This window comes from Actinacidiphila guanduensis, from assembly GCF_900103985.1.
Taxonomy (GTDB): Bacteria; Actinomycetota; Actinomycetes; order Streptomycetales; family Streptomycetaceae; genus Actinacidiphila; species Actinacidiphila guanduensis.
In genome coordinates this window covers 225,933-282,699 of record NZ_FNIE01000004.1, presented here as the reverse complement: position 1 = coordinate 282,699, position 56,767 = coordinate 225,933, and the positions used below count along the sequence as shown (strand labels likewise).

Here is a 56,767-nt window from a genome sequence, read left to right as displayed (position 1 = left end):
CCGGACCTGGGCCGCGACGAACCGCTGGAGTGAACCCGGCGGCTGCTGCCGTGAGCACGGCCATGACCACCCGCCAAGAGCCCCTGCCGTGAGCACCCGGCGGCCGCACCCGACCCCGCACCCACCTGGCACTGCCCGCCATTCCACGAGGAGCAACGAGACGATGACCGGCACCGACGGCGCCACCACCGGCGCGCTCCAGGACGCGCTCGCGGAGGTCCTCAACAAGGACCTGCCCGACCTCACGCCCACCACCCGCCTCTTCGGCGACCTCGGGCTGGACTCCACCAGTGTCATCGAGCTGCTGATGGCGCTGGAGGACCGACTCGGGCTCGTGATCGACCCCGACGAGCTGACCCCGGAGGCGTTCGAGACGGTGGGCGCCCTCACCGGCTACCTCGACGCCTGCCGGCCCGGCCACGAGCCGGCGCGCTGACCGATGGCCCCCGCCACCCCCTTGGGCTCCGGGGCCGCCACCGCGGCGGCCCCGGCCCGCTCCCGCCCCGGCCCGCTGCGGCTCGGCCGCCCGGTCGCCCTCGTGCCGGCCCGCCGCGAGCCCGCCCCGCTCGACGGCACCGAACTGCGCTTTTTCACCGACTTCCTGGCCGCCTTCGGCGAACGCCCCGACCACGACCGGTACGCCCGCGGCGGCGGGCCCGGCTTCATCGACCTGGCCGGCGCCCTCCTGGACGGCCTGCCCCACCCGCCGCCCCCGCTCGACACCGTCGTGCTCGCCTACCACCTGCCGGACCGCGACGTCGTGGAGGTCGCCGGCTGCTACCTCGCCGACCGCCTGCCCGGCACCCCCGAGGTGCTCTCGCTGGCCGGCCAGGGCGTCGGCGCCCCCTTCACCGCGCTGCGCCTGCTGGACCGCATGCGCGCGGCCGGCCACTCCGCCGCCGGCGCCGTCCTCGTTCTCGACCAGACCACCGTCCCCTACGCCGACCCCGACGTGCGCACCGGCCCCGGCAGCGACGCCGCCGTACTGCTCCACGACGACGGCGGGCCCGCCATGGAACTCCTCGCCGTGGACGAGCAGCAGGCCGACCCGCGGGCCGCGCTGCGCTCCCTGACCCGCAGGTATCCGGACACCCGGATCGTCGCCGGCCGTATGCTCGCCGAACGCCTCGACCCGCGGGAGAGCGCCGAGGTGGTGCGGGGGCCGGCCAACGCCCTGTGCACCAGCGCCTGGTCGCCGCTCGCCGACGCCTGGGACGCCGAACGCCCGACGCTCGTCGCCGACTTCGACCCCCACGCGGGCCGCCTCTTCACCGCGCTGCTCGCTCCGGCGGCCGCGCGATGACCGCCCTGGAGCGCTACCGGGACCTCGGCCGCGAGCAGGGCCTCGCAGCCGGGCTCACCGCCGTGCTGGAGGGCATCGACCCGGCGGACACCGCGCCGGGAAGCGCCGCCGTCCTGCCCGCCCGCCTGGTGCGCCCCTCCCACCGGGTGGTGCCGCACCCCTTCGCCGCGCTGGAGAGCCTGGCCGTGGTCCGCTTCCCGCGCCCCGGCAGCCATCCGTCCCCGGGCGTCGGGGCGTCGGCCGCCACCCGGGCCGGCGGCGGCCTGCCGGGGCCGTACGCGGCACGCCTGGCCGCCGTGCGGATCGGTGTCCTCGCCCGGCTGCTGGACGCGGCCGTCGAACGGCTGGCGCAGCGCCGGTTCGGCGGTGTCCCGCTGCTCGACCAGCAGCTCGTGCGGGCCGCGCTCGCCGACGTCACCGCCGAGATCGAGACCGCCACCGCCGCCGCCCGCTGGGCCCACACCACCCCCGAGGCCGCCTGGGCGTGGCACGAGCGGCTCACCGAGGCCGGCTGGAAGACCGCCCGGCTCTTCGGCGCCGAGGGCTACCTCACCGACCACCCGGCCCGCGGCCTCCACCTGTCCGCCCTCACCGCCGACCTCTGGCTCGCCCGGCCGCCGGCCCGGGAAGGAGCCCGCACACCGTGACCGACACCCTGACCGACGCCCTGCCGGAGCTGGACGGGCGCCTCGCCGCCCTGCGCGGCGCCGCCGCCGAGACCGCACCCGAACTGCGCGCCCACGCCCTCGCGTTGGACGCCGACCCCCACGACATGGCGCCCCACCTCGGCGTCGAGGGCTTCGACCTGGTCCGCCGCCTCACCGTCCCCGAGCGCTACGGCGGCCGGCCGCTGCGGATCGGCCCCTTCACCTACACCGCGGGCTCCAGCCTGCAGACGCTGGTGTGGATGACCGAACTCGCCCGCGGCGACGCCGGGATGGTGATGGCCGCGCCCGGCCCGAGCCTGGCCGGCATCCTGCTGGACCACCTCGGCGACGAGGAGCAACGCGCCCACTTCCACCGCCGCCAGGCAGACGGCGCCGCCTGGGCGTTCTTCGCCGTCACCGAGCCCGGCCGCGGCAGCGACGCGGCCGCCATGCAGACCGCGCTGGGGCCGGGGCCCGGCGGGCAGCGGCTGCTGACGGGCACCAAGAAGTACATCGGCAACGGGGCCCGCGGCGGCATCGGCGTCGTCTTCGCCCGCACCGGACCCGGGCCGCTCGGCATCCGCGCCGCCCTCGTCGAGGCGAGCGCGCCCGGCTTCTCCACCACCGCGCTGGACACCGCGGGGCTGCGCGGCGCCGCGCTCGGCGAGATCCGCCTCGCCGGCGTGCCCGTCCCCGAGGAGCACCTGCTCGCCCGCCACCTGCCCGCCACCCGGCGCGGACTGTGGGGCGCGGTACGGGTGTTCACCACCGTCCGCCCCCAGGTCGCCGCGCTCGCCGCCGGCACCGGCCTGGCCTGCCTGGACCTGGTGCGCGCCGAGCGCCCCGGCGCCCCCGGCCTCGCCGCGCTGGACAGCCGCCTGGCCGGCTGCCTGCGGCTCGTCCACGAGGCGGGCGCCGCCCTGGACGCGGGGCGTGACGCCTCGCTGCTGTCGAGCGCGGCGAAGCTGTCCGCCGTGGCCGCCGCCCGCGAGGCGTCCCGCTTCGCCGTGCGCGCGCTGGGCCCGGCCGCCCTCGTGGACCACCCGCTGCTGGAGAAGTGGTGCCGGGACGTGGCCGCCTTCGAGTTCATGGAGGGCACCAGCGACATCCAGCGGCTGCACGTGGCACGCGAGCGGGTGCGGGCGGGCGGCCGGGGGTGAGAGTCGGTGTGGACCTGATGGAGATCGCCCGTGTCGCGCGCATCGCCGCCCACCCGGCCGGGCGACGGATCGTGTTCTGCGCGGCCGAACTCGCCCGCGCCGAAGGGCTCGGCCCGCAGCGGCGCCAGGAGTACCTGGCCGGGCGGTTCTGCGCGAAGGAGGCCGTGGCCAAGGCGCTCGGCAGCGGCCTCGGCCAGGGCCTGGTGTGGCGGGACATCGAGGTGCTGGCCGACGAGCGGGGCGCCCCCCGGGTCCGCCTGAGCGGCGGCGCGCGGGCCGTCGCCGAGCGGGCCGGGGTCGCCCGGTTTGACCTGTCGTTGAGCCACCAGGCCGGTCTGGTGGTCTGCGTGGCCGTGGCAACGTGAGACTTTCCCAGGGGGATGGACGATGGACCTGAGCTTGTTCTTCTTCGCCGACAGCTCGCAGGGCGCGGGCGCGGGCGGGGGCGCCGAGGGTGCCGTGGCCGCCGGTGCCGCCGTGGACGCGGGAGGCTCCGGCGCTTCGGGCTCCGCCCCTGCCGCCCCCGCCGTCGTTCCGCAGGAGGAGCCCGCGGGCCGGGACCGCTACCGGCTGCTGCTGGACAGCGCCCGCTTCGCCGACGCCCACGGCTTCACCGCCGTGTGGACGCCCGAGCGGCACTTCCACCGCTTCGGCGGGCAGTACCCCAACCCCGCGCTCACCGGAGCCGCCCTGGCCGCCGTCACCGAGCGGATCGGCATCCGGGCGGGCAGTGTCGTCGCGCCCCTGCACCACCCGATCCGCATCGCGGAGGAGTGGGCGGTCGTGGACAACCTCTCGGGGGGCCGCGCCGGCATCTCCGTCGCCTCCGGCTGGCACGCCCGCGACTTCGTGCTGCGCCCGGAGAACTTCAAGGACCGCAGGGACATCATGGTGGAGACCGCGACCGCCGTGCAGCGGCTGTGGCGCGGCGAGGAGGTCGAGTTCGAGGGCGCCGAGGGGGAGCGGCGCGGGGTGCGGCTGTATCCGCGGCCGGTGCAGCGGGAGTTGCCGCTGTGGATCACCGCGGCCGGCTCCCCGCAGAGCTTCCGCGTCGCGGGCCGGCTCGGCGCGGGCGTCCTCACCCACCGACTCGGCCAGGCCGACGACGCGTTGGAGCGCAACATCGCCGGCTACCGCGAGGCGCTGGCCGCCGAGCACGGCCCGCGGGCCCGCGGCCATGTCGTCGTCATGCTGCACACCCTGCTCGGCGCCGACCGGGCCCGCGTCCGCGCCCTGGCCGAGGGCCCCCTCACCGGATACCTGCGCAGCTCCATGGAGTTGATCGCGGCGGCCCCCAGCGCCGACGGCTTCTCGCTGGACCGGATGTCCGCCGACGACCGGGACTTCATGGTGGCCCGCCAGTTCGACCGCCTCTTCACCCGCGCGGGCCTGTTCGGCACGGTGGCCGACGCCGTCCCCGTCGTCGCGCGCCTGGCGGCCATGGGCGTGGACGAGATCGCCTGCCTCATCGACTTCGGTGTCCCGCCGGAGGAGGTCCTGGACTCTCTGCACCACCTGGCCGCCCTGCGCGAGGCATGCGCCACGGCGTAGCGCGGCACGTGGTATCTCTGGGACGGCCGCGGCGCCCCCGGCAGTGGCGGGACACCCCGAGCGGCCCCGGTACGGTGGCTCGCCCGCGGTGGCCCGTCAACCAGGCGGGACCGCCCGCCCGTACGACCCCGCACCGCACGCCACCGAAACGCACCACCGCCCTCGCCAGGAGCCCGGCCATGCACGACGACCGCACACTGACCGAGGGCCGCCTGCGGCGCGTCCTCGACGAGCGCATCCGCCCCGCGATCCACCCGGACACGGTGCCGCTGGAGGTGTCGGTGTGGACCGCGCCGGGCGAGCCGGTGCCCGTGGCCGAAGGGCTCGCCGCCCCGCGCACGCCGATCGCGACCGGCGACGCGTGGGGCGCGCCCTGGGGTACCAGCTGGTTCACCGTGGCGGGCACGGTGCCGCGGGAGTGGGCCGGACGCACCGTCGAGGCCCTGCTCGACCTCGGCTTCGACGAGCGCATGACCGGCTTCCAGTGCGAAGGGCTCGTTCACGACCGCGACGGCGCACCCGTCAAGGGCCTGCACCCGCGCAGCTCCTGGGTCCGTATCGGCGCTCCGGTCGCGGGCGGCGAGCAGGTGCTGCTCCACGTCGAGGCGGCCTCGAACCCGGTGATCCTCCAGCCGCACCCCTTCCTGCCCACCGCGCTGGGCGACCCGGCGACCGCGGGCGGCGAGCCGCAGTACCGGCTGGGCCGCATGGAGCTGGCCGTCTTCGACCAGGAGGTGTGGGAGCTGGTGCAGGACCTGGAGGTCCTGGGCGAACTGGCCGCCGAGCTGCCCGCCGACCAGGCCCGCCGGTGGGAGGTGCTGCACGCGGTGTCGGCCGCGCTGGACGCCCTGGACCTGGCGGACGTCGGCGGCACCGCCGCCCGCGCCCGCGCCTGCCTGACCGGGGTGCTGGCCGCCCCGGCCGCGCCCTCCGCGCACCGGATCAGCGCGGTCGGCCACGCCCACATCGACTCCGCGTGGCTGTGGCCGCTGCGCGAGACCGTCCGCAAGGTCGCCCGCACCACCGCGAACATGACCGCGCTGCTGGCGCAGGAGCCCGACTTCGTCTACGCGATGTCGCAGGCCCAGCAGTACGCCTGGATCAAGGAGCACCGCCCGGACGTCTACGCCCGGGTCAAGGCCGCCGTCGCCGAGGGGCGGTTCGTGCCCGCGGGCGGCATGTGGGTGGAGTCCGACACCAACATGCCCGGCTCGGAGGCGATGGCGCGGCAGTTCGTGCACGGCAAGCGGTTCTTCCTGGCGGAGTTCGGCGTCGAGAACGAGGAGGTGTGGCTGCCGGACACCTTCGGCTTCGCCGCCGGGCTGCCGCAGATCATCCGCGCGGCCGGCGCGAAGTGGCTGCTCACCCAGAAGATCTCCTGGAGCCGCACCAACGCCTTCCCGCACCACACGTTCTTCTGGGAGGGCATCGACGGCTCGCGCGTCTTCACCCACTTCCCGCCGATCGACACCTACAACAACGCGATGACCGGCCACGAGATCGCCCACGCCGCCCGGAACTTCAAGGAGATGGGCCGCGCCCGCCACTCGCTGGCCCCCACCGGGTACGGCGACGGCGGGGGCGGCACCACCCGCGAGATGGTCGCCAAGGCGGCACGGCTGCGCAGCCTGGAGGGCTCGGCGGCCGTGGTCTGGGAGAAGCCGGCCGACTTCTTCGCCCGCGCCGAGGCCGAGTACCCGGACGCGCCCGTGTGGGCGGGCGAGCTGTACCTGGAGCTGCACCGCGGCACCCTGACCAGCCAGGCCCGCACCAAGCAGGGCAACCGCCGCAACGAGCACCTGCTCTACGAGGCCGAGCTGTGGTCCGCCACCGCCGCCGTGCGCACCGGCGCCGCCTACCCGTACGAGCAGCTGGACCGGCTGTGGAAGACGGTGCTGCTGCACCAGTTCCACGACATCCTGCCCGGCTCCTCGATCGCCTGGGTGCACCAGGAGGCCGAGCGCACCCACGCGGCGGTCACGCGGGAGCTGACCGGCCTGGTCGCCGCCGCGCAGGAGGCGCTCGCCGGCGATCCGGCGGCAGGCGGCGAGACCGTGTTCAACGCCGCGCCCCACGCCCGCGGCGGCGTCCCGGCCCTCGGCGCCGCCCCCGCCGGGCCGCCGCAGGACGGCTGCACGCTCACCTCGGCGCCCGGCGGCGGCCACGTCCTGGACAACGGCCTGCTGCGCGTCACCCTCGACGCCCGCGGCCTGGTCGTCTCGGCCGTCGAGACCGCCTCGGGGCGCGACGCCGTCGCCCCCGGCGCCGTCGCCGGCCTGCTCCAGTTCCACCCGGACTTCCCCGTGATGTGGGACGCCTGGGACGTGGACGCCTTCTACCGCAACACGGTCACCGACCTCGACGGCGCCGACGAGGTCGCCGTCGCCGCGGACGGCCCGGACGCCGTCGCCGTGCGTGTCGCCCGCTCCTTCGGCTCCTCCACGGCCGTGCAGACCTTCACCCTGCGGGCGGGCGCCCGGCAGCTGGACATCGCGACCGAGGTGGACTGGCACGAGACGGAGAAGTTCCTCAAGCTCGCCTTCCCGCTCGACCTGCACACCGACCGCTACGCCGCCGAGACGCAGTTCGGCCACCTGTTCCGCCCCACCCACACCAACACCAGCTGGGAGGCGGCCCGCTTCGAGAGCTGCAACCACCGCTTCGTCCACATCGAGGAGCCCGGCTGGGGCGTCTCGCTGACCACCGCCTCCACCTACGGCCACGACGTCACCAGGACCGTGCGCGCCGGCGGCCCGGCGCCCGGCACCACCACGACGCTGCGCGCCTCCCTGCTACGCGCGCCCCGCTTCCCCGACCCGGCGACCGACCAGGGCGTCCACCGCTTCCGGCACGCCCTGCTCGTCGGCTCCGGGATCGGCGACGCGGTGCGCGAGGGCCACCGGATCAACCTGCCCGAGCGGCGCGTCCCCGGCACCGCGACCGTCGCCCCGCTGGTCGCGGTGGACGACGAGGCGGTGGCGGTCAGCGCGGTCAAGCTCGCCGACGACGCGAGCGGCGACGTCGTGGTGCGGCTCTACGAGTCCCGCGGCGCCCGCACGCGGACCCGCCTCACCGCGGGCTTCCCCGTGGCGCGGGCGGAACGCTGCGACCTGCTGGAACGGCCCCTTGAGCCGCGTGAGCCGCTCGCGCACCCCGGCGACGCGATCGCACTGTCCCTGCGCCCCTTCGAGCTGGCGACGATCCGGCTGGTCCGGGGGGCCGGCTGAGCGCGAGCCGAGGCCGTCGGCGGCGACCGGTACGCGCGAGAGCGGTCGCGGGGGCGCCGTCGGCCGGCCCGGCCCGCCCCTGTGCGGCGTCCCCGGCCATGGCGGCGCCCGGCCGGCACCGCCGCCGGGTGCGTCCGTGACCGGTGACGCCCGCGCGCACCTGCTGGGGCCCGTGGCCGAGGTGCCCTGCCCCGGGCGCCGCGGCGCGCACGCTCCGGCCCGGGTCCCGCTGTCCGCTCGCCCGCGCCCTGCTGCCGCCGCCCGCGCCCGGCAGCCTGCCCGCGGTCACCGTGCTCAGCGCGCCCGGCCCGGGCTCCGGCCCGGCCGTGTGGGCCGAGGACCGGTGCCCGGATCGCCCGGCGCGCCGTCCGCGCGCGCATGGCCGCGGCGGCAGCGGGCAGCCGCAAGGACATGACGACCACGCAACCTGAACGAGAGGCGAAATTCGAGGGAGCCGGCCAGTTCGACCCGCAGGACCTGTGTACGCTGCCCGCGGTGGCCCGGGTCCGGGAGGAGGCGCCCGAAGAGCTGGACGCCGTCTACTACGACACCGCGGACCTGCGCCTGCTGCTCGACGGCGTCACGCTGCGCCACGGGAGCGGCGGCACCGACACCGGCTGGCGTGTCGAACTCCCGCAGGAGACACGGCACATGGCGGTGCCGGGGAAAGCCGGTGACGTTCCCGGCGAACTGCGCCGCCGCACCGCGGTGTTCACCCGCGGCCGCGACGTCGTGCCCGTCGCCCACCTGCGCACCCACCGGCGGCGGCACGTACTGCTCGACGAAAACGGCCGGGAGCTGGCCGAGTTGACGCAGGACACCGTGGCCGCCCAGACGCTGGACGGGGAACCGGCCGGGGCCGCGCCGCTGCACGCCGGCGGCCAGGAGGGCACCTGCACCCGGATCACCCAATGGTCCGAGATCGACGTCGAGTTGGCCGACGGCGGCCCCGAACTGCTGCGCGCCGCCCGCAAACAGCTGGCCGCCGCCGGGTGGCGCCCCTCCGGCAGCGCCCACAAGCTGCAGCACGCCCTGACCGAGGAACTGCGGGCTGTGGAGGCCGGGTCGGCGCCCGCGGGTGACGACCGCCGGCTGCGACCCGGCTCCGCCGGAGCCGCCGTCATGGACCGGCTCGCCCGGCAGACCACGGCCCTGGTGCAGGCCGACCCGGGCACCCGCTTCGACGAGCCCGACGCCCTGCACCGGATGCGTTCCGCGGCCCGTCGCCTGCGCAGCCTGCTGCGCGGCCAGAGGAAGGTGCTCGACCGGCGCCGCACCGACCCCGTCGTCCGCGAACTCCACTGGCTCACCGGACTGCTGGCCGCCCCGCGCGACCACGAAGTGCTCGCCGAGCGGCTGCCCGCGCAGGCCCGGCGGCTGGAGCGGCGCGCCCCGGAGCTGCGCCCGGCCCTGCGCGGCCTGGCCGAGCGGATCGGCGAGCAGGAGCGGGCCCGGCACGACCCCGCCTGGCAGGCGGCCGTGGAAGCGCTGGACAGCCCGCGCTACTTCGCCTTGCTGGACGCCCTGGACGCACTGCTGGCCGACCCGCCGCTGCGGCCGGCCGCAGCCAAGCCCGCGGCCAAGCAGCTGCGCAAGGCCGCCGAGCACGACCGGCGCCGGCTGCTGAAGCGGATCGCCGCCGTCGAGAACGCCCCCGAGGGGCCGGCCCGCGAGCGCGCCCTGCACGGCGTCCGCAAGGCCGCCCGGCGCGCCCGGCACACCGCCGAGACCGCCCGCCCCGTCACGGGCAAGCCGGCCCGGCGGCTGCTGAAGCGCACCAAGGCGCTGCAGAAGCTGCTCGGCGAGCACCAGGACGCCGTCGTCGCCCGCGGCGCCCTCCTGTCCCTGTCCGCGGCGGCCCACCGCTCGGGCGCGGACACCTTCGGCTACGGCCTCCTCCACGCCGAGCAGGAGGCAGCGATCGCCGACCTCCAGCAGCACTTCCCGAAGGCGGCCCGCCGCGCCGTGAAGCGCGGGGTGAGCCGGCTGCACTGAGGGTGCCGTTGCGTGGCGGGTGCCGTTGCGTGGCGCCCACGGGCCGGTGGGTGGCGCCCGCGGGTCGGCGGAGCACGCCCGCGGGTCGGCGGAGCACGGGGCCGTTGCGCGAGGCCGGAGGTTGCCTGCGAGGCACGGGCGGCAGCCCGCCGCCCGGTGCCCGAAGCGCCGTGACAGCGCCGCCCGAGGGCCCCGTCTGCGGCGCCCGCAGCGCTCTGCGCCTGGGAGCCGTCGCCGCCTGCTCTCGCCCACTGCCCCTTCGCAGGGCGCCGTGTCCCCGTCCCGCGCCCGGAACTGTCACCGTCCGAGGGCGCTTGTGCACCGGGTGCACCCCGGCACTTCCCTGTACCCGCTCCACGGCCGCAGGCGCCGCCCTCCGAGACCCCTCGGGTGACCGTCCCGCCTGCTCCTGCGGGCCCCGTACCGTTCCGTGTTCGCGTGCGCACTGCCCGTATCCGGTCCGCTCGGACCCCAGTGGCGCCCGGGTGCGGGCGGCGCGGGGGCGGAGGAGAGTGGGGAGAGCGGGCAGGCGGCGGGACGGCCGGTGCCGCGCGTGTGGGGCGCGCGGGCCAGGGAGGCGGTCTGGTGGACGAGGTGGACGAGTACGACGTCGACTCCGCCCTCCAGCAGGCGCTGGACCGCCTCACGGTCGTGGCGGACGTCAACTCGGCCCTGGCCAGCACCATGGACGCCCGCGAGGGTCTTGCCCGGACCAGCCGGCTGCTCGCCCAGCGGGTGGGGGACTGGTGCGCGGTGGACCTGCTCGCGGCGGCCGGCGGGGTGCGGCGCGCATGCACGGCGACCAGGGACGGCGTGGACGCCCCGGCCGCCGACAGCGCCCGCCTGCCGCCGACGCCCGTGCGGGGCGACGGCCCGCTGGCCCGGGTGCTGCGCGGCGCGGGACCGGTCCTCGTCACGTCCGAGGACCTGCGCTCCGGCGGCGGGCTCGCCCCCTGGGACGCGGCGGCCGCGGCCTTCATCGACCGGCACGGCGCCAACAGCGCCATCGCCGCCCCGCTGTGCGCCCGCCGCGAGGTGCTGGGGGCGCTCACCGTCATGCGCGGCGACGGGCACCCGCCGCTGAGCACGGACGAACTCGCGCTCGTGGAGGACGTCGGCCAGCGCGTCGGCCTCGCCGTCGACAACGCCCGCCTGCACCGCGAGGTCGAGCACGTCGCCGAGCGCCTCCAGCGCTCCCTGCTGCCCGCCCTGCCCGGTGTGGACCACCTCGACATGGCCGCGCGCTACGTCACCTCGCAGCGCACCGCCGAGGTCGGCGGCGACTGGTACGACTGCTTCAAGCTGCCCGGTGGCGGCACCGCGGTGATCATCGGGGACGTCACCGGCCACGACCTGAGGGCCGCGGTCAGCATGAGCCAGCTGCGCAACATGCTCCGCGGCATCGCCTGCGACCGCCAGGAACCCCCCGAGATGATCCTGCACCGCCTGGACCTCGCCCAGCACACGCTCTACCCGACCACCACCGCGACCTGCGTCTACGGCATCATCGACGGGCCCGGCAGCGGCCTGTGGCACGTCGAGTTCTCCTCGGCCGGGCACCTGCCGCCGCTGCTGGTCACCGGGGACGGCGAGACGCGCTACCTGGACCAGGCGAACGGGCTCCTGCTGGGCGTCGACACGCGCCTGCCCCGCACCAGCGCGACCGTCGCGCTGCCCGCGGGCTCCACACTGCTGCTCTACACCGACGGGCTGATCGAGCGGCGCGGCGAGGGGCTGGACCACGGCATGACCCGGCTGCGCCGGGAGGCCGCCACGCTCGCCCGCGAGACCCCGGACGCCTTCTGCGACGGGCTCCTGGCCGGCCTCTCCCAGGCCCCGGCCGACGACGTGGCGCTGCTGGCCGTGAGCGTCCCTGACGACGCACCCGATCCAGAGAGCTGATGACGGGACGTCACTTCACCTGCGTGGCAGCCGAGTCGGCGTGAATCCCGCCGACACCCGGGCGGTACGGATCGACGGGCCGTCATGCCGGCGCCGTGGACGGCGGGTTCAGCGGTGGAGCAGGCCGACGATGAGCACGACGAGCAGCACGAGCAGGGCGAGGCCGAGGAAGACCACCGCGCCGGTCCTCGCGCCCCGCGGCTCGTCCGCCGGCTCCTGGACCGGCAGCGGCGTACGGCCCCACTGCTCGCCGTACTCCTCGGGCCGCGGCGCCGGATCGGGCGCGGTCTGCCAGGTCAGCGGGACATCGCGCTCGTAGACCTGCTCGGGGGCGAGCGGGTGCTCCCGCCCGGCCGCTCCCGTACCGCCGGGCGCGGCCACCCCTTCGTCCGGGCGCTGCGGCTCGTGGCCGTAGTCCGTCCCGTCGGTGCTGTCCGTCCCGCCGGTGTGCTCCTGCGCCGCCTCGGACGTGTGCGCGTGCCTGGCCATCGAAACCTCCCTGGGGCAGAGCCTCCTGAAGCCTCGGCTGCCCCCGCCCCGGCGGAGGAAACGGCACCGCCCGCCGGCCCGGCCCCTCGGCAAGCTGCCGGAGCTAACCCTTCAGAACGATGAACGCCACGGCGGCGGCCACGCCGAGCACCACGAAGATGATCACCATCGACACGACGCAGCACGCCGCCAGTTCGGCCGCGCGGACTGCGGCGCCGCGCGGGCCGCCGGCGTCCGGCTGCGGCCGTCCGGGCGGCTCGCGCCTCGCACGGCGCGGGCCGGGCACGCCCGGGGAGGGCGCGGTCACACCGGGGCCGGCGGGGGCGCCGGGGGTGCGGCGGTGGGTCATGGTGATCTCCTGGCGTTCGCTGGTGTGCAGAACGTCTGCGCACATCGCAAGGGTTCCCGCACGCCAGAGCCTGCCACGCCCGTCCCGCCAGTACCGCATCGGGTCGCCCGCAAAGGGCCCGTGGCCGGCCCGCCGCGCCCGTCCGGCCGGGCCCCAGGGGGTGCGGGGCCCCGGCCGGTCCGGCCCGGTCAGGCGGTTGACGCGGCGCCCCGCGCGGCCGCCCGTTCCGGGCCGACCGTCACCACGAGCTTGCCGGAGTGGCCACCGAGCTCCAAGGCGGTGTGCGCCGCCACGATGTCGTACAAGTTGAACACCTGGCCCACCGTGGGCCGCACCTCCGGCGTGGAGGCTCCGATCCGCGACATCGCCGCCGCGGCGGGCGTCGGCACGGCCACGATCTACCGCCACTTCCCGACCCGGGCCGATCTGATCATCGCCCTCTACCGGCACCAGGTCGAGGCCCTTGCCGAGGCGGGGCCCGCCCTGCTCGCGCAGAGCCCGTCGCCGCACGCGGCGCTGGCCCGCTGGATCGCCCGCTTCGTGGACTTCCTGGTCACCAAGCACGGCCTGGCGGCCGTCCTGCAGTCCGAAGATCCCTGCTTCGACCCGCTGCACGCCTGCTTCCTCGACCGTCTCGTCCCCGTCTGCGCGACCCTGCTCGCCGCCGCGGCCGCCGCGGGCGAGGTCACCGCGGACATCGACGCGATCCAGCTCGTGCACGGCGTGGGCAAGCTCTGCATCGGCGCGGAACACGGCACGACATACGACGCCCGCCGCCTGGTCACTCTCCTGATCGCAGGCCTGAAGCAACCCCAGTAGCGACGCGCGCGCCCTTGGCACGAGCCTGTGCCGCCTCGCGAAGAAAAGCCGTCGCTGAGACGGGGTCAGTAAACGGCAGGCATCGTGGGGAGGCGTGGGGTGCCGCTGAGGGTGAGGGCGGTGCCCGGGGAGCGGCCCAGGAGCCAGGCGAGCAGGGCGTGGGCGGGGCCCTCGACGGTGGCTGCCGGCGCGGTGCCGAGGGTGTGGGCGGCGCCGGTGTCCGTGGCGCGCAGCCGCACCGCCGGGGTCTGCTCGCGGGTGCTCAGCGAGGTGACGACGCGGGGGAGCATCATGCGGACGAAGGGGGCCGGCCACCGGGCGGAGGTGTAGCCGGCGGCCAGGTCGACGTGGTGGATCAGCACCTCGGACAGCCGGGCGTCGGCGGCACGGGCGGCGGGGTGCTGCTGCCCGCGGGTCCAGCGCACGGTACGGTGCCACGCCTCGGCCGGCATTCTGCGGTACTCCGCCGCGAACCGCTCGGCGCTGTCCCGCAGATCGGCAAGCAGCTCGGTGGCGCCGCGGCCGGCGCCCGCCTCGATCTCGGCCGCCCGTGCCTCCAGGCTCGCGTACTCGTGCGTCTCCACCCCCGTCCTCGCCCACACCAGCAGCCGCCGCCCCCCATCGGCGTTCCGCGCGAGGTGTGTCAGCACGTGCCCCCGCGACCACCCGGGCAGCAGGGACGCTCCCCGCACCTCGTCCTCCCCGAACCGCCCCGCCGTCTCCAGCACTTCCGCGGTCGCCCCACTGATCCACCCCAACAGAGCCGCGGCATCAAAACCGTGTTCACCCATCCCGACCTCCCCGCACAAGACGGTACGCGAGCCGCCGATACTGGGGGCGTGGACATCCATGAGGGCCCGGCCGTGCTCGAGTGGTGGGCCAACCGCTCGACCTGCCTCGGCAGTTACCCGGTCGACGTCACCGTAGCCGGCAGCGGGTCCGGCTGGAGCTGCCGGGCCGTCCACGCCGAAGCGCTCTCCGCGGAGCACCAGGAGGGGTTCGACTTCCTGATGGAGCTGGGCCCCGTCTTCACCCTCCGCTTCCCCGACGAGAGCACCATCGAGGTCGACGTCGTCGCCGAACCGGCGGGGCACCTCACCCTCACCGCCTGGGAGCCGACGACCCCCCACGTGCCTCCGCCCGCATGAGAACCGCGTCGGTCGGCGGGCGTTCGCCCTCACGCCGTGGAGCGGGGGCACGCTAGCCTGCCCGCATGGAGCGACTGGAACTCGCCGACGGGCGGACGCTGGAGTACCTCGTGGCCGGGGCGCCCGACGCCCTGCCGCTCGTCGTGCACAACGGAACCCCTTCCGCGGCCGTGCTGTTCGAGCCGATCGTCGCCAGTGCCGCGCGGCACGGCATGAAGGTCGTGGCCTACAGCCGCGCCGGGTACGGCGGTTCGTCGCCCCGGCCCGGCCGCAGCGTGGCCGACGTCGCCGGCGACATCACCGCGCTGCTGGACGCGCTGGGCGACGAGGAGTTCGTGACCGTGGGATGGTCCGGCGGCGGCCCGCACGCCCTCGCGAGCGCCGCGCTGCTCCCCGGGAGGTGCCTGGCGGCCGCCACCCTCGCGGGAGTGGCGCCCTATGAGGCGGACGGGCTCGACTGGCTCGACGGCATGGGCGAGGAGAACATCGAGGAGTTCGGCGCCGTCGTCGCGGGCGAGGAGCCGCTGACACGTTTCCTGACCGCCCAGCTCCCCGCCCTCGCCGACGTGCAGGCCGCCGAGATCGCCGCCGCCCTCGGCGGCCTCGTCTCCGAGGTCGACCGCCGCGCCCTCACCGACGACTTCGCCGCGTACACGGCCGCGATGTTCCGCGCCTCCGTCGCGACCGGCATCGCCGGCTGGCGGGACGACGACCTCGCCTTCGTCCGGCCCTGGGGCTTCGACCTCGCCTCGATCACGCCGCCGGTCTCGGTGTGGCAGGGCGCCGAGGACCGCATGGTGCCCTACGCCCACGGCCGGTGGCTTGCCGCCCACCTGCCGGGAGCCGCCGTCCACTTGGAGCCGGCCGAAGGCCATCTCTCCCTGGTGGTCACCGCGTTCGACGCCGTCGTGGCCGAACTCGCCGCGAACAGCGGCAGGTAGCCGGGACCGCGACCGTCCCGCTCGTGCCGGCGCCCCCTATCGCGCACTCGTGGACGCCCTGCCCACCCACGGGACCCGCGCGGCCCCTCGGGCCGTGGCTCGCTCGGGGTGAACGGGGCAGCCCGCGCGAGCCGCACGTCATGCCCGGGTGCCCCGGGGAGCGCGTGCCGCCTCCGCCGGAGATCCGCACGTCACACGCACGTCGCGGCCCGGGAGAGGGTGGCGAAGCCGACAGCCCGCCACATTGACGGCAGGGCGCCCGGCATGGTGCCATGAAGCGCATTTCCGATTCAGCAGGCAGGGGAAGCCGGTCCGAGTCCGGCGCTGACCCGCAACCGTAGGCCCGCCGCGCGGCGGGCGAGCCGGAACACCTGCGCTGAACCGCCAGTCACGATCGCCGTCGAGGACTACGGCACGGACGCACCGGCCGGCACGCCCCGCGCTGCCGGCCGTACCTCCGCGGCCGCTCCTCGACGGCCGGAAACGGGGGGCCACCGTGCTTCGTACCGCCGGGCGCAGACCGCGCGCCACCGCAACGGCGGCATCCGCCGTCCTCGCGCTGGGCGCCCTCGCCGCGAGCCTGGTCACGGCCGCCACCCCCGCGCACGCCGCCCCTGCCGGCGCCTGCACGCCGGCGGCCGGCGCGGTCGTCGCCGTGGACTTCGGGCCCTGGCACGGCCCCGTGCTGACCGGCTGCGACGCCCACCCGGCCACCGGCCTCGACCTGCTCCACGACACCGGGTTCGCCACCACCGGCACGCTCCATGACGGCCCCGGCTTCGTCTGCCGGATCGGCAGCGCGGGCTTCGACGGCGGCACCGCGTACCCGACCCCCGCCGACGACCCCTGCACGACGGCGGCCACGGGCGCCCACTGGTCGTACTGGACCGCCCCGGCCGGGCAGGACACCTGGACCGCGAGCCCGCTCGGGCCCCTCGACGACCACCCGGCCGCAGGCGAGGCCCAGGCATGGGTGTACGGCACGACGGACACGGGCGGTACGACGGGCGGACCGTCCTTCCCACCGGACTCGGTACGGGCCGGTGCGGCACCCACGGGCACACCGACCGGGACACCTACCGGGACGCCGACCGGCACGGCCACCGCGACGCCGACGGGCACTTCGACGACGACCCCTCCCACGACGGCCACCCCTTCACCCACGGGCGGTTCGCCGACCGGCACCGCCACCACCGCGCCCACCGGCCCGGCCCCGGCCCCCGACATCGCCAAGGCCGTCGCCTACCTCACCGGCCGCGGCACACTGGTCGACGGCCGCTTCTACGAGGCCGGTCCGGGCACCGGCTCCGCCGACTTCGGCCTGACCCTCGACGGCGTCCTCGCCCTGGCCGCCACCGGCGGCGCCGACACCGCCCTCACCTCGATGACGGACTTCCTTCAGCACGGCAAGGACGCGAGCGGCCGCACCATCGACTCCTGGACCCTGATCGGCACCCCCACCGCACAGGGCGGCGCCCTCGCCGAGGAGGCGCTGGCCGCCGAGGCCACCGGCGCCGACCCCCGCTCCTACGGCGGCCACGATCTGATCGCCGCACTCGACGGCACCCTCTGCACGCACACCGGCACCGCCACCGGATGCGCCGCCGAGGGCGAATACGCCTACGCGGGCTCGGTGTTCGCGCAGTCCCTCGGCGTCATCGCGGCGGCCCGGGCGGGGGCGGACACCGAGGCGGCCGCGGCCTTCCTGCAGAGCCTGCAGGACCCCAGCGGCGCCTGGCCGAGCCTGATCCCGGCCACGGGGGACCGCGACGTGGACAGCACGGCCGCCGCCGTCATGGCGCTCGACCTGCTGCCCGGCGACACGGCCGCGCACGCCGTCAGCAAGGGCCTGGCCTGGCTCGCCGGCCGGCAGCTGGCCGACGGCGGGTTCCCCGGCGCGGCCGGCGACTCGGTCGACTCCGCGGCCCTGGCCGTCCAAGCCCTCGGCCTGGACGCCGCGGCGTACGCTCCCCAACTCGCCGAGGCCCGCGCCTTCCTGGCCGCGGAGCAGAACCGCGACGGCGGCTTCCGCGTCGCGGCGGGCAGCAGCGCCTCCGACCTGCGCGCCTCACTCCAGGCCGCCGGCGGCGCGGCCGGCACGTCCTTCGGCACCCTGCTGCGGGACCTGCCCGACCAGAAGGCCGCCGCCTCCGGCGCCGCCTACCTCGCCCGGCAACTCGGCGGCTCCGACCACCTGTCCAACGACTACGGCCCCGACGACGGCCTGACCGCCGACCTTTCCCTCGCGCTCGCCTCGACCGGCAGCCAGAACAAGGCACTTGCCCGCACCACCGCCTATCTCGCCGGGCACGTCGCCGACTACGCCGACCCGGCCGGCACGTCGGACTTCCCCGGCCCCTACAGCGGCGCCGCCGCCAAACTCGCCCTGCTCGCCGAGGTGATGGGGCAGGACCCGCGCCACTTCGGCGGCTTCGACCTGCTCGGCACCCTCACCGGCCACGTCTGCGCGGCCGCCGCCGCGGACGGCTCCTGCTCCGCCGCGGGCGACTTCGACCAGGCGTACTCCACCGTCTCCCAGGCCCTCGGCGTCCTCGCCCTGGCCCGCGGCGGTGCCACCCCGCCCGCCGCGACTGTCGAGCGGCTGCTGCAACTCCAGTGCGCGGACGGCGGGTTCTCCTCGACACTGATCGCCGAGGGCGCCGACTGCACCTCGGACGTGGACACCACCGGGTACGCCGTGCAGGCCCTCGCGGTGCTGCCCGGCCACGCCGACGCGGTGGCCGCGGCCCGCGCGTACCTGGCCAAGGCGCAGCAGAAGAGCGGCGGTTACCAGGGCGCGGCCGGTGTGAACAGCAACTCGACCGGCCTGGCGGTGCAGGCGCTGCTCGCCACCGACCGGTTGCGGCCGCGACAGGCCCGCGACGGGCAGGAGTTCCTGCGCGGGGTGCAGAACACCGACGGCGGCTTCCGCGTCACCGAGGCCGCGGGCGGCTCCGACATCCGCTCCACCACCCAGGCCGTCCCCGCCCTCGCGGGCACCCCGCTGGCCACCCTCACCCGCGCCCTCGGCCCCATCACCCCCGCGCCGGGCGGCGGTTCACCGACCGCGACATCGTCCTCGGGCCCGGGCAGCGCCACTTCTGCGTCCGGCACGTCGGGCCCGCACGGCGGCATCCTGGCCGCGACGGGCTCAAGCGCGCTCACCGTGGCCCTTCTCGCGCTGCTCCTCGCCGGTTCGGGCGCCGTCGCGCTGGCCGCGGGCCGGCGCAGGAGCCCGGGGCGCACGGGGAGCCACCGGTGAGCCGGGCGTCGTCCCGCCGCAGGTCCGCGGACTCCGCCGTATCGTGCGCCGTCGCGGTGGCCAAGGGCGGTGACCGAGGCCTGGGTGGATCAGTGAGCCGCGCCTTCCCGCGCCGTACGCTCGGGGGCCTCGCCCTCCTGGGGGCGCTGCTCCTGGCCGCCGTGTCCTTCGGTGCCGTACCCGCGGCCGCCTCGGCCGAGCCGATGAGCGCGTGCACGGGGGCGTCCGGCGCCGTGGTCGCCGTCGACTTCGGCCACTGGGGCGGGCCGGTGCTGCGCTCCTGCGGCGGCACGCCCACCACCGGCTACGCCCTGCTCAACCAGGGCGGTTGGGCCACCACCGGCACCCAGCACGACGGACCGACCTTCATCTGCCGCATCGGGTACGCGGGTTGGCACGGCGGCACGCAGTACCCCACGGCCAAGGACGACGCCTGCGTGGTCACGCCGCCTGCCACCGCGTACTGGTCCTCCTGGTACGCCGCTCCCGGCAGTAACACCTGGACCTACGCCACCTCGGGCCCGACCGCCCAGCACCCGGCCCCGGGCAGTGTGGACCTGTGGACCTTCGGCGCGACCTCCGCGAACGGCTCCCAGGGCCGCCCGGCCATCTCCCCGGACACCCTGCGCGCCCACCCGGCGGCCTCCGGCGCGGGTACGCCGCCGCGTCGCGCGACCTCCGGCAGCGCGGCGAAGCCGCCCGTGAAGGCAAGCCACCCCGCATCGAAGCAGGCGGCCACCCCGCGGCACACCGCAACTCCGGCGCGGACGAGCGCTTCGCCGACGCCTGCCGCGCCCACGACCGCACCCACGACGGCACCCGCCGCCACGGCCGCCGCCCAGCCCACCGTGCAGAACGCCGACCCGGCGCCGGCGGCCCACCACTCCTCGGGCTCCCTGGCCCCGGCGGCCATCGCCGCGGCGGCCGTCGCCGTCATCGCGGGAGCGGTGGCCCTGCGGGTCCGCCACCGCCGAAGGACCGGGTGAAGGGGGTGCGCAAGCACCCGGGCGAGCCCACCGCGGGCGGCGACCTACGGCCCGTGCCTGCGCGGAGCGCTCCGCGGCTCGCGCGCGGGCTCCACCCCGTCGCCTGGTGGATCTGGGGGCTCGCGCTCGCCGTCGCCGTCAGCCGGACCACGAACCCGCTGCTGCTCGCGCTCGTGCCCGCCGTGCTCGGGGCCGTGGTGAGCGAGCGGCGGAGCGACGCCCCTTGGGCCCGCGGCTTCCGCTATTACCTGTGGCTCGCCCTGACCGTCGTGGCGCTGCGCGTCCTCTTCCGGTGCGTGTTCACCGGCGCCGACGCCCCGGGCGACCACGTCCTGCTCACGCTGCCGCACGTGCCCCTGCCGCGCTGGTACTCCGGCGTCCGCGTCGGCGGGCCCGTCGCCCTGGAGGCCGTCCTCTCCGCGGCGGTCGACGGGCTGCGGCTGGCCTGCCTGCTGTGCTGCGTCGGCGCCGCCGGCACCCTCGCCAACCCCAAGCGCGCCCTGCGGGTGCTGCCCGGCGCGCTGTACGAACTCGGCGTCGCCGTCACGGTCGCCATGAGCGTCGCACCCCAACTCGTGGAATCCGTCCAGCGCGTCGCCCGGGCGCGGCGGCTGCGGCCGGACCCGGCCACGGGGCCGCGGGCCGTGCGGGCGATCCTCGTCCCCGTCCTGGAGGACGCGCTGGAACGCTCGTTGCGGCTCGCCGCCGCCATGGACGCGCGCGGCTACGGGCGCGCCGGCACCGCGACCCGCCGGGACCGGCGGACGACGGCCGCGCTCATGCTGCTCGGCATGCTCGGCCTGTGCACGGGCGCCTACGGACTGCTCGACGCCTCGGCGCCCCCCGCCTTCGGCCTGCCCGCCCTCCTCGCCGGCTCCCTGCTGTGCTGCGCGGGCCTCGCCCTCGGCGGCCGCCGGGTACGGCGCACCGCGTACCGCCCCGACCCCTGGCGGGCACCGGAGTGGTCGGTCGCGCTGGGCGGCTGCCTGTGCGCGGGCGTACTGGTCGCCGCCGCGCGGCAGGACCCGGCCGCCCTGAACCCGGGCCTGTACCCGCTGGCGTGGCCGCCGCTGCCGTGGCTGCCCGCGGCGGCGATCCTGCTGGCGGGGGCGGCGGCGTTCGCGGCTCCGCCGCCGGTACGGACGGTGCCGTCGCCCGGCAGTGAGGCGGTCGCCACCAGGGTGTCCGGCGAGAAGGCGCCCGGCGACAAGGGATCCAGCGACACGGCATCCGGCGGTAAGGCGCCGAGCAGCGAGGTGCCTGCCGACAGGGCGCCCACCCACGGAAAGTCCCCGCGCAAGGCGCCGGCAGCCCTCGATCCCGCCCCGGTGAGCAAGCCCGCGGCCCTCGCAAGCCCCGCACCCGCCACCCCCGAGGACCCGACGTGATCCGTTTCGACCAGGTGAGCGTCCGCTACGCCGACGCCGCCGCGCCCGTGCTGCGCGATGTCGACCTGCACATCGAGGAAGGGGAGTTGTGCCTGGTGGTCGGCCGCACCGGCGTCGGCAAATCGACGCTCCTGGGCGCCGTCAACGGGCTCGTCCCGCACTTCACCGGCGGCACCCTCGCGGGCCGGGTCACCGTGGACGGCCGCGACACCGCGCACCATCCGCCGCGCGAACTCGCCGACGTGGTGGGCGTGGTGGGCCAGGACCCCGCCGCGGGCTTCGTCACCGACACCGTGGAGGAGGAACTCGCCTACACCATGGAGCAGCTGGCGATCCCCGCGGACGTGATGCGCAAGCGCGTGGAGGAGACGCTCGACCTGCTGGGCCTGGCCGACCTGCGGCACCGCCCGCTCGCCGGCCTGTCCGGCGGCCAGCAGCAGCGCGTGGCCATCGGGTCCGTCCTCACCGCGCACCCGCGCGTCCTCGTCCTCGACGAGCCCACCTCCGCGCTCGACCCGACCGCCGCCGAGGAGGTGCTCGCGACTGTCACGCGCCTCGTGCACGACCTCGGCGTCACCGTGCTGCTCGCCGAGCACCGTCTGGAGCGGGTCGTGCAGTACGCCGACCGTATCGTCCACCTCACCGGCGACGGCGGCGTGACCAGCGGCGATCCCGCGACCGTCTTCCGTACCGCGGACGTCGCGCCGCCCGTGGTCGACCTCGGCCGGCTCGCCGGCTGGGACCCGCTGCCGCTGTCGGTGCGCGACGCCCGCCGGGCCGCCCGGCCGCTGCGGGAACGGCTCGCCGGGCAGCCCGTACCGCCCGCCCGGCCCGAGCGGCCCCCGACCGGGTCCGGCGGCGGACCGCTGCTGTCCGCCCGGGGCGTCGTCGTGCGCCACGGCCAGACGGTCGCCGTCCGCGAGGCGAACCTCGACCTGTACGCCGGCGAGGTGACCGCGCTGATGGGGCGCAACGGCTCCGGCAAGTCCTCGCTGCTGTGGGCGCTGCACGGCGCAGGACCGCGGCAGGCCGGGACGGTACGGGTCGCCCCTCGTACGGAGGATGCGCCCGGCGCGGCGCAACAGGCCGCCCGGCGAGGGCTGTTCGGCGGACGACGGAACCGTGGGCCCCGCGGCGCCGTCGCCCTCGTCCCGCAGACGCCGGCCGACCTGCTCCACCTGGAGACCGTCGCGGCCGAACTCGCCCAGGCGGACCGGGAGTCGGGCACCGCGGCCGGTCACGCCCGCGGCATCCTGGACCGCCTCGCGCCCGGCATCGAGGGCGCCACCCACCCGCGCGACCTGTCCGAGGGAAGGCGGCTCGCCCTCGTCCTCGCCGTCCAACTCGCCGCCGCCCCCTCGGTCGTCCTGCTCGACGAGCCCACACGCGGCCTCGACTACCCCGCCAAGCAGGCCCTGACCGGCATCGTGAACGCGCTGGCCGCGCAGGGCCGCACCGTGGTGATCTCCACCCACGACGTGGAGTTCGCCGCCGCGGCAGCCGACCGGGTCGCCGTGATGGCCGAGGGCGAGATCGTCGCCGACGGCCCGACGGCGCAGATCATCGTGTCCTCACCCGCGTTCGCCCCGCAACCGGCCAAGATCCTGGCCCCGCTGGCGTTCCTGACGGTGGATCAGGTCAAGCGCGCCCTGGCGCAGTTGGCGGGTGCGCGGTGAGCCCCGCGGAGCGCCGGCGGGCGCGCAGCCGAGCCGGCACCCCGGCCTCGCGCACGGCCGGCCGACCCGGCCCCGTACCCGGTGCCGCCTCGTGAGCGCCGCACCCCGTACGGGATCTGCCCCGCATCGCTCAACACCCCGTGCCGGCGGGGCCGTTCGCGTGCACGCCACCGCCGTCGTCGCCATGGCGCTCGCCGCCTTCCTCGGCGCCGTCGCGTTCTTCTGGCCGTTCGTGGTCGCGCCCGGGCGGTTCGGGGCCTCCTACGCGCCGCCGCTGATCTTCGGCGTGCTGCTGGTGCTCGTCCTGGCCGTGGTGTTCGCGCAGATCGCCGACGGGGGGATCGATGCCAAGGCGCTGGCGATGCTCGGCGTGCTCTCGGCCGTCAACGCGGCCCTGCGGCCGCTGAGCGCGGGCACCGCGGGGGTGGAGACGGTGTTCTTCCTGCTCGTGCTCGCCGGGCGGGTCTTCGGGCCCGGCTTCGGCTTCGCGCTGGGCTGCACCTCGATGTTCTCCTCCGCGCTGCTCACCGGCGGGGTCGGGCCATGGATGCCGTACCAGATGTTCGGCTGCGCCTTCGTCGGCATGCTCGCCGGGCTGCTGCCGCGGGCGCGCGGCAAGGCGGAGATCGCGATGCTCGCGGTGTACGGCTCCGCGTCGGGCTATCTCTTCGGTTTCCTGCTCAACCTCTCCTTCTGGCCGTTCTCCACCGACCCCGGCAGCTCGATCGCCTACCTCCCCGGCCTGCCCTTCACCCAGCAGTGGCACCGCTACCTCGCCTACGACGCGGCCACCTCCCTCGGCTGGGACACCGGCCGCGCGGCCACCACCTTCGTCTGCGTCCTCCTCGCGGGCCCACCCGCCCTCACCACCCTCCGCCGCGCCGCCCGCCGCGCAGCCTTCACCACCCCCGCGACATTCACCCCACCACCGCCCGCGGCATGATGCCCGGATGACACGGAGCGAAGCGGATCTGCTCACCCTGTTGCGCAGGCTCGACGACCCGGAGTGGCTGGAGTGGCCGCGCGGCTACGACCGCCAGGCAACCGCCGACCTGTTCGGCGAGCTGGTGGCACGCCTGGAGACTGACTTCGCCACTCGCTGCGGGACAGAGCAGGACACCCAGGACTCCAGCGAGTACGGACGCGTCACCGTTCCCGCGGAAGCGACCCTGTGCGGGACGCGGATCGTGATCTGTGTCAGCAAGTTCGGATCGCTCGCCCTTGTCTGCGCCGACAACCCCGGCGCGTTCCTCGGCACCGACGAGGCCCAGGCCGAAGGTGAGCTGGACCCCGCTGACCTCGCCAAGGCCCACCGAGCCCTGACCGACCTCGGCTACGCCGTCGTCCCCGAAGAACTGATCGAGGCCGACTACGACGGCCCTACCCCGCTCCCCAGCCACGCCCACCGCCCCAGCTGGTGGCACCGCTTCTTCGGCATCTTCTGAGGTCTGTTGCGCTGCTGCTCACTGCCGGACGCCGCCACGGCAGTCCGCAGTGAACCCTTCGGTGATCAGCCTCGTTTTGCCATGTGACGACTCACTCGTCCGCGTCCTCACCCACGGCGTCCGGCAGATGAGCGACCAGAAGCGCGGCAGCCTCTTCCGGGGTCGCGGCTTCCCCGAGGAGTTCGCCGTAGTCGGGCGTGTAGATCTTGTACGGCTGTTCACCACAGACGATGAAGGGCAGGCGATCCCTGTCCGACCCAGGCCATGGCGGCGGTGCGGCACACAGGAAGTGCAACGTGCCGTGAGTCGGAAAGGGGAAGAGGGCACGCAGTCGGGACTGAGCGTATGCCGCCTCGACGACCAGAGGATCCCCCTGCCGGGTTCCGGGAGTGCCTTCCAGCAGTTGGAGCCAGGCCGTCTCAATGTCAGGGGCTTCGGGCATGGGATGATCTTCCAGACTCACGGCGACTGCGGGCAAGCCTTCGCCCTTGAAAGGGACTTTCCCAGAGCGTCGTAGTGCCCCGAGCGGCAATGAGGGCCGAGTTGTGCGCACGCCTCGGCGGACATCAGGCTTCGGACCCGGCGCGCCCGGACGGGTGACCGTTGGGTGCGGGGGGATGAATCGAGGCGGCGGGGGAGTTGGGGTGGGGCGACGGGCTGTCCGGTGACGGCCCCCCTGTGGTGACACCGGACCACTGCCGAAAGGACACCCCGTGCCCCTGCTGCGCCTCGGCGTCTCCCTCCAGCCGCGTTGGCCGCTCGATGACGGAAGCAGCGTGCTCCGTGCCGCGCGCCGTGCCGAGGACCTGGGCTTCGATCACGTCGCGGTCGGCAACCGGCTCCTGGAGAGCGGGTTCGGCCTCGACACCGACCCGCTCGTGCTGCTGTCGGCCGTCGCGGGCGCCACGACGCGGCTACGGCTGCTGACGTCCGTCCTCGTCGCGCCCTACTACCCGGCGCTGGTGCTCGCCAACCAGGCGGCCACCTTGGACGTCGTGTCCGGCGGGCGGCTGATCCTGGGCGTCGGCGCCGGCTGGAATCCCGACGAGTTCGACGCCGTCGGCGTCCCCGCCGGCGAACGCGGCGCCCGCACCGACGACCACCTGGCGGCGGCCAAGGCTCTGTGGATGCGGCGGCCCGCCGACTTCGACGGGCCGTTCACCACGCTGCGCGCCGCGCGCCTGGGAACCCCTCCGGCCACCCCGGGCGGCCCGCCCGTATGGGTCGGCGGCCACAGCGACGCGGCCCTTCGCCGCGTGCTGCGGTTCGGCGACGGCTGGTACGGCACCGGTGCCGACGCCGCGGAGGTCACCGATGTGCGACGTCGTCTGCACGCGCTGGCGGCCGACGCGAGTGCCGACCACCTCACCCTCGCCTCGGCCGCGTTCCTCACTCCGCCCGGTGTGCCGTCGGCCGCACCACCCCCGGGGCGGCCGCTCGGCGGCGCCCAGCCGACCGCGGCGAGCGTCGCCGACGACCTCGGGCAGCTCGCCGAGGCGGGGCTCACCGCCTGCACCCTGTGGCTGCCCGTCGCGGCCGAGCACGTCGGAGAGGCGATGGAGTGGATCGCGGCCGAGGTCGCACCACAACTGGCCTGAGGTGAAGCACCCTTCGACCAGGGGCACGCACGTGACGCAGCGGCCGTTTATCCCGTTGCCGCCGGCTCCGTCGGTGGGGGAGGGTCGGCGGCATGATCGAACTGCGGTTTCTGGAATCGGACGACTGGCCGCTGTGGCGTGAGCTGCGGCTGGCCGCCTTGGCGGAGGCGCCGTACGCGTTCGGGTCGACGCTGGCGCAGTGGCAGGGGGACGGGGATCGCGAGGAGCGCTGGCGCGGGCGGCTGGAGGCCGGTGGCGCGCACAACGTGGTGGCAGTGCTCGACGGGCGGCCGGCAGGGATGGCCAGTGGCATGCCGGTCGAGGAGATGGCGGACAGTGTCGAGCTGATCTCGATGTGGGTCAGCCCCGAGGCCCGGGGCAGAGGGGTCGGCGACAGCCTGATCGGTGAGGTCGCCCGGTGGGCCACCGAGCGGGGCGCCAGGACCCTGCTCCTGTCGGTGATGCCGGCCAACTCCAGGGCCATCGCCCTCTACGAGCGCCACGGCTTCACCGACACCGACATCCCGGGCGACCCCCTCCCCGACGGCACCGGCCGGGAACGTGTCATGGCCAAGGACCTGACACAAGGTCAGATAAACCACCCGGGGAACCGGTAATTCCGCCCACTCGCCGCATCCTGGAATTCCGGAATGTTCAAGTCCATTCACCGAGGTGTCATGAACGGAAGTCGGTACGCCCTTGCCGGGAATTCGAAAGGGCTGACAGAATCAGGCGTCCTCACCGAGTAATTGAGAAAGGGCGTTCCATGTTCCCGACTTTCCGTACTCTCGCTGCTGCCGCCGTGTCGGCCCTCGCGCTCAGCGCGGTCGCCGTGACGTCGGCGTCCGCCACCGAGCCGAGCACCCCGAAGCGCATGCCGGCCGACTCAGTCCTGGCGAAGGCCGTGCAGGGCACCATCACCTCCGGCCTGGTGAACGGCTGGGGCCTGTGCCTGTCCGTGGACAACGGCGGCAGCACCGCGGACGGCACCCCGATCATCCAGTACACCTGCAACAACAGCCCGTCGCAGGCGTGGTGGCCGTACAGCGACGGCACGATCCGCAACGGCTACGGGAAGTGCCTGGCGCTGCCCGGTGCCAGCACCAAAGAGGGTTCGCAGCTCATCGAGTACACCTGCAACGGAAATCTCGACCAGGAGTGGGCCGGATACGGGGACGGCAGCATTCAGAACCTGAATTCCGGTTACTACATTTCCGTGGGCAACGGCGACAGCACCGCCCTGAAGACCCCCATAGTCCAGTGGTCCTACAACGGTGACAACGGCCAGACGTGGGGCTTCGTGGGCTGATTCCGTTTACGAGCGCCGCATAGGAAAACCAGGCGGGGCGGCCCGTCCGACCCCCGGCCGGCAGCCGCCCCGCCCCCCCGGAAACGGAGCCCGTGCGGTCGAAAACGCCTTGCGGGCGCGGCCGTTCACCCCGCAGTCTCCCGGCCATGGAGACCACCGCCACCGACGGCGTCCGCATCGCCTACGAGACCGCCGGCCGCGGCGGCATCCCCCTCGTGCTCCTGCACGGCTTCTTCGGCGACCGCACCACCTGGCGCTCCGCCGGATACGTGGACGCGCTCACCGACTTCCGCCTGGTCCTGGTCGATGCGCGCGGGCACGGCGGAAGCGACGCTCCCCACGACCCGGCGGCGTACCGGATCGAGCGCCAGGCTGAGGACGTCGTCGCCGTGATGGACGCCCTCGGCGTCCAACGGGCGGCGGTGTGGGGCGCGTCGATGGGCGGCATCGTCGCGCTGCACCTCATGGCGCGGCACCCCGCGCGGCTGCTCGGGGTGGTGGCGGGGGCCGCGCACGCCGAAGCGGTGTCCGACCGGGCGTCGGCCGAGGAGGAGGCCGCGATCCTGCGCACGCAGGGCGTGGGGCCGTTCGTCACCGGGCTGGAGCGGCAGGGCCCGCTGCCGGGGTGGATGCGTACGGCGATGGAGCGGGCCGACCCGCACGCCTTGGCCGCGCTCACCCTCGCACTGGACGAGCGGGACGGCGTCCTGGGAGCGCTGGCCGCCACCGTCGTGCCGTCGTTGTTCCTCGCCGGCTCCCGTGACGCCGCGCTGCCGGCGATCCGGCGGAGCGTCGCCGGGACACCGGGCGCTCGCCTGCGGGAGCTTGCGGGGTGCGGTCACTTCGAGACGTTCGCCCGCGCCGACTTGGCGGTGCCGGTGGTGCGGCCGTTCCTGGAGACGTGGACGGCCCACCGCTGACGCTCCGACCCGCCCGGGTGAATGTCCGTGAGGGCAGGGGCGGGTCGGGCCGGCGGGTGGACGGGGTGGTCTACGGTCGGCGGGTGGACGGGGTGGTCTACGGTCGGCGGGTGGGGGCCGGTCGTGAGGGGCGGAAGGGCACGGGCATGGCGGGTGCGGTGGTCATCGGGGCGGGAGCGGGGATCGGGCAGGCGGTCGCGCGGCGGTTCGCCAAGGGCGGGCTGCCGGTCACGCTGGTGGCCCGTAGCGAGGGGACACTGCGGGCGGCGCAGGAGGCGATCGCTCCTCTCGGCGTGCCCACTCTCGCGCTGCGCGCCGACAGTACGGACCGGGCCGCGCTGGACGCCGCCCTCGACGAGGCCGTCGCCGCACACGGCGTGCCGGAGGTCGCCGTCTACAACGCCGCGCTCATCAGGGCCGACGCGATCGGCGAACTGTCGGTGCGCGCGCACCTGGACGCCTGGGCGGTGAACGTCCTGGGCGCCGTCAACGCGGCCGCGAAGCTCGCCCCGGCGATGGCCGCCCGCGGCAGCGGCACCTTCCTGGTCACCGGCGGCATGCCCGAGCCCGATCCGCGCTACGTCAGCCTCTCGCTGGGCAAGGCAGGCGTCCGCACCCTCGTCGCCCTCCTCGCCAGGCAGTACGGCCCCGACGGTGTCCACGTGGCGAGCGTGACAGTGGACGGCCCCGTGGCACCGGGCACGGACTTCGACCCCGACGACATCGCCGAGCACTACTGGGACCTCCACCACCAGCCCCGCGCCCAATGGACCCAGGAAGCGCTGCACACCGGCCGCCCGGCCCAAGGCTAGGTATCGGGCCCGCACCGAGCACCCGCGCCACGGCCGCTCGGCCCCGCGCCAAGCCCCCGCGCCACACCCGGTATCCGTGGCGCGGCCGACACAGGCGCCGCAGAAGCAGCCGCGGACCCCCGGCCGCGGCTCAGGCGAGCGGAATGTCGTGGCCCGGTCCGCGCTCGTCCTCCGGGCGGGGACCGAAGTAGCGGCGGTCGGCCTCGGTGATCGCCACGTCGTTGATGCTCGCCTCGCGCCGCCGCATCAGCCCGTTCTCGGCGAACTCCCACAACTCGTTGCCGTAGGAGCGGAACCAGTTGCCCCCGGCGTCGTGCCACTCGTACTGGAAGCGCACCGCGATGCGGTTCTCGCGGAAGCCCCACAGGCTCTTGCGCAGCACGTAGTCCAGCTCGCGCTCCCACTTGCCGGTGAGGAACTCGACGATCTCCGCGCGGCCGGTGACGAAGGTGTCGCGGTTCCGCCAGACGGAGTCCTCGGTGTAGGCGAGGGCGACCTTGTGCGGGTCGCGGGTGTTCCAGGCGTCCTCGGCGGCCTGCACCTTGGTCAGGGCGCTGTCGAGGTCGAACGGCGGGAAGGGCGGGCGCGCGTCGCTCATGGCGGAGTTGTCCTCCATCGTGCGGAGAAGCGGTTCGGTGCCGAACTGCCGGTCGCGGGGCCCGTACAGTGCGCGAGGGGCCCGGCGACCAGCACGATGGCACGCCCGCCCCACCTGCGTCAACGTTGTCCCGCGTCTGCAACCGTTAGAAACAGCCGGATGGCACCAGGCGGCCCCGCACACGCGGATCGGGCGGGCCCCGCTGGGGAGCCCGCCCGACCGACCGGACGGCCGCACGCGGCCGTCACCCCCGGGTCACACCGTGCCGACCCCGTTGGAGTAGGACCTCATGTTGTACGTGCCGAACCCGTTCTGCACCGGGTCGCCGGTGTTGTTGATGCAGTGCAGGATGCCGCCGCCGCCCGCGCCGTTGAGGCACACCGTCATCAGGTCGGTGAAGACGACGCCGGGCGTGTCCGGCACCTCGTAGGCGCGGTCGGTGTAGATGTCCGCGTTCAGGTCGAAGAAGCAGTACGAGCCCAGGCCCCAGGCGTGGTGCTCGGTGACGTGGTCGCCGACCTTGTAGGCCGCGTACCCCTTCGTGGAGCCGTGTACCCAGGCGGTCTGGGTCGGCACGTCGTAGGGGTGCTCGTTCTGGAAGAAGTAGGTGGCGCCGTGGTTGCCCTGCCAGAGGACCTCGTACTTCTGGTAGTGCTCGACGGCCAGCGCGTACGCGGTGACGTGGTCGCCGTTGACGAGGATGCCGGTGTCGGCCGGGTTCACCGACCAGCCCACGGTGCCGTCCAGGCCGTGGTCGGCCCGCCACAGCCACAGGTTGTCCAGGATGACGTCGTTGCTGTCGATCTGCACACTGGTGCCGGCGCCCCCGGCCAGAGCGCCGCCGATGCGTGCGTAGACGTCGAAGAGCGCGGTCGGGTCGGCGGTGTGGCGGCGCCGGGTGGTCCCGCGGCCGACCTGGAGCAGCACCGGGGTGTGGGCCGAGGCGGCCTCGAAGAGCACGCCGGCGATGCTGACGCCGTCCACGTCGGCGACCTCCAGCACGGTGTTGCCGCGCGTGGACTGCAGCGTGGCCAGGCCCAGACCGAGCACCACGGTGCCGGGCCGGGTGACGTGCAGCGGCGCGTCGATCCGGTAGACGCCCGGGGTGAGCAGCAGGTGCTTGCCCAGCGCGAGCGCGAGGTCGATCGAGGCGGCGGACTCGCCGGGGTGGGCCACGTGGAAGGCCGACAGCGGGATGCTGCGGCCCTGGGCGCGCCCGTGCGCCCAGGTGGTGCCGGTGCTGCCGCGGCGCAGCGCGGGCACGAAGACGTGGTAGGCGCCGTGCCGGTCCACCGTCAGGAACGGCTTCTCGCGCACCACGGGCGTGGTGTCCACGGTGGTGTACGGCGGTGTCGGGAAGGACTGGGCGGGCGCGCCCTGGACGCCGACGAAGACCATGTTCCAGTTGGAACCGGTCCAGCTGCCGAAGGTGTCGTTGCGCGAGAGCCACTGCTGCTGTGAGCCGGACTCCACATTGCCGTCCACCACGCTGTCGGCCAGGAAGCCGCCGCTGGACCACTGGTTGCCGGGCGGGCTCGGCCACAGCGTCATGTTGCCGCGGACGTGCACCCGCCGCATCGGCCCGGCCTGGGCCACCGCCCAGCGCTCCAGGCCGTCCGGCGGCACGATGCTCAGGTTCTCCGCCGCGCGCCAGAAGTTCTGGGTGCCGTTGCCCTGCAGCCACTGGGCGTCGACGGTGACGTGGCCGTTGATGACCACGTCGTCCGGGCTGTCCCCGAGCCCGAGGACGTGGGTGTAGAACCCGACGTTGATGTCGACGTTGTAGCTGCCCGGCCGGAACGCCAGCGCGAACCGCTCGGTGCCGAACTGGTTCGACTGCTGCGTGGCGAACACGGCGTCGACCTGCGCCTGGATCGCCGCGTCGCCCATGGACGGGTCGAAGACCAGCACGTTGGGGCCGAGGCCGGCCGGGCCGTGGCCGTGCGGGGCGGCGCCCGGTCTCGGCGAGGAGGCGAGGGCAGTACCTGCGGAGATGCCGCCGACCAGCGGCACCGCGGCGGCGACTGCGGCCCCGCGGAGCATGGCGCGGCGAGTGGGAATCACGGACACGGCTCTCCCTGAACGAGGGTGGACGGTACGGACCGCGGCTGGTCCCCAACCGCGAGAGAGCGCTCTCAGCCACGAAGTGAATCATTGCGGGTATGCAGCGTCAATAACCGTGAATGCGTCCGCTCGCTCTGCCGCCGGCGGGCCCGCCGACCGCCGTCGCGCACCCCGGGGACGGGGCGGGCAGGCGCGGACAGCGCGGGCCCGGCGGACAACTGCGGTTGCGCGTAGGCGAGTTCGCGGCGCGGTCGTGCCCCGGCGCGGGGCGGCGCGATAGGGGCCGGGAGGGCGCCGCTTTCCCGTGCGGGCGCGGTGCTTTCCCGCCAGTTCGCGCCCCCGCACAGGCCCGCCGAGCAGGCCCTCCGGGGGCGCGTCACAGGTTACGGCGCGGTGCGGCCGCTGCAAGTGCAGCTACGCCGCGGGCCGTTGGGGGAGCCGTGACAGGCCCAGGGGGAGCGGGCCCGCCGGTCGCCGCCGCCGCGTTTCCGGCAGGCAGCGGGCCTGCCGGCGGCCATGTGCGCACCGTAGCAAGGCGATTGCACCGGGCCACGACGATCACGGTGCGTTGCGACGGCGGCGTTACGTCGAGGTGACGAGGCGTCATCGCCCGTTCTCCGGTTGGACATCGCGGGCGCGGCCGCGCCGTGGCGGCGAAGCGTCGGCGCCAGGGGCCGGATCGCGCCACGGTAGATATGACGGAGCGTCAGCTTTCTTCTCAACTCCTGCGCTGACCAGGGAAGTCGGCGATTTCCGAGAGGTCTTCGGGGCCCTTTGAGCGGCCTTGCACGCCCCTGGGGCCGCATGTATCGTAACGGCCTAACTGAGCTACAGCCCGTTAGGTGTGTGCCATTTCCGGAACCTCCGGTTCCGATGCAGGCCGAGAGCGGCGCACCCCTGGGCACCCCGCGTTCGTCGCCCAGCGCACACGTCTGTCCCTGGAAGGAAGCGGTATGCGGCTTTTCGTCAGCGCGAGAGGCGTCGAGGAGGCCATGGTCTGCACGGCCGTGTCGGACCAGGTGGACATGGTGGACGTGGAGGACCCCCGCGAGGGCCCGCTGGGCGCCCCGCCGCCCTGGGTGGTCCGGGCCGTGCGGGAGATGACACCGCGCGGGAAGCAGGTCTCGGCGACCGTGGGGGGCGCCCCCTTCCGCCCGGGGGCCGCGGCCCTTGCCGCGCTCGGCGCCGCCGCCTCCGGCGCGGACCAGGTCAGGGTCGGTCTGTTCGGCACCGCCACCCCGGACCAGGCGGTCGAGTTGGTGCGCGGGGTGGTGCGCGCGGTCAAGGAGCACGACCCGGCGCTCACCGTCGTCGCCCTCGGATACGCCGACGCCCGGCGTATCGGCAGCGTCAACCCGCTCTCGGTGCCCTACGTGGCACACGAGTCGGGGGCCGACGGGGCCATGCTCGACACCGCGGTCAAGGGCGGCCCCGGCCTCTTCGACCTCCTCGAACCCTCCCTGTGCGGCGAGTTCGCCGCCGCCGCCCACGGCTTCGGCCTGACCGCCGTCCTGGCCGGCGGACTCACCGCCGCGGACGCGCCCGACCTCGCGGCCACCGGCGCGGACGCCCTCGCCGTCCGCGGTGCCGTCTGCGCCGGTGGCGACCGCGAGAGCGGCGCGCTGCGCGGCGAGTCGGTGACCGCCCTGCGCCAGGCCCTGGACGCGCAGCTGGGCGGCTCCCCCTACCCCAGCGGCCTGCCGCTCGCCGGCGGTGCCGCGCTCTCCTGATCGGCTCCACCCGGGCAGGGCCGTCTCGGCCCTGCCGCTGAACCAGCGTCAGAGGAGGCCAACCGATGTCCCATGCCACGGCGCCGGGTGTCCCCGGCGCGGCCGGGTCCGCTCCGGCGGCCGGACCCGCAAGCCGGGAGCTCTCACTGACCGCAGCACTGCGGATGCTCCACCGCTTCGAAGTCGGCCCGATCTACCTGTTCGTCCTGCTCTGGGGAATGTTCGTCGCGGCCCGGCACCCCAGCGACCTGTGGTCCGCCGCCGCGATCCTCGCCCTGTTCATCAATGGGCTGTCCCTGTTCTCCGGATTCGTCCTCAACAACTACTCCGACTACCCGATAGACCGGCGCAGCCCCATCAAGGGATATGTGGCCGACGCCGTCGAACGCGTCGGACTGCGCCGCACCCTCGCCCTCTACTGGTTCGAGCAGGCGCTCACCGTCGCCGCCGCGGTCGTCGTGTCGATCCTGCTCGGCAACTGGATGTTCGTCGTGGTGAAACTCGCCGGAATCGTCTCCGGAATCCTCTACAACGGCGAGCCGTTCCGGATGAAGCGGCGCGGGATCTGGAATCCCGTCATGCTCTCGATACGGTTCGGATTCGTCCCCGGAATGATCGCCTACTTCGCCGTCCACGAGGGGAAGATCGACGGCGGCGGCTGGGTGATCCTGATCGGCGCCACCCTGCTGAGCTTCAGCCGGGGATTCTGGAACGCCGTCTCCGACACCGAGGAGGACCGCGCCGAGGGCATCAACACCCCCGCGGTGCTGCACGGCCCGCGCACGGCGATGGCCAGCGCGGTCGCGGCCCTGGTGCCGGCCTGCGTGCTGATCGCCGCCGGGCTGTGGATGCTGCTCGGCCCCTGGTACGCCTTCGGCGCCGCCGGCGCCGTGGGCGCGACCGCCTTCCGCTACCGGCTGCTGCGCGAGGCGCGCGACGACAAGGCCGCCGTCGCCCTGCTCAGCGGCCCTGTCCGGCGCACCGACGGCCAGTGGAGCAAGGCCACCTACTGGGTGATCACGCTCGCCGGCCTGGTGCACGTCCTCCTCGCCGCGTGACCACCGCCGAGCCCCTGTGAGACCCGGAGACAGATGATGATCACACTGGTGAAAATCGGCGGCAGCGTGCTCACCGACAAGCAGCGCCCGCTGGTCTTCCAGGAGGAGTACGCCCGCCAGGTGGCGGCCGATATCCGCCTGTCGGGCACGGTCCCCGTGATCGTGCACGGCACCGGCTCCTGGGCGAAGGCCGTCGGCCGCCACTTCCGCACCGAGGGCGGCTGGGCCCGCGACGCGACCGGCTTCCAGATGACCGCCCTGCGCATCCGCCGCCTCCAGGAGGCCCTTGCCGCGGCCCTGCGCGACGAGGGCGTCATGTGCAGCCCGATGCAGGCCAACGCGCTCTTCCACCGCACCGGCGGTGTCCTCGACCTGTACGGCACCGGCCCGCTGGAGCACCTCGTCGCCGCGGGTGTCTCGCCGCTGCTGTGCGGCGACGTCCTGGTGGAGGGCCCGGGCACCTTCCGCGTGGTGTCCTCCGACACGGTCCTGCTCACGCTCGCCCGCCGGCTCGAGGTCGGCGACTGCGTGCTCGCCACCGACGTGGACGGGGTCTGGGACGAGGACGGCACGCTCCTGCCCGAGGTCGCCCGGCCCGCCGCCGCGGCCGACGACAACGACCGCCGGGACGTCACCGGCGGCATGTCGGCGAAGGTCACCGCCGCGCTGGACATCGCCGCCACCGGCGCGCGCACCACCATCGTCAACGGCCGGGTGCGCGGCCGGCTCCGCGACGCCCTGGCCCGGCGGCCCGTCACCGGCACCCGCGTCCTGGCCCCGGGGGCGCGCCCACCGGAACCCGGCGGGCCCGGAGCCGCACCGGGCCGGCAGGACCGGGCGGACCAGGAGGACCGGCCGCAGGACCCGGAGCAGCCCCGGGCGGCCGCCCTGCACCCGGCGGGCGCCCAGTGACCCGCACCGGCGCGGACATCCGCGCCCTGCCGCCCGGCGCCGACGCCTCGCTGGACCGGCTCTCGCCCCGCGAGCGAGAGGTCGCCGCCCTGGTGACGCTCGGCCTGAGCGACCGGGAGATCTCCGACCGGCTGGTCATTTCCCGGCGCACCGCGGAATCCCATGTCGCCCATATCCTCGCCAAACTCGGATTCACCTCCCGGGTCCAGGTCGCCGCGCACATGACGCGCTGCCTCGAAGGGCTGCCGAAGCGATGAACCGCCACCACGGCAACGCCGCCGGGACCGGTACGGAAAATCCGGCGGAATCCGTAGTCCTACGGATTCCGGATTTCCCGGCGGAACCCATACTCGATACCACGATCAGTCTCTCGCCCCGGCAGAAAACGAGCCGGGCGACGAGCTGGAAAAGGAGTTGACGACATGACGGAAACTGTCGCGCACGTTCCTCCCGTGGATATCCAGGGATTCCTCTCCGAGCGGACCGGGCACTTCGTCCTGCCGCGTCAGTGGGCCTCCATGCGGAAGGCCGAGAAGCTGGAGCGGGAAACCGGTAAGCGCGTCATCCACCTCGAAAAGGGCGACTTCCAGGGCGACGAGTTCCGCCCGGCCCCGCACATCGCCGAGGCGTGCGCCAAGGCCATCTCCGACGGCCACGTGCGCTACGTGCCCGGCCCCGGCCTGCCGGAGCTGCGGGACGCCATCGCGGAGGAGGCCACCCGCCGCGGCCGGCCCACCGTCCGCGAGGAGGTCCTGGTGACGATGGGCGCCAAGCACGCCCTGACCCAGAGCCTGCTGACCCTGATCGGCCCCGGCGACGAGGTCATCTTCCCGAACCCGGGCTACCCGCCGGACGAGTTCTGGATCACCTACGCGGGCGGCAAGGTCGTCTACGCGCCGCTGGTCGAGCCCGACTTCCACTTCGACCTCGACGCGCTGGACTCCCTGATCACCCCGCGCACCAAGCTGCTGATCATCAACACCCCGCAGCGGCCCAACGGCATGGCCGTGGGCTACCTGGAGGAGCTCAGCCGGATCTGCATCGAGCGCAACATCCTGGTGCTCACCGACGAGATCTTCAGCCACATGGTCTACCCGCCGGCCGAGCACCGGACCATCGCCGCGGTGCCCGGCATGGCCGACCGCTCGCTGCTGGTGGACACCTTCAGCAAGACCTACGTGATGACCGGCTTCCGCATCGGCTGGGTGGTGGCCAACAAGGAACTCATCACGGCCATGGACATCTTCCAGCAGAACTCGGTCACCAACGTGCCCGCGTTCGTGCAGCTGGCCGCGCACGCCGCGCTGACCGGCCCGCAGGACCACGTCACCGAGCGGCTGGCGCTGCTGCAGGCCAAGCGGGACAAGGTCGTCTCCGCCCTCGCCAAGCTGCCCGGCATCGACTGCCCCACCCCCGACGGCTCCTTCTACGTCTTCCCCGACATCCGCGGGACGGGCATGAGCGCCCAGCAGTTCACCGACTACCTCATCGACGAGTACTCGGTGGGCGTCGTCGCCGGCACCGCCTTCGGCGACCGCGGCGAGGGCCACGTCCGCATCACCTACGCCGCCCCCGACGAGGTCCTCGACGAGGGCCTGGACCGCATCCGCCGGGCGGTGGAGAACCTCTGACCGCCTCCCGCGCGACCGCCTGACGTGCGCTCGCCGGCCCCTTCCGGGCCGGCGGGCGCACAGCGCGTCGCCCACCCCCTCCGACCAGCTCTCTTTCCGCACCGGTTTCCGCACAGTTCCATGGACAAGGGAAGAACCCATGATCATCCGCAGTCCGTTCCCCGACATCAAGGTCCCGGAGGTCCCGCTCGCCGAGATCCTCCTGGGGCGGGCCGACGAGCGGGGCGACGCCCCCGCCGTCATCGACGGGCTCACCGGCCGCACGCTGACCTACCGCGAACTCGCCGCGGAGGTACGGCTGGTGGCCGCCGGGTTGCTGGCACAGGGCGTGGCCAAGGGCGACGTACTGGCGCTCAGCAGCCCCAACAGCCCCGAGTTCGTCACCGCCTACTTCGCCGCGGCCGCCGCCGGCGCCGTCATCACCACCATGAACCCGCTGCTCACCGGCGCCGAGATGGCCGCCCAGCTCGCCGACTCCGGCGCCCGCTGGCTCGTCACCACCCCCGAGGTCTTCGCCGGGAAGGCCGGCGAGGCGGCCGCCGTGACCGGTGTGGAGCAATCCTTCGTGCTCGGCGCCGCCGAGGGGGCGGCCGTGCCGTTATCCGCACTGCGTGCCGCCGGGCGCGGCCACGACGCCCCGCTGCCCGAGATCGCCCCCGACGACCTGGCGCTGCTGCCGTACTCCAGCGGCACCAGCGGCCGCCCCAAGGGCGTCATGCTGACCCATCGTCAGATGGTCTCCGGCATCCACCAGTCGCACGTGCCGCACGCCGTACGCGAGGACGACGTGGTGGGCGCGGTGCTGCCGCTCTTCCACATCTTCGGCATGCAGGTGACGATGAACCTCGCCTTCCATGCCGGCGCGACCCTCGTCACCCTGCCCCGCTACACCCTGGAGGGCTTCCTGTCGGCGGTCGCCACCTACCGGGTGACGCGCACCGAACTCGTGCCCCCGATCGTCCTCGCGCTCGCCAAGCGGCCCGAGGTGGACGCCTACGACCTGTCCAGCCTGCGGGTGATCACCTCGGGCGCGGCCCCGCTCGGCCCCGACCTCTTCCAGGCCGCCGCCAAGCGGCTGGGCTGCCGGATCAAGCAGGGCTACGGCATGACCGAGCTGTCCGGCGCCTCCCACCTGGCCCCGGACACCGGGCGCAACGACCCGGAGTTCATCGCCCCGGGCATGCCCAGCGTGGAGTCCCGCGTGGTGGACGCGGCCACCGGGCGGGACGTGCCCGTGGGCGAACGCGGCGAGCTGCTGGTGCGCGGGCCCAACGCGATGTCCGGCTACCGCAACAACCCGCAGGCCACCGAGGACACGCTGGACGCCGACGGCTGGGTGCACACCGGCGACATCGCCATCGCCGACGAGCACGGCTGGATCCGGGTGGTCGACCGGCTCAAGGAGCTGATCAAGTACAAGGGCTACCAGGTCGCGCCCGCCGAGCTGGAGGACATCCTCGTCACGCACCCGGGCGTCGCCGACTGCGCGGTGATCGGCAGCCCCGACCCCGAGGCCGGCGAAGTGCCCAAGGCGTTCGTGGTCCTCAGGCCCGGCCACAGCGCCCAGGGCCTGCTCGGCTGGGTCGCCGAACGCGTCGCGCCCTACCAGCGGATCCGGCTGCTCGACGTGGTGGACGAGATCCCCAAGTCGGCCTCGGGGAAGATCCTGCGCCGGGTGCTGGTGAACGCCGAGCGGGAGCGGATAGCGAATTCGGATGCGCACTCAGGCGCGAGCACGGTCGCGGACTCGGATGCGAACTCAGGCGCGGGCACGTCCGCGAGTACGGGCGCCTCGACCGCCGCCGTGGCCCTGGCCGCCGGCGCCGAGCCGCGGCTGGCGGGCCAGGTGGCCTTCGTGACCGGGGCGAGCCGGGGCCTGGGCCGGCTGATCGCCCACCGGTTCGCCGGCTCCGGGGCCGCGGTCGCCTTCGTGGCGCGCTCCGCCGACGCGCTCGCCGAGGCCGTCGCCGAGGTGACCGCGGAGGGCGGCACGGCGCTGGCGGTGCGGGCCGACATCGACGACCGCGCGGCCATGGCGGCCGCCGTCCGGCAGGTCACCGAGGAGCTGGGCCCGATCGACATCCTGGTCAACAACGCGGGCATGACCGGCCCGATGGGACCGCTGTGGGAGGTCGACGCCGACGCCTGGTGGGAGTCGATGCGGGTGAACCTGTTCAGCATGGTCACCGCCGTGCAGCTCGTCGTCCCCGGCATGATCGCCCGCGGCCGCGGCCGCATCCTGAACATCACCACCGTGGCGGGCGTCTTCCGCTGGCCGCTGGTCACCTCCTACGCGGTCTCCAAGGGCGCGATGATCAAGCTCACCGAGAACCTGTCGGTGGAGTTGCGCGGCACCGGCGTCCGGGTCTTCAGCATCCACCCCGGGCTGCTGCCGCTCGGGCTGAGCGAGCCGGCGATGAACCACCAGGAGCCCGAAAGCTCCGCCCAGGCATCGGTGTTCGACTGGATCCGCCGCTCGCTGGCCTCCGGCGAGGGCGTCGAGCCGGACGTCGCGACCGAGTTCCTGCTCCGTGTGGCGGCCGGCGACGCCGACCACATGACGGGCCGTCACCTCTCCGTCCACGACGACCTCGACGAACTGGCCGCGCACGCCGAGGAGATCAGGAAGCAGGACCTCTACATGGTGCGGCGGCGCGAACCGCGCGGGTAGCGCGGGCGCGGCCGGGTGACGTCCGGGGCCGCGGCGGGATGGGTCCCCGCCGCGCCCCGGACGGCCGAACGGGCGCGGGGAGCTGAGGTGTTACGGGACGACCCGCACGGCCGACCGTTCGGCCGCGGGCCCTACATCTCCCCGGTGCCGCATTCCACCGCAGAGCCACAGGGCCGACTTTCCGGCGCGGCTCCTGCACCCTACGGCCCCGGCGCCGCATGCCACGGCGGGCCGCGGGCGTCACACGGTGACGGGCTTCTCCGCCGTGCTCGCCGTGTCCTCCGCGGCCCCGGTCATCCTGCGCCAGCGGTCCTGCCGCTCGCGCAGCCCGCAGGGCGACTCGCTGTGCCAGCGCTGGTTGCGCGACCGCGTCGTGTCGTAGAAGAGCAGGTCGCACGCCTCGCGGGCGCAGTAGCGCAGCCGGGCCGGATCGAGGCGGCCGAGTTCGGTGACGATCCGGCACGCCAACTCGGCGAGCGCGGTGTCCGCGTGCCAGCGGATGTCGGCGGTCAGCGAGCCGTCCGGCGCCACCTGGAGCGTCTGCGTGGCGCGGGCCTGCTCGGCGAGGCGGTTGAGCGCGGTGGCGGCGGGCGGGCGGCGCCCGGCGACCAGGGCGTCGGTGATCGCCCGCGTCTCGTCGGCCAGTGCCCGCAGCGGCTCCAGGTCCCCCGCCGCCAACTCGTGTGCGAGGCCGAGCGGTTCGAGCAGGGCGCGGGCCGCGCCGCAGGAGACGAAGTGGTCCACCGTGATCTGCCGCCGCACCCCGGCGGGCCGCCGCGCCCGCGTGGCGTTGGACAGGGCGATCAGCGCCGGCACGGGACGGCGCTGGGGCGTCGGCTGCGCCGCGGGCTGCGGTATCGGCTGGGCGGGGGCCGGTCGGGACGGTGTGGCAGACATGTGCTCATCCTTCGCTTCGCGGCGGCTGCTGCCGCGGCACGGCGGTCGGACCGCCCGCGCGTAGGGGAATCCTGCTGGGGCGCTGCGCGGGTGGGCAGCGCCGCGCCGGCGGGGTGTGCCGGTGACGATCGCGGAGGCCATGTGCGGGGCGGGGCGGTACCGTACGGAGCCGGGCTCAGGGGGATTCTACCCGCCGGTACCGCGCCTTGACCTGAACCGCATGTGCGCAGGGCCAGGTCGGACACGCCTTGGGGCCCGTCGGGCAACCTGGGCCGCCCTTCCGCTTGCCAGGCGGTGACCGCCGGAGCCGCCTCAGCCGCCCACTCGGCCCTGCGGTGCCCGGACGCCGAAGGTCGCGGTGTCCACCGGGCGCTGGCGGCGTGGCAGTTTGGCGACGACCAGCCGGTACGACTCGTCCACCAAGTCCTCCACCAGCTCCTCTTCGAGTGCGCCACCGGGCGCGAGCGTGATCCAGTGCCGCTTGTTCATGTGGTACCCGGGCGTGATCTCCGGGTACGCCTCCCGCAGCGCCACCGCCTCGCCCGGGTCCGACTTCAGGATCACCACAGGCGACGCGCGGAGCGCGGTGAGCAGGGCGAACACCTTCCCGCGGACCTTGTACACCTCCCACTCGGGCCCGAACGGCTGCTCCCACACCACCGCGGGCAGCCCCTCCGCCTTCAGCCGCACGACCGCCTGCAGCTCAGCCCCGTCCATGCCCCGTCCGCTCCTCCTCCGCCGCCGTGCCCTCGCCTTGCGGCCGGGGAACAGCCTAGGAGCTCTCCACCGCCGCGGTGCGGACGGCCGCGCCGGGGGAGCGGACGTATCACCGCAACTGCCCCGTACGCGGGCGCGGTAGCGTGGAGCGCATGCACGTCACGCACCCTCTCGCCTCGGTGCTGTGGGACCCCGGCGGCGGCCAGGGCCTGCGGCAGCTGGGCGAACTCGGCCTCGCCCTGCTGCTGTCCACGCTCATCGGCCTGGAGCGCGCGGTCCAGCAGAAGAGCGCGGGGCTGCGCACGCACACCCTCGTCGGCGTCGGCGCTGCGCTGTTCATGGAGGTCTCCCAGCACGGCTTCGGCACCGTCCTCGGCCACCCGGGCGTCGTGCTGGACCCCTCGCGCATCGCCGCGCAGGTGGTCAGCGGCATCGGCTTCATCGGCGGCGGGCTGATCTTCGTCCGGCGCGACGCCGTACGGGGCCTGACCACCGCCGCCACGATCTGGCTCACCGCCGCGATCGGCATGGCCTGCGGGGGCGGGCTCGTGCTGCTCGCCGTCGTGGCCACCGCGGGCCACTTCCTCGTGGTGCGCGTCTTCCCGCTCGTCACCGGCCGCTTCCCGGCCCTCGCCGGCCCCGGCCAGACCGACCTGCAGATCTCCTACCGCGTCGGCGCCGGTGTCCTGGCCCGCATCCTCGAACGCTGCACCGGCTCCGGCTTCCGCGTCACCTCGCTGCGGGTGGACCGGGCGCCCTGGTCGGAGGACGGCGACGAGCGCCCGGCCGCCGCCGGCAGCGCCCAGGTCCAGCTGTCCATCGAGGGCACCGGCGACGTCCCCGTCCTGGTCACCGACATCGCCGAGGTCGACGGCGTCCTCGGCGTGTGGTCGCCCACCGAGGACGCCGCCTACTGGCGCTGACCGACGGCGGCCGGCCCCACGCCACTTCGGGGGGACCGGCCGTCATCTCGGCACCCGCGGGGGGCGGGTCGCTCAGTTGCCGCGCCTGCTCACGGCAGCTGCCAGGACTGGTTCGCCCCGCCGGTGCAGTCCCAGATCTGCACCTGGGTGCCCGGTGTCGTGGACTGGTCCGTGTCGTCCAGGCACCGACCCGACGAGGGGTTGCGCAGCGCGCCGTTCGCCTGCGGCTGCCACACCTGCGCCCCGGTCCCGTTGCACGTGTAGAGCTGCACCTTCGTGCCGTTCGCCGTGCCCGCCGCGGTGACGTCCAGGCACTTGCCGAGCGCGCGGACCGTCTGGTCGGCGCCCACCGTCCACTGCTGGGCGGCGGTGCCGTTGCACGTGTAGACGTCGACCTTCGTGCCGTCGGCGGAGTTGGCGCCCGCCACGTCCAGGCACAGGCCCTGGTAGCCGGTGATCGGCCCGGCGAGGGCCGCGTTCGCGGGCACGACCGTCCACACGAAGGTGGCGCTCGCGCTCGCGCCCGCACTGTCGTGCGCGGTCACCGTCACCGTGCTGGTCCCGGCCGTGGTCGGGGTGCCGGTCACGGCGCCGGAGGACGAGATCGACGTGCCGGCCGGCAGCCCGGTCGCGGTGAACGTCGGGGTCTGGCCCGAGGTGGTGTCGTGGGCGGCGACCTGGAAGGAGACCTGGGCGCCCGTCAGCCCCTCCTGCGGCCCGGGGCCGGTGAGGGTGAGCGGTGTGCCGAGCTGGGCGGCGGTCACGGCGAGCGTGCCGGTCAGCGGCAGGTTCCGCTCGGAGTCGCCGACCGCGATGCTGTAGGAGCCCGCGGCCGTCTTCCAGGAGGAGGACGCCGTGTCGTAGGCGGCGAGGTTCTGCTGGGTGAGCGGGAAGCTGACGGTCTGGCTGGCGCCGGGCTGCAGGTCCACCCGGGCGAAGCCCTCCAGCTCGTGCGGCGGCTCACCCGCGCCCGACGGCTTGCCGACGTAGAGCTGGGCGATGTCCGCCCCGGCCCGGCTGCCGGTGTTGGTGATCGTCGCGGTCACCGTGGCCGCGCCGCCCGCAGGCAGGGTGCCGACGTGCAGGTCGCTGAAGGCGAAGGACGTGTAGGACAGGCCGTAGCCGAAGGGGAAGAGCGGGGTGAGGTTGTTGGCGTCGTAGTAGCGGTACCCGACGTCCACACCCTCGGAGTACTGCACCTGCCCGCCACTGCCCGGCCACTGCGCGGTGGTGTGCGCCGGCACCTGCGACAGCGAGGTCGGGAAGGTCACCGGCAGGTGGCCCGAGGGGTCGGTGTCGCCGAAGAGCAGCGAGGCGATGGCGGTGCCGTCGCCCTGCCCCGGGTACCACGCCTCCAGCACGCCCTTCACGGAGTTCAGCCACGGCATCGTCACCGCCGAGCCGGTGTTGAGCACCACCACCGTGTTCGGGTTGGCCGCGGCCACCGCCGAGATGAGGTTGTTCTCGCTCGACGGCAGGTCGATGCCGCTCAGGTCGCTGCCCTCGGACTCGAAGTCGCTGGCGAAGACCACGGCCACCGAGGAGGACGCGGCCAGCGAGGCGGCCGAGGAGGTGGACGAGCCGCTGTCGTACTTCACGCTCACGCCGCTGCCGGCCCGCGCGGTGATGCCCTGCAACGGGGTTGTGGTGCCGCTGGAGTTGACGGCCGCGCTGCCGCCGCCCGCGGTCTGCGCGCTGCCCGAGGCGTCGGCGCCGATCACGGCGATGGAGGAGACCGAGGAGCCGAACGGCAGCACATTGCCGCTGTTCTTCAGCAGCACCGTGCCCTCGGCCGACAGCTTGGTGCCCGTCGACTGGTGGGCGGTGCTCGTCGCGGTGGCGCCGGGGGAGCCGCTGGGCGCGCGGTCGAACAGGCCGAAGGCGAACATCTGGCCGAGGACGTTCCCGGCCATCGTGTTGAGCGTCGCGGCGCTGACCGCACCGGAGTTGACGGCGTTGGTGAGCGCGGTGCCGTAGTAGCCGTCGTTGCCCGGCATGTCCTGGTCCAGGCCGGCGTTGGCGGAGGCGGCCGTGGAGTGGGTGGCGCCCCAGTCGGAGGTGACGAAGCCCTGGAAGCCGAACTGCTGGCGCAGCGTGGTGTTCAGCAGGTAGGGGTTCTGGCAGGCGTAGGTGCCGTTGACCGTGCTGTAGGAGCACATCACCGAGGAGGCCGCGCCCTGCTGCACCGCGTCGCGGAAGGCCGGCAGGTAGATCTCCTGGAGCGCCTTGTCGCCGATCTGGGCATTGTCGGACGGAGTGTTGCGGTTGGTCTCCTGGTTGTAGACGGCCAGGTGCTTGACCTGGGCCATCACCCCGGTGGACTGCACGCCGCGGATGTCGGCGGCGCCCAACTGCCCGTTGAGGTAGGGGTCCTCGCCGATGGACTCGAAGGCGCGGCCCCATCGTGGGTCGCGGTCGATGTTGATCGTCGGGCCGAGGTCCACCGTGGTGCCCTTGGCGGCCTGCTCGGCGCCGATCACCTGGCCGTAGCTCTGCTCGGCGGCGGTGTCCCAGGTGGCGGCCACGTTCACCGGCGCGGGCAGCTGGGTCACGTTGCCCATGCCGTCGCCGACGCCGGCCGGGCCGTCCTCCATCGTCAGCGACGGGATGCACAGCGCGGGGATGGCCGGGATGAAGCCGGCGTAGCTGGAGCCGCCGCTGCCGGTGGCCAGTGTGACCTTCTGCGCGGTCGTCATCTGGGCGAGCACCTGGCTGACGCGCTGCGGGATGGGGGCGCTGGAGTGCACCCAGGGGCAGGAGGCGGCCGCCGCGGCGGGGGCCGCCGCGTGGGCCGCGCCGGCGTCGGTGGTCGCGCCGATCAGTCCTGGCGCTCCGGCGAGCAGCGCGAGCGCGGCGATGTACGGCGTGCGCCGTCTCGCCGCGGGGGTACGGAACATGTGCACGATGCCTCCAAGCATCTGCCGAGGGGGGTGTTCCGGTGGTGCCGGGTTCGTGGCGGCGCTCCCGGGGCCGCGGGAGGGGGCGGTTCCGGGACGCGGTGGGGCGGGTTCCCGGAAGCGATTACGGGTGGGTGGACCTGTGGTGCGGGTGTGATTGAACCCGCCTCCTGAGGCCCGGTCAAGGTCTATACCACTTTCCCGACCAGCCTTTGACCCGGCCGCCGGTGCCGGGGCGCCCGCGCCGTGCGGACATGGCGGCGGGGCCGGGCGCCCGCCATGGCACCCGGCCCCGCCGCGGGCCCGGTTACGAGACGCCGGGCGCCGCGGCCGCCGCGGGCCGCAGTGTCCGCGCCCACTCGTCGGTGGTGGTCACCTCGCCGCGCCGGGGCAGGACTTTGCCGATCAGCATGTCGTGCAGCGCCGGGTCGGGGTCGGCGCAGGCATCGGACAGGACGGTCAGGCCGTAGTCGAGGTCGGCCGCCTGCAGCGCGGTGGACAACACGACCCCGCCGGTGGCGATTCCGGCCAGCACCAGGTGGTCGACACCCTGGGCATCCAGGATCTGCCGCAGGTTGTTGCCGGCGAAGGCGCTCACCCGGTTCTTGTGGACGACGATCTCGCCCTCGATCGGGGCCACGTCAGGGTGGATGGCGCCGCCGGGGTCGCCCGCGGTGTAGAGGTGGTGCGGCACCGCGCCGAAGACCTTGTTGCGGGGGTGGGCGTCGACGTGGCCGTCGCGCAGCCGCAGCGCCACGTGGATCACGAGGACCCCGGCGCCGCGCGCCACGTCGAGGGCGTGCACGGCACGCGGCAGGTAGTCGTCGGGCACGTGGCCGAGGTGGTTGGGCTGAAGGTCCATCAGCAGCAGTGCGGAACGGGACACGAGGGGTGCCTTTCGTGAGCGGGGTGGTGCGGTGAATACGCGGCGGATGCGCGCGGTGGAATACGGTCAGCGGTCTGCGGGACGGGCCCGCAGCGTGCCGTCGGCGAGCGTCGTCGCGACGACGGCCAGGCTCACGCCGATCATGATCCAGCCGATGGTGTGCACGCCGTGATCGGTGACCCGGGTGTGGAAGACGATGCCGGTGACGGCCGAGGCGGCGATCGACCCGACGTAGCCGAAAGTGCGCAACAGGCCCGAGGCGGTGCCGAGTTGCTCGGCGGGAGCGTGGGCGTACAGCGCCGTCTGGTTGCCCGCCGCGGCCGCCCCCATGCAGATCCCGAAGACGACCGTGATGGCGACCACCCAGCCCAGCGACGCCGACGAGCTGAGCAGCAGGACACCCGAGGAGGCGATCAGGCAGGTCACGGCGGCGGCGATGACCGGGCCGCGCACGAGATTGCGCCGCGAGACGGGCGCGATGACGATGCCCGACACCAGCGTCATCGGGAGCAGCAGCAGACCGGATTCCGTCTCGGACAGGCCGCGGACGGTCTCCACCCACTGGGTCAGGCCGTACAGGACGACGTAGACGCACAGCAGCACCAGGCCGTAGCGCAGATAGGTGCGGGTCAGGGCGCGGTTGGTCACCAGCAGCCGGACGTCCAGGAAGGGTACGCGCGCCCGCAGTTCCCAGCCGGCCAGCGCGGCGAACAGCACCACCGATATGCCGAGGACGTACCAGTGCGCGGTGGGCAGGTCGAAGAGGAAGAGCAGCAGCGCGATCATCGCGGCCGCGAAGCCGGCGATGCCGATCGCGTCGAGCCGGCTCGCGATCTCCCGCGCGCTGAGCGGGCGGGAGACGGGGCCGTCCTTGGCGACCCAGGCGAGGGTGGCGGCCAGGGCCAGCACGGCGACGGGCACGTTGAGGAAGAACACCGCCCGCCAGCCCGCGGCGCCGACCAGCACACCGCCGACCGGCAGCCCCAGGGAGGCGGTCGCCGTGCCGGCGATCTGCAGCCCGCCGAGCACGCCGCCCGGCGGCCGGTCCAGCCCGGCCTCGCGGGCCCGGCCGCGGATCAGCAGCATCGCGGTCGGATACGCGCAGGAGGTACCCAGGCCGATCAGCACCCGGCTGACCAGCAGCGTGAACAGGTCCTGCGCCGCGCCGCCGACGACGCCGCCGACCGCGACGAGGACGATCCCGGTCAGGAAGACCCGGCGCGGCCCGAAGACCTCGGCGGCCTTGCCCGCGGTGGGCTGCGCGATGGCACTCGCCAGGTAGAGCGCGGTGACCAGGGCGGCGGTCTGCCCGATCGGCACGCCGAGCCCGTGGGCGATCGGCACCAGCGCGGTGGCGATCACCGAGCTGTTGATCGGGTTGAGGGCCGAGCCGATGAACAGCGGCGTGGTGAACCGCCAGGAGAACGGCCGCTCCGGTGGCACGCCGGCCGAGGCCGTGGCGGGCGTGGTCGGAAGTCCCGAGGTGGGCATCAGATGCTCCGGCGGTCGGATGCGGAGGTCACAGCTGCCCGGCCAGGCGCTCGATCAGCGCGGCGGCGGAGTCGAGGGTGGCAATCTCCTCCTCGGTGAAGGACGCCGCCAGCGCGTGCGCCACCTTGTCGACGATCGCGCTGCGGCCCGAGCCGAGGGCGTCCCGGCCGGCCGGGGTCGGCTTGAGGATCGAGCGCCGCCCGTCCTCCGGGTCGGGGCTGCGCTCCACCATGCCGCGCTTCTCCAGGGCCGCGACGGTGGCACCCATGGCCTGCGGGGTGATCTGCTCGCGCCGGGCCAGCTCGGCGGTGGAGGCGGGGCCGAAGCGGTCCAGCCGGGACAGCACGGTCAGCTGCGGGTTGGTGACGTCGCCCGCGGCCAGCGTCTCCTGGACGCGGCGCCGGAACGCCCCGATGGAGATCCGCAGCTTCGTCGCCGTCGCGCGGATCTCCGCGCTCGGGGGGTCGCTCTTCGTATCGCCGGTCATATTTGGAAGGCTAGCCTTCTCAGGCTCAGCTTGCAAAGTCAGCCTTCCAATGTGGGCGCACTCCGGGCGCGCGGGGTGCAGGCGCGGGGTGCTCGTCCGGGTGCGGACGGGGGGGATTCAGGGGCGGATACGGCGTGGACGGGGTCCGCGGCGTGAGCGGAAGCGGCGCCGAACGGAATCGGGGCCGAACGGAGTTGGCGCTGGGACGGAATCGGGGCCGCCCCGGCGAGGGCGGCCCCGGTAGGTCGGGGGAGGGGCGGGCCGTACGGGACGGTCCCGGCCGTCCTCCCTCGACCTGCGGTGTTCTCCCACGTCCTACGAGGTGGGACGGCTGCCGTGGTTGGCCCGCTTCTTGCGCAGGATCTTCTTCTTGCGACGGCGCTTGGACGACATGTCCGCTCCTTTCGCCGGCTCCGATCCGGTTCTCCATGCTTCCACGGCCCGCCCGCCCCGGCATGTCGCCCGAGCCGCACCGCCCGGCCGGCCGGTACCCGGTGCTCAGCGCCCGGCGGCCGGGTCCACGAGCCGGTCGCCGGCCAGCAGGGTGCCCGCCTGCTTGACGTGCTGGAGGATCGGCGAGACCTCCATGCTCTGCAGCCCGGGCAGGGAGCCGACGCGGTCGGTGGTGAACTCGAACAGCTCGTCCAGGTCCCGGCAGTGCGCCACCGCGTGGAGGTTGTGCGGCCCGGAGACGGCCGCCGCGAAAGCGATCTCGGGTTCCCGCGCCAGCGTGCGGCCGACGCTCTTGACCGCCGAGGGGTGCACCCGCAGCCACAGGTTCGCCCGGGCCCGGTAGCCGAGCGCGGCCGCGGCGATCTCGACGTCGATGTGCACCACACGGTGCTCCAGCAGCCACCGCAGCCGGCGCGCGGCGCGGCCCGGGGTCAGCCCCGCTGCCGCCGCGAGGTCCACCGGGCCCGCCCGGCCGTCCGCCGCCAGCGCGCCGAGCAGCTTCTCGTCCGCGTCGCCGAGGTCCACCGGCTCGCGCGCGACCACCGGCGCCTCGGCGAACGGCTCGCCGCCGTCGCCGAGCGCCGCCTCCTGCTCCGCGGTGAGCGTGCCGCGCAGCGCGGCCCAGTAGTGGCCGCGGCCGCCGACGAACTGCCGCAGCATCGCCGAGGCGTTGATGTCCAGCACCGCAGCCGTGCGGGGCAGCCGCCGCCCCAGCAGGTCGTCGCGCTGCTCGGGCGTACGGGAGCGGACCGCGCAGGTCACCTCCGAGCCCGCGGCCGTCAGCGCCACCCAGCTGACGTCGTCGCGCCTGGTCAACGCGTCGGCGATGGCCGTCACGCTGCCCGGGCGGCAGCGCAGCCGCACCAGCCACTTGCTCTGCCCGAGCGCGCCCGGATCGAGTACGCCGGCCACCCGCAGCACACCGTCGGCCCGCATCCTGCGGTAGCGGCGGGCGACCGAGCCCTCGCTCCGGCCGAGCACGGCCGCGATCGAGGCGAAGGAGGCCCGCGGGGCGACCTGGAGCGCGCGAATGATCCGCACATCCTCGGGCCCCACATCGACGGATTCACTCATCGGTACCCCTCTCCTGAGGGCAATCCTACGAAACCGCTGCTCGCAGGCGTGCTCGCGGCCGTCGGGCGGTGAGACTCGTCAGGTGGCCGCGTTCCGCACCGTACGCGGCGCCCGCGCCCACCTCGGGCGGGGAAACCGAACCACAGGAAGGGATGACGCGACGTGTCATCACACGAGTCGGGCCGGCAGGCGCCGACCGCACTCATCGTCGGAGCGTCGCGCGGCCTCGGCCACGCGCTGGCGGCCGAACTCCTCGGCCGCGGCTGGGACGTCGTCGGCACCGTCCGCGACACCGCGGGCCGCACGCTCCTGCACGACCTCGCCGACCGCTTCCCCGGCCGGGTCACCGTCGAGCACCTCGACATCAACGAACCCGCCGGGCTGCCGCCCCTGCACGAGCGCCTGGCCGCCCGCACCCTCGACATCCTCTTCGTCAACGCCGGCACCGCCAAGGCCGTGGACACCCCCATCGGCGCGGTGACCACCGAGGAGTTCGTGGAGGTCATGGTCACCAACGCGCTCAGCCCGATGCGCGTGATCGAAGGGCTCGAAGACCTCGTGCCCGCGAGCGGGCTGATCGGCGTGATGTCCTCCGGGCAGGGCAGCCTGACGAACAACGTGAGGGGCCTGCGCGAGCTCTACCGCGGCAGCAAGGCGGCGGTGAACATGTTCATGCGCAGCTACGCGGCCCGCCGCCCGGACCGCGCCCTCGTCCTGATCGCCCCCGGCTGGGTCCGCACCGCCCTCGGCGGCGACCAGGCACCACTGACCATCGAGGACAGCATCCCCGGCGTGGCGGACGTCCTGCTGTCCAAACTCGGCAAGCCGGGCCTGGAGTACCGGAACCACAAGGGCGAAACCGTACCGTGGTGACCCGCGACTGATCCGCCGAGCGGCCCCTTATCCGCTGGCCGCCTGCCGCGGACGCGCGGGCTCGCCCTGGCTTGTCGGGCCGGGCTCCGCCTGCGCTGCCGCTCGGTCAGGCTCATGCCACGCCGAAGCTCAGGGCCGCAGGCATTCACCCTGCGGGTCGTAACAGACCAGCCCGTGCAGGGGGGCATTCGCGTGGGGCACTCGTCGTCCTCTCGAAGTCGGACGACAGCAGGCGCGACACCTGTCGTGCGCGCCTGCCGCATTGCGGCCTTTCAGTCCCGCGGTGCGACGCGGATACGGTTCCCGTCAGGATCGACTGCGAGGAAGGTCAGCCCGAACCCCGCATCATGAGGCTCCTGCAGGATCGTGACACCCTTGGACTGCCACTGCTTGAAGATCGCGTTGACCTCGTCGGGCCCGCCGTCGGTGGCCAGACACACCTCACCGGTGCGCGGGACGTCCGCCGACAGATCCTCGAACTGGCCGGACCACACGGCGAGGTCAGCGCCTGGCCCGAGGTCGAAGGTGATGTATCCCGGAGTCTCGAACGACGGGCTCATGCCGAGGAGGTCTCCGTAGAAGCGCGCTGCGGCGGGAGCGTCGTTCACGTAGACGATGGACACGACGGATGTGGTCATGGTTCTTCCTTCTCGCAAGCCGTGGGTACGCATCCGCCAGCCTGACCGGGATATGCGCCTCATCATGTCGCAATTCCTGAAAAGCTTTATGCGTGACCCCGGACCGCTTCTTCTCCCTGATGCTGCTGCTGGCATCGAAGAATGCCGTGACCACACAGGAACTTGCCTCGGCCCTGGGGGTGTCCCTTCGAACCGTCACCCGGGACCTGAACTGGCTCCGCGAGGCCGGTCTGCCGGTGACCGCGCAACGGGGGCGCCTCGGAGGCGTGACCATGCTGCCCGGGTCCGGGCCCGACCTCACGCGACTCACGCCCGGCGAGCGTGATCACCTGTCGCTCACCGGGCTGGACGAGAAGCAACGTGCGGAACTCGACGCATCGGTCGAAAGCCGCCGCGCGCTCTCCAAGATCGCCGCTGCACAGGCACGTCGAGCCGATGAGCTCCTGCCGCTCACCGACGCAGTGCACGTGGACAGCCGTCCCTGGGATCAGGCACGAGTTTCCGGCACGACTCCGGCTTCGCTGATCGGCCCGGTGCGGCGGGGCCACCGGCTACGGATCGAGTACGACAGCACACGCGAGTCACGTCCACGCGACCTCGTCGTGGATCCCTACGGGCTGTTCGCCAAGGCCGGCATCTGGTACCTCGTCGCCGACTGTGCCCGAGTGCCGCGTATGTACCGACTCGAACGGATCACGACGTGGACAGAAGTCGACCGGCCACGACGGATCCGCGAGAACCAGACCCTGGCCACCGTCGCCGCGGCGCTCGTTGACCAGTGGGAACACGACCATGCGATAGAGGTCAGCGCCACCATCGACCGGACCCAGATCGAGCGAGCGCGACGGATCCTCGGCCGACGACTCGTCCAGGACGACCCTGAGGAATCCACCACCGGTCACAGGGTGAGGATCCGCTTCCTGCACCTGGAGGACGTGCGAACACTACTGCCATTCGGGAGCACCATCACTGTGCACGGCCCCACCGAAGCCAGGGCTCACCTTCGCGACCTCGCCACTGACCTTGCCCACCACTATGCGCCGCCACCAACGTCCTGACTCGCAACAATCGCTGGCGTCCGAGGAGGTTGAAGTCGTGCTTCAAGGCGACGCAGTGGTGCGGGCCCTTCTGGCAGCCGTGGCGACGCTGGAGGATCTCGTCAAGGGGCGGTGAAGCCGTCGACACCCTGCGAGCCAGGACACCGTCCGCTCGACCACCCACCGGCGGCGGCCCAGGCGCCCGGACGGGTCGATCCCGCGGCGGGCGATTCGGTGCTGGATCCCCCGCCCTCGAAGCCAGGCGACCCCCTCATCGACGTCGTCCGCCTCGACGCCTTCTCCATGAGCGGCAACTCCGCCGAACTCGTGGTTCTCCTCACCGGTTACGGCGCCCCCACCGCGGCCGGCCCCGTGGCAATCCCGGCTCGCCCTCTACCGCGTCGTCCTGACCCTCGAACTCCACAACTGGTTCGCCATGTCGGCCCAGTCCCACCTGCTGCCGCCCTTGGGAGCCGACCTGCGCCGCATGATCACCGCTGCGGAATGCGCCAGCCGGACGCGCGGCCCGAAGTGGTCCCCACCGGGCAGCGGCGCGGATGCGCCAGGCCTGCGGCGGTTGCGGTACGTGCCCACCGGCCTCTCGGGTCACGCGGGGGCCGCGGGTGGGGGGCGTTCGCCCAGCCATTGGGGGGCCTGCCAAGCCTCGAAACGCTCCAGTTCGGTGAAACCGAGGCGGGCGGCCAGGCGCATCGCGGGGGGTGTTGGCCGTCAGTGCGGTGAGGACGACCGGTTCGCCGGGGTGGGTGGCGTCGAACCAGGCGAGCGCCACCGCGCAGGCCTCCGCGGCGTAGCCGGCGCCCCACGCGCGCGGGAGGAAGAGGTAGCCGAGGTCGGCCTTGCCCGCGGCGACCGGGCGGCGGTGGCCCGTTGCCCGGCGGAGCAGGATGTGGCCGATCATCTCCCCGTCGAGGTCGGCCACGAAGCTGCCCGGCCACCGCTCGGGCAGTTCGCGCTCGACTGCGTGGCGGGGGCGCGGACCGCCGAGGTAGGTGTGCGCCCGCGGCGGGGTGAGTGGTTCGGTGAAGTACGGGGGCGCGCCTGGGGTGCGCGCAGCACCTGCCTCCTGCTCGGTGCGGGCCGCCGGCTCGTGGGGCGAGAACGTCCATCCGCGCACGCGGACAAATGGCCGCAGCGGCCCCCACCCCGAACGGTGGGGGTGGGGGCCGCTGCGTGCGGACTCCGTTACGGGTGGGACTTGTTGACCACCGGCAGCTTCACCGTCGATCCCGCGACGTAGAAGTCCCTCGGCGCCGTGCGCAGCACGAACCTGTCGTCCTGGCTCCTCACCCGCACCGACAGCACGAACGTGCCGTCGTCCTCCGTCTCGGTCTTCACGTGGGACTCCGACTCCCAGTAGGTCTGCAGGAAGATCTCCGTGCCCTCGGGCTCCACGCCGCGCGGCACGGTCACCTTGCCGTCGATGGTGAGGATGTCGCCCGCCTTCACCTTCTTCTTGTTGAGGTGGTACGTCACGGTGCTGGCCTCGGGTGTGGCGGCGACCGTCGTGTCCGTGTAGTAGCCGTCCTGCGGGGTGTCGGGGTCGCCGTCCACGTCGTAGCTCGCCGTGATCTGCACGTCGTGCTCGACGTTGAGCAGGCTGCTGCCGCCCACGTGGTCGATCGACACGTCCGGGATCGTGAAGTGCCCCTCGGCGTCGGTGACCGGGACGCCCAACTCGCGCGGTTCGTAGTCATGGGGGTCGATCGGGTCGCCCCAGGGGTTCCAGGTGGTGAACAGGACCACCTCGTCCACCGTCACGGGAATGCCCGCCGCCGGGGCGCCGTCGGCCGTGGTGACGGTACCGGTGACGTCGACGCGGCGGTTGTCGTAGTCGGTGCTCGCCGGGTCGGTGTGCACGCTCAGCACATAACCGCCGTCGTCGGCGGCGCTGCCGGGCGCGGCGGTGGACGCGGAGGCGGCGGGGGCGGACAGCGCGCCGGCCGCCAGCAGCAGGGCGGCGCCGGCGGCAAGCCGCGTCAGGTTCTTCGCAGTCACGATCGGACTCCAACTTCGGTCGTTGACACAGGAGGTGCGCCGGGCGGCACCGGTTCCGCCACGGCGCCGAGGTGTGCGACGCACAGGCTTCGACCGGCGCGGCACTGCGGGAGTTGTCCGCTGTGGGCCCGCTGTTACGCGGCTGTGTCATCCAACCCTTTTGTCCGGGTTGCGCGTTCACCGGAAATTTGTGCCGCGGCCATGTCCCGGTACCGCGGATCGGTGGCCCGCCCCGCCGGGCGGGCTCGCCCGGCACCGCGTCAGAACTCGGTGCGCGTCTCGCTCCTGCCGTCACCGCGGACAACATGCCGGTCGTACAGGCCCGTCCGCGCGGTGCGGCGCCACGGTCGGGCGAGGCGGAGGGCCGCGTCGATGTCGGGGTCCGGTGTGTCCAGGTCGATGTCGGCGACGGCGAGGCCGGGACGGTTCGCGGCGGGGCAGCGGGCGAGCGGCCGGCCCCCGGGTGCGATGACCGTCGCGGGAGCGGTCGCGCCGAACTGGGCCGGAACGGAGTAGGCCACCCAGTAGTTGTAGAGGGTCGCGTACGCCTGCGCGACGACGGCCCGGGCCGCGTCGTCGACCATCACCGACACCAGCACGCAGTCCACGCCGAGTTGCTCGTACGCGTCGAAGACCTCGGGGAAGTTGACCTCGATGCACAGTGCGGTGCCGAACCGGATGCCGTCGACCTCGAAGACCAGCGGCTGCGTGCCCGGGGTGTACATGTACGAGACCTCGGCGTGGGACAGGTAGCGCTTGTCGTAGCGGGAGACGAGGGCGCCCTTGTCCGAGACGACGTACAGGCTGTTGTGCGGCCGATGCGGCGGCGTCAGGGCATGGGGCGCCCCGAAGACCACCCACAGGCCCAACTCGCCCGCCGACTCGGCGACGGCCGCCGCTTCGGCCCGCAGCACATCCCAGTCGACCCGGCTCCAGTCCGAGGGACCCAGCGTGCCGCGCGGTCCGGACGACATCACGCGCTTGCCAGGGTAGGTGATCGCGCCCTCGGGGAACTGCACGAGCCGCGCTCCCGCGTCGCGCGCCTCGCGCATCAGGGCGCGGATCTGCCGGCCGCTCGCTCGTAGGTTCTCCGGGTCGGTGGGGTCCTCCGGAACGGTGCTCTGCGCGACCGCCAGCCGCAATCTCCTTGCCACCAGGGCACCCTAGCGAGTGCGCGGCCCCCACAGGCAGGGCGTGCGGCGTGCCGGTGCCGACGGGAAGCGGGTGCGGGAGCGGACGGTGCCCGCGGGGAATTCCGACGCCCTTGCCCTCCCGCCCGCCTCACCCCTCCCCTGCGGAGCTCACCGCGTTCCTTCACCGCACGCCGTGCGCCGACAGGCGGCACAGTTCCGTACCCACCCCGTCGCGGAAAGCGGCAGCCACCGCCGGGCTGAAGCATCCCGTCCAGTACGGGAATTCGACCGCGAGGCGGCCGTCGAACGTCGTGACGCAGGCCAGCACCGGGCTGCGGCCCGCCTCGGGGTGGTACTGCTCGCGGGCGGGCACCAGGCGGAGGTCGAGCAGGTCCAGGTCGGACGGCAGCGGCGGCCCGTCCACCGCGCCCATGTTCGTGGCGATCACCGTGCCGAGCATGAGCGCGGGCACCTGCGCGACGCGCGACATAACCCGCGTGGTGCGGAAGGGCTCGCCGTCCGCCAGCGCCCGTTTGAAGCTGTCGGTCACCGCGCGGGCCCGCGCGAACGTGTCGTCGCCGGGCGCGATGTCGAACACGTCGGTGTGGAAGGTCACCGCCGCGACCATCGTCTCGGCCGGCAGCGGCGGCTCCAGCCGCGTACGGAGGTCCACCGGCGACAGGCAGCCCAGGGTGCGCGGGCCCTCGCCGCCGAGCCGCTGCCGCGCGGTCGCGAGCAGCGCGGCGGCCACCAGGCCCTGCACGGAGACCCCGCCCGCGGATGCGGCCCGGCGCAGCGCGGCCGTGCGGGTGCGGTCCAGCAGCAGCCGCGCCACCTCGATCCGGCCGGTACCGATCGAGACGGGCGCCCCGTCGTGCGGCAGCATCTCCAATGGACGGGCGCACGCCACCAGTTGCTCGAAGTGCCGCACGGCCTCGTCCTCCTGGCACGGCGGCAGCAGTTCGCTGACGGGTACGGGCCAGTCGGTGCAGTAGGGCTCGGGCGCGGCACCGGCGAGCAGTTGGGCGTAGCGCGCCCACAACGCGTGGTGCAGGGCGATGGCGCTGTGCCCGTCGGCGATCGCGTGGTCGACGGAGAGCACGAGGGTGGCGGTGGAGTCCGCGCCCTCCAGCAGGGCGGCGCGGACCAGGGGACCGCTCAGCGGCAACGGGGTGTTGAGCTCGTCGGCGTACGTACGGGTCCCCGCGGCGTGGTGCGCCAGCCGCGGCGGTACGTCGAGCTCCTGGAGGGCGAAGCCCGCCCCCGGGCCAGCGGGGCTCCAGTGGACCGACTCCGGCACGTCCGCCGCGGCGATGACGCAGCGCAGCGGCGGGTGGCGGGCCGTGAGGTCGGCGAAGGCGGTGGCGAGCAGATCGGCGTCGAGGGCGCCGCGGACGGTGCAGGAGACGACGGCCCGGCTTCGTTGGCCGGCGAAGAGCGTTTCCACCGGGCACAGCAGGCGCTGCATGGCTGGCCTTTCCGAACGGAGAGGACGGGCGCGGAGACCGCGCGGTGGGCGCGTGGGCGAGGGGATGCGGGGAGCGTAGGGGGGCGCAGTTGGGGGCGTACGGGGCGGCGTTCGCGGGACGAGGACAACACCGCGGGGGTCCCGCGAACGGTGGATGCGGTCCCCGAGCGTCCCGGGATCCAAACC

Annotated in this window: 50 protein-coding genes, 3 pseudogenes and 1 riboswitch (1 of these 54 running past the window's edge); of the genes and pseudogenes, 33 read left to right on the top strand and 20 right to left on the bottom strand. The window is 74.2% G+C overall.

What is annotated here, in order from left to right:
• The 10 genes from BLR33_RS10325 to BLR33_RS10280 all read left to right on the top strand — a co-directional run.
• A protein-coding gene (locus BLR33_RS10325) for an alanine racemase (RefSeq protein ID WP_093784032.1) crosses the window boundary here: on the top strand, positions 1-33 show its 3' portion. It extends 1,287 nt beyond the left edge of the window; 33 of the gene's 1,320 nt are visible here — the last part of the coding sequence; its start codon lies beyond the left edge, outside the window; it ends in the stop codon at positions 31-33.
• Positions 34-163: 130 nt separating this feature from the next.
• Positions 164-436, top strand: a complete 273-nt coding sequence (locus tag BLR33_RS10320) for an acyl carrier protein (RefSeq protein WP_093784031.1) — start codon at positions 164-166, stop codon at positions 434-436.
• A 3-nt stretch (positions 437-439) separates the two neighbouring features.
• Positions 440-1,303, top strand: a complete 864-nt coding sequence (locus tag BLR33_RS10315) for a hypothetical protein (RefSeq protein WP_093784030.1) — start codon at positions 440-442, stop codon at positions 1,301-1,303.
• Positions 1,300-1,950, top strand: a complete 651-nt coding sequence (locus BLR33_RS10310) for an acyl-CoA dehydrogenase family protein (RefSeq protein ID WP_093784029.1) — start codon at positions 1,300-1,302, stop codon at positions 1,948-1,950. The genes BLR33_RS10315 and BLR33_RS10310 overlap by 4 nt, the downstream gene beginning before the upstream one ends.
• Positions 1,947-3,110: an acyl-CoA dehydrogenase family protein gene (locus BLR33_RS10305; RefSeq protein ID WP_245771323.1), complete on the top strand. Its 1,164-nt coding sequence runs from the start codon at positions 1,947-1,949 to the stop codon at positions 3,108-3,110. Before BLR33_RS10310 ends, BLR33_RS10305 begins: the two co-directional genes overlap by 4 nt.
• 8 nt (positions 3,111-3,118) lie before the next feature.
• Positions 3,119-3,475, top strand: coding sequence for a holo-ACP synthase (gene acpS, locus BLR33_RS10300; protein WP_265737026.1), 357 nt, complete (start codon positions 3,119-3,121; stop codon positions 3,473-3,475).
• Between the two features lie 22 nt (positions 3,476-3,497).
• The gene (locus tag BLR33_RS10295) at positions 3,498-4,661 is read left to right on the top strand and encodes a MupA/Atu3671 family FMN-dependent luciferase-like monooxygenase (RefSeq protein ID WP_176930216.1); all 1,164 of its coding nucleotides are present in this window, start codon (positions 3,498-3,500) and stop codon (positions 4,659-4,661) included.
• A gap of 179 nt (positions 4,662-4,840) precedes the next feature.
• The gene (locus tag BLR33_RS10290; RefSeq protein ID WP_093784027.1) at positions 4,841-7,888 is read left to right on the top strand and encodes an alpha-mannosidase; all 3,048 of its coding nucleotides are present in this window, start codon (positions 4,841-4,843) and stop codon (positions 7,886-7,888) included.
• A gap of 411 nt (positions 7,889-8,299) precedes the next feature.
• On the top strand, positions 8,300-9,883 hold the full coding sequence (locus BLR33_RS10285) for a CYTH and CHAD domain-containing protein (RefSeq protein ID WP_143031670.1): 1,584 nt from the start codon (positions 8,300-8,302) through the stop codon (positions 9,881-9,883).
• 585 nt (positions 9,884-10,468) lie between these two features.
• Positions 10,469-11,785 carry a PP2C family protein-serine/threonine phosphatase gene (locus BLR33_RS10280; RefSeq protein ID WP_245771322.1) on the top strand — a complete coding sequence of 439 codons (1,317 nt, stop codon included), beginning with the start codon at positions 10,469-10,471 and terminating at the stop codon, positions 11,783-11,785.
• Between the two features lie 108 nt (positions 11,786-11,893).
• Here BLR33_RS10280 and BLR33_RS10275 read toward each other — a convergent pair whose 3' ends face one another.
• Both BLR33_RS10275 and BLR33_RS10270 read right to left on the bottom strand, forming a co-directional pair.
• Positions 11,894-12,274, bottom strand: coding sequence for a hypothetical protein (locus tag BLR33_RS10275; protein WP_093784025.1), 381 nt, complete (start codon positions 12,272-12,274; stop codon positions 11,894-11,896).
• Between the two features lie 103 nt (positions 12,275-12,377).
• Entirely contained in the window at positions 12,378-12,668 is a 291-nt protein-coding gene (locus BLR33_RS10270; protein WP_093784024.1) for a hypothetical protein, read from the bottom strand.
• A gap of 249 nt (positions 12,669-12,917) precedes the next feature.
• Here BLR33_RS10270 and BLR33_RS10265 point away from each other — a divergent pair, with 249 nt between their 5' ends.
• A complete protein-coding gene (locus BLR33_RS10265; RefSeq protein WP_093784023.1) occupies positions 12,918-13,442 on the top strand; it encodes a TetR/AcrR family transcriptional regulator in 525 nt (174 codons plus the stop codon).
• A 65-nt stretch (positions 13,443-13,507) separates the two neighbouring features.
• On the opposite strand, the gene BLR33_RS10260 is transcribed toward BLR33_RS10265, so the two are convergent.
• Complete coding sequence (locus tag BLR33_RS10260) at positions 13,508-14,233, bottom strand: maleylpyruvate isomerase family mycothiol-dependent enzyme (RefSeq protein ID WP_176930214.1); 726 nt, start codon at positions 14,231-14,233, stop codon at positions 13,508-13,510.
• 48 nt (positions 14,234-14,281) lie between these two features.
• Between BLR33_RS10260 and BLR33_RS10255 the strand changes: the two genes are divergently transcribed.
• The 8 genes and pseudogenes from BLR33_RS10255 (at position 14,282) to BLR33_RS10220 (ending at position 24,288) form a co-directional block, all read left to right on the top strand.
• Positions 14,282-14,590, top strand: coding sequence for a hypothetical protein (locus BLR33_RS10255; protein ID WP_093784021.1), 309 nt, complete (start codon positions 14,282-14,284; stop codon positions 14,588-14,590).
• Between the two features lie 65 nt (positions 14,591-14,655).
• On the top strand, positions 14,656-15,531 hold the full coding sequence (locus tag BLR33_RS10250; protein ID WP_093784020.1) for an alpha/beta hydrolase: 876 nt from the start codon (positions 14,656-14,658) through the stop codon (positions 15,529-15,531).
• Between the two features lie 260 nt (positions 15,532-15,791).
• Positions 15,792-15,924: riboswitch (cobalamin riboswitch) on the top strand.
• 103 nt (positions 15,925-16,027) lie between these two features.
• Positions 16,028-18,793 (top strand): prenyltransferase/squalene oxidase repeat-containing protein, encoded by a 2,766-nt coding sequence (locus BLR33_RS10245; protein ID WP_093784019.1) that lies wholly within the window; start codon positions 16,028-16,030, stop codon positions 18,791-18,793.
• 92 nt (positions 18,794-18,885) lie between these two features.
• Positions 18,886-19,779 (top strand): hypothetical protein, encoded by an 894-nt coding sequence (locus BLR33_RS10240; RefSeq protein WP_093784018.1) that lies wholly within the window; start codon positions 18,886-18,888, stop codon positions 19,777-19,779.
• Between the two features lie 53 nt (positions 19,780-19,832).
• Positions 19,833-20,933 (top strand): annotated as a pseudogene (locus BLR33_RS10235) (energy-coupling factor transporter transmembrane component T); the annotation flags it as partial.
• 230 nt (positions 20,934-21,163) lie between these two features.
• A complete protein-coding gene (locus BLR33_RS10230; protein WP_093784017.1) occupies positions 21,164-22,843 on the top strand; it encodes an ABC transporter ATP-binding protein in 1,680 nt (559 codons plus the stop codon).
• A gap of 184 nt (positions 22,844-23,027) precedes the next feature.
• Complete coding sequence (locus BLR33_RS10225) at positions 23,028-23,786, top strand: ECF transporter S component (protein ID WP_093784288.1); 759 nt, start codon at positions 23,028-23,030, stop codon at positions 23,784-23,786.
• Positions 23,787-23,793: 7 nt separating this feature from the next.
• Complete coding sequence (locus tag BLR33_RS10220) at positions 23,794-24,288, top strand: hypothetical protein (protein ID WP_093784016.1); 495 nt, start codon at positions 23,794-23,796, stop codon at positions 24,286-24,288.
• Between the two features lie 91 nt (positions 24,289-24,379).
• Here BLR33_RS10220 and BLR33_RS10215 read toward each other — a convergent pair whose 3' ends face one another.
• Entirely contained in the window at positions 24,380-24,730 is a 351-nt protein-coding gene (locus BLR33_RS10215) for a DUF6193 family natural product biosynthesis protein (protein ID WP_093784015.1), read from the bottom strand.
• A gap of 271 nt (positions 24,731-25,001) precedes the next feature.
• Here BLR33_RS10215 and BLR33_RS10210 point away from each other — a divergent pair, with 271 nt between their 5' ends.
• The 5 genes from BLR33_RS10210 to BLR33_RS10190 all read left to right on the top strand — a co-directional run bounded on the left by BLR33_RS10210 (position 25,002) and on the right by BLR33_RS10190 (position 28,927).
• Positions 25,002-25,886, top strand: coding sequence for a TIGR03619 family F420-dependent LLM class oxidoreductase (locus BLR33_RS10210; RefSeq protein WP_245771321.1), 885 nt, complete (start codon positions 25,002-25,004; stop codon positions 25,884-25,886).
• Positions 25,887-25,978: 92 nt separating this feature from the next.
• A complete protein-coding gene (locus BLR33_RS10205) occupies positions 25,979-26,503 on the top strand; it encodes a GNAT family N-acetyltransferase (RefSeq protein WP_093784014.1) in 525 nt (174 codons plus the stop codon).
• A 149-nt stretch (positions 26,504-26,652) separates the two neighbouring features.
• Positions 26,653-27,195, top strand: a complete 543-nt coding sequence (locus BLR33_RS10200) for an RICIN domain-containing protein (protein ID WP_093784013.1) — start codon at positions 26,653-26,655, stop codon at positions 27,193-27,195.
• 146 nt (positions 27,196-27,341) lie between these two features.
• Positions 27,342-28,115, top strand: a complete 774-nt coding sequence (locus BLR33_RS10195; protein WP_093784012.1) for an alpha/beta fold hydrolase — start codon at positions 27,342-27,344, stop codon at positions 28,113-28,115.
• A 146-nt stretch (positions 28,116-28,261) separates the two neighbouring features.
• The gene (locus BLR33_RS10190; RefSeq protein WP_093784011.1) at positions 28,262-28,927 is read left to right on the top strand and encodes an SDR family NAD(P)-dependent oxidoreductase; all 666 of its coding nucleotides are present in this window, start codon (positions 28,262-28,264) and stop codon (positions 28,925-28,927) included.
• 130 nt (positions 28,928-29,057) lie between these two features.
• Here BLR33_RS10190 and BLR33_RS10185 read toward each other — a convergent pair whose 3' ends face one another.
• Both BLR33_RS10185 and BLR33_RS10180 read right to left on the bottom strand, forming a co-directional pair.
• On the bottom strand, positions 29,058-29,525 hold the full coding sequence (locus BLR33_RS10185; RefSeq protein WP_093784286.1) for a nuclear transport factor 2 family protein: 468 nt from the start codon (positions 29,523-29,525) through the stop codon (positions 29,058-29,060).
• Between the two features lie 255 nt (positions 29,526-29,780).
• Positions 29,781-31,589: an adenylyl cyclase gene (locus BLR33_RS10180; RefSeq protein ID WP_322987155.1), complete on the bottom strand. Its 1,809-nt coding sequence runs from the start codon at positions 31,587-31,589 to the stop codon at positions 29,781-29,783.
• 953 nt (positions 31,590-32,542) lie between these two features.
• Here BLR33_RS10180 and BLR33_RS10175 point away from each other — a divergent pair.
• From BLR33_RS10175 to BLR33_RS10150, 6 genes are all read left to right on the top strand, one after another.
• Complete coding sequence (locus BLR33_RS10175; protein WP_093784009.1) at positions 32,543-33,319, top strand: (5-formylfuran-3-yl)methyl phosphate synthase; 777 nt, start codon at positions 32,543-32,545, stop codon at positions 33,317-33,319.
• 65 nt (positions 33,320-33,384) lie between these two features.
• Positions 33,385-34,377, top strand: coding sequence for a UbiA family prenyltransferase (locus BLR33_RS10170; protein WP_093784008.1), 993 nt, complete (start codon positions 33,385-33,387; stop codon positions 34,375-34,377).
• A 36-nt stretch (positions 34,378-34,413) separates the two neighbouring features.
• On the top strand, positions 34,414-35,289 hold the full coding sequence (locus tag BLR33_RS10165) for an isopentenyl phosphate kinase (protein WP_176930213.1): 876 nt from the start codon (positions 34,414-34,416) through the stop codon (positions 35,287-35,289).
• A complete protein-coding gene (locus BLR33_RS10160; RefSeq protein WP_093784006.1) occupies positions 35,286-35,546 on the top strand; it encodes a helix-turn-helix domain-containing protein in 261 nt (86 codons plus the stop codon). Before BLR33_RS10165 ends, BLR33_RS10160 begins: the two co-directional genes overlap by 4 nt.
• Positions 35,547-35,711: 165 nt before the next feature.
• Complete coding sequence (locus BLR33_RS10155; protein WP_093784005.1) at positions 35,712-36,920, top strand: pyridoxal phosphate-dependent aminotransferase; 1,209 nt, start codon at positions 35,712-35,714, stop codon at positions 36,918-36,920.
• A gap of 139 nt (positions 36,921-37,059) precedes the next feature.
• The gene (locus BLR33_RS10150) at positions 37,060-39,591 is read left to right on the top strand and encodes an SDR family NAD(P)-dependent oxidoreductase (RefSeq protein WP_093784004.1); all 2,532 of its coding nucleotides are present in this window, start codon (positions 37,060-37,062) and stop codon (positions 39,589-39,591) included.
• Positions 39,592-39,831: 240 nt separating this feature from the next.
• On the opposite strand, the gene BLR33_RS10145 is transcribed toward BLR33_RS10150, so the two are convergent.
• Together BLR33_RS10145 and BLR33_RS10140 are read right to left on the bottom strand one after the other, a co-directional pair.
• Positions 39,832-40,488 carry a CGNR zinc finger domain-containing protein gene (locus BLR33_RS10145; protein ID WP_176930212.1) on the bottom strand — a complete coding sequence of 219 codons (657 nt, stop codon included), beginning with the start codon at positions 40,486-40,488 and terminating at the stop codon, positions 39,832-39,834.
• A 312-nt stretch (positions 40,489-40,800) separates the two neighbouring features.
• Complete coding sequence (locus BLR33_RS10140; protein ID WP_093784002.1) at positions 40,801-41,205, bottom strand: MmcQ/YjbR family DNA-binding protein; 405 nt, start codon at positions 41,203-41,205, stop codon at positions 40,801-40,803.
• Positions 41,206-41,357: 152 nt separating this feature from the next.
• On the opposite strand from BLR33_RS10140, the gene BLR33_RS10135 reads away from it, so the two are divergent.
• Positions 41,358-42,128, top strand: coding sequence for an MgtC/SapB family protein (locus tag BLR33_RS10135; protein ID WP_093784001.1), 771 nt, complete (start codon positions 41,358-41,360; stop codon positions 42,126-42,128).
• 89 nt (positions 42,129-42,217) lie between these two features.
• Here the strand turns inward: BLR33_RS10135 and BLR33_RS10130 are convergent, their stop codons facing one another.
• The 6 genes from BLR33_RS10130 to BLR33_RS10110 all read right to left on the bottom strand — a co-directional run bounded on the left by BLR33_RS10130 (position 42,218) and on the right by BLR33_RS10110 (position 49,416).
• On the bottom strand, positions 42,218-45,025 hold the full coding sequence (locus tag BLR33_RS10130; protein ID WP_093784000.1) for a glycoside hydrolase family 3 C-terminal domain-containing protein: 2,808 nt from the start codon (positions 45,023-45,025) through the stop codon (positions 42,218-42,220).
• A gap of 307 nt (positions 45,026-45,332) precedes the next feature.
• Positions 45,333-45,911: a cysteine hydrolase family protein gene (locus BLR33_RS10125; protein WP_093783999.1), complete on the bottom strand. Its 579-nt coding sequence runs from the start codon at positions 45,909-45,911 to the stop codon at positions 45,333-45,335.
• 66 nt (positions 45,912-45,977) lie between these two features.
• Entirely contained in the window at positions 45,978-47,402 is a 1,425-nt protein-coding gene (locus tag BLR33_RS10120; protein ID WP_093783998.1) for an MFS transporter, read from the bottom strand.
• A gap of 28 nt (positions 47,403-47,430) precedes the next feature.
• Positions 47,431-47,889, bottom strand: a complete 459-nt coding sequence (locus BLR33_RS10115) for a MarR family winged helix-turn-helix transcriptional regulator (protein ID WP_093783997.1) — start codon at positions 47,887-47,889, stop codon at positions 47,431-47,433.
• Positions 47,890-48,204: 315 nt separating this feature from the next.
• Positions 48,205-48,327 (bottom strand): hypothetical protein, encoded by a 123-nt coding sequence (locus BLR33_RS36710; RefSeq protein WP_265737025.1) that lies wholly within the window; start codon positions 48,325-48,327, stop codon positions 48,205-48,207.
• A gap of 60 nt (positions 48,328-48,387) precedes the next feature.
• Positions 48,388-49,416 carry an Lrp/AsnC family transcriptional regulator gene (locus tag BLR33_RS10110; protein WP_093783996.1) on the bottom strand — a complete coding sequence of 343 codons (1,029 nt, stop codon included), beginning with the start codon at positions 49,414-49,416 and terminating at the stop codon, positions 48,388-48,390.
• A 162-nt stretch (positions 49,417-49,578) separates the two neighbouring features.
• On the opposite strand from BLR33_RS10110, the gene BLR33_RS10105 reads away from it, so the two are divergent.
• A complete protein-coding gene (locus BLR33_RS10105) occupies positions 49,579-50,289 on the top strand; it encodes an SDR family NAD(P)-dependent oxidoreductase (protein ID WP_093783995.1) in 711 nt (236 codons plus the stop codon).
• 272 nt (positions 50,290-50,561) lie between these two features.
• Here BLR33_RS10105 and BLR33_RS10100 read toward each other — a convergent pair whose 3' ends face one another.
• Positions 50,562-50,927, bottom strand: coding sequence for a VOC family protein (locus tag BLR33_RS10100; RefSeq protein WP_093783994.1), 366 nt, complete (start codon positions 50,925-50,927; stop codon positions 50,562-50,564).
• Positions 50,928-51,019: 92 nt separating this feature from the next.
• Between BLR33_RS10100 and BLR33_RS10095 the strand changes: the two genes are divergently transcribed.
• On the top strand, positions 51,020-51,985 hold the full coding sequence (locus tag BLR33_RS10095; RefSeq protein WP_093783993.1) for a helix-turn-helix transcriptional regulator: 966 nt from the start codon (positions 51,020-51,022) through the stop codon (positions 51,983-51,985).
• A gap of 114 nt (positions 51,986-52,099) precedes the next feature.
• Here BLR33_RS10095 and BLR33_RS34295 read toward each other — a convergent pair.
• The 5 genes and pseudogenes from BLR33_RS34295 to BLR33_RS10075 form a co-directional block, all read right to left on the bottom strand.
• Positions 52,100-52,219 (bottom strand): annotated as a pseudogene (locus tag BLR33_RS34295) (IS5/IS1182 family transposase); the annotation flags it as partial.
• A 351-nt stretch (positions 52,220-52,570) separates the two neighbouring features.
• A pseudogene (locus tag BLR33_RS10090) lies at positions 52,571-53,041 on the bottom strand (GNAT family N-acetyltransferase).
• 126 nt (positions 53,042-53,167) lie between these two features.
• Positions 53,168-53,980, bottom strand: a complete 813-nt coding sequence (locus BLR33_RS10085; RefSeq protein ID WP_093783992.1) for an acyl carrier protein — start codon at positions 53,978-53,980, stop codon at positions 53,168-53,170.
• Between the two features lie 260 nt (positions 53,981-54,240).
• Positions 54,241-55,134 carry a carbon-nitrogen hydrolase family protein gene (locus BLR33_RS10080; protein ID WP_245771320.1) on the bottom strand — a complete coding sequence of 298 codons (894 nt, stop codon included), beginning with the start codon at positions 55,132-55,134 and terminating at the stop codon, positions 54,241-54,243.
• 160 nt (positions 55,135-55,294) lie between these two features.
• On the bottom strand, positions 55,295-56,581 hold the full coding sequence (locus BLR33_RS10075; RefSeq protein ID WP_093783991.1) for a phthiocerol/phthiodiolone dimycocerosyl transferase family protein: 1,287 nt from the start codon (positions 56,579-56,581) through the stop codon (positions 55,295-55,297).
• Between the last annotated feature and the right edge of the window lie 186 nt (positions 56,582-56,767).

What these genes read in the sequence shown, in the direction of transcription:
- BLR33_RS10110 (WP_093783996.1), bottom strand. Translation starts at nt 49,416, where the DNA reads ATGAGTGAATCCGTCGATGTGGGGCCCGAGGATGTGCGGATCATTCGC.
- BLR33_RS10135 (WP_093784001.1), top strand. Translation starts at nt 41,358, where the DNA reads ATGCACGTCACGCACCCTCTCGCCTCGGTGCTGTGGGACCCCGGCGGC.
- BLR33_RS10120 (WP_093783998.1), bottom strand. Translation starts at nt 47,402, where the DNA reads ATGCCCACCTCGGGACTTCCGACCACGCCCGCCACGGCCTCGGCCGGC.
- BLR33_RS10130 (WP_093784000.1), bottom strand. Translation starts at nt 45,025, where the DNA reads ATGTTCCGTACCCCCGCGGCGAGACGGCGCACGCCGTACATCGCCGCG.
- BLR33_RS10185 (WP_093784286.1), bottom strand. Translation starts at nt 29,525, where the DNA reads ATGAGCGACGCGCGCCCGCCCTTCCCGCCGTTCGACCTCGACAGCGCC.
- BLR33_RS10115 (WP_093783997.1), bottom strand. Translation starts at nt 47,889, where the DNA reads ATGACCGGCGATACGAAGAGCGACCCCCCGAGCGCGGAGATCCGCGCG.
- BLR33_RS10195 (WP_093784012.1), top strand. Translation starts at nt 27,342, where the DNA reads ATGGAGACCACCGCCACCGACGGCGTCCGCATCGCCTACGAGACCGCC.
- BLR33_RS10170 (WP_093784008.1), top strand. Translation starts at nt 33,385, where the DNA reads ATGTCCCATGCCACGGCGCCGGGTGTCCCCGGCGCGGCCGGGTCCGCT.
- BLR33_RS10140 (WP_093784002.1), bottom strand. Translation starts at nt 41,205, where the DNA reads ATGGACGGGGCTGAGCTGCAGGCGGTCGTGCGGCTGAAGGCGGAGGGG.
- BLR33_RS10190 (WP_093784011.1), top strand. Translation starts at nt 28,262, where the DNA reads ATGGCGGGTGCGGTGGTCATCGGGGCGGGAGCGGGGATCGGGCAGGCG.
- BLR33_RS10075 (WP_093783991.1), bottom strand. Translation starts at nt 56,581, where the DNA reads ATGCAGCGCCTGCTGTGCCCGGTGGAAACGCTCTTCGCCGGCCAACGA.
- BLR33_RS10265 (WP_093784023.1), top strand. Translation starts at nt 12,918, where the DNA reads ATGTCGTACAAGTTGAACACCTGGCCCACCGTGGGCCGCACCTCCGGC.
- BLR33_RS10150 (WP_093784004.1), top strand. Translation starts at nt 37,060, where the DNA reads ATGATCATCCGCAGTCCGTTCCCCGACATCAAGGTCCCGGAGGTCCCG.
- BLR33_RS10220 (WP_093784016.1), top strand. Translation starts at nt 23,794, where the DNA reads ATGACACGGAGCGAAGCGGATCTGCTCACCCTGTTGCGCAGGCTCGAC.
- BLR33_RS10310 (WP_093784029.1), top strand. Translation starts at nt 1,300, where the DNA reads ATGACCGCCCTGGAGCGCTACCGGGACCTCGGCCGCGAGCAGGGCCTC.
- BLR33_RS10155 (WP_093784005.1), top strand. Translation starts at nt 35,712, where the DNA reads ATGACGGAAACTGTCGCGCACGTTCCTCCCGTGGATATCCAGGGATTC.
- BLR33_RS10165 (WP_176930213.1), top strand. Translation starts at nt 34,414, where the DNA reads ATGATCACACTGGTGAAAATCGGCGGCAGCGTGCTCACCGACAAGCAG.
- BLR33_RS10215 (WP_093784015.1), bottom strand. Translation starts at nt 24,730, where the DNA reads ATGCCCGAAGCCCCTGACATTGAGACGGCCTGGCTCCAACTGCTGGAA.
- BLR33_RS10275 (WP_093784025.1), bottom strand. Translation starts at nt 12,274, where the DNA reads ATGGCCAGGCACGCGCACACGTCCGAGGCGGCGCAGGAGCACACCGGC.
- BLR33_RS10260 (WP_176930214.1), bottom strand. Translation starts at nt 14,233, where the DNA reads ATGGGTGAACACGGTTTTGATGCCGCGGCTCTGTTGGGGTGGATCAGT.
- BLR33_RS10250 (WP_093784020.1), top strand. Translation starts at nt 14,656, where the DNA reads ATGGAGCGACTGGAACTCGCCGACGGGCGGACGCTGGAGTACCTCGTG.
- BLR33_RS10225 (WP_093784288.1), top strand. Translation starts at nt 23,028, where the DNA reads ATGGCGCTCGCCGCCTTCCTCGGCGCCGTCGCGTTCTTCTGGCCGTTC.
- BLR33_RS10315 (WP_093784030.1), top strand. Translation starts at nt 440, where the DNA reads ATGGCCCCCGCCACCCCCTTGGGCTCCGGGGCCGCCACCGCGGCGGCC.
- BLR33_RS10200 (WP_093784013.1), top strand. Translation starts at nt 26,653, where the DNA reads ATGTTCCCGACTTTCCGTACTCTCGCTGCTGCCGCCGTGTCGGCCCTC.
- BLR33_RS10295 (WP_176930216.1), top strand. Translation starts at nt 3,498, where the DNA reads ATGGACCTGAGCTTGTTCTTCTTCGCCGACAGCTCGCAGGGCGCGGGC.
- BLR33_RS10100 (WP_093783994.1), bottom strand. Translation starts at nt 50,927, where the DNA reads ATGACCACATCCGTCGTGTCCATCGTCTACGTGAACGACGCTCCCGCC.
- BLR33_RS10205 (WP_093784014.1), top strand. Translation starts at nt 25,979, where the DNA reads ATGATCGAACTGCGGTTTCTGGAATCGGACGACTGGCCGCTGTGGCGT.
- BLR33_RS10175 (WP_093784009.1), top strand. Translation starts at nt 32,543, where the DNA reads ATGCGGCTTTTCGTCAGCGCGAGAGGCGTCGAGGAGGCCATGGTCTGC.
- BLR33_RS10320 (WP_093784031.1), top strand. Translation starts at nt 164, where the DNA reads ATGACCGGCACCGACGGCGCCACCACCGGCGCGCTCCAGGACGCGCTC.
- BLR33_RS10285 (WP_143031670.1), top strand. Translation starts at nt 8,300, where the DNA reads ATGACGACCACGCAACCTGAACGAGAGGCGAAATTCGAGGGAGCCGGC.
- BLR33_RS10290 (WP_093784027.1), top strand. Translation starts at nt 4,841, where the DNA reads ATGCACGACGACCGCACACTGACCGAGGGCCGCCTGCGGCGCGTCCTC.
- BLR33_RS10270 (WP_093784024.1), bottom strand. Translation starts at nt 12,668, where the DNA reads ATGTGCGCAGACGTTCTGCACACCAGCGAACGCCAGGAGATCACCATG.
- BLR33_RS10145 (WP_176930212.1), bottom strand. Translation starts at nt 40,488, where the DNA reads ATGTCTGCCACACCGTCCCGACCGGCCCCCGCCCAGCCGATACCGCAG.